The 57,671-nt window shown below is 67.8% G+C and carries 48 protein-coding genes and 1 rRNA gene (1 of these 49 running past the window's edge); 13 read left to right on the forward strand and 36 right to left on the reverse strand.

The annotated features are described in order from the left end of the window. The 3 genes from E3O46_RS12260 to E3O46_RS12270 all read right to left on the reverse strand — a co-directional run. Window positions 1–99: ribosomal RNA gene (locus E3O46_RS12260) — 16S ribosomal RNA — on the reverse strand; the annotation flags it as partial. Between the two features lie 805 nt (window positions 100–904). Then, window positions 905–2,404 carry an adenosylhomocysteinase gene (ahcY, locus tag E3O46_RS12265; RefSeq protein WP_134449012.1) on the reverse strand — a complete coding sequence of 500 codons (1,500 nt, stop codon included), beginning with the start codon at window positions 2,402–2,404 and terminating at the stop codon, window positions 905–907. A 77-nt stretch (window positions 2,405–2,481) separates the two neighbouring features. Then, on the reverse strand, window positions 2,482–2,724 hold the full coding sequence (locus E3O46_RS12270) for a DUF3499 family protein (RefSeq protein ID WP_134449013.1): 243 nt from the start codon (window positions 2,722–2,724) through the stop codon (window positions 2,482–2,484). Window positions 2,725–2,769: 45 nt separating this feature from the next. On the opposite strand from E3O46_RS12270, the gene E3O46_RS12275 reads away from it, so the two are divergent. Together E3O46_RS12275 and E3O46_RS12280 are read left to right on the forward strand one after the other, a co-directional pair. After that, a complete protein-coding gene (locus tag E3O46_RS12275) occupies window positions 2,770–3,222 on the forward strand; it encodes a metallopeptidase family protein (RefSeq protein WP_134449014.1) in 453 nt (150 codons plus the stop codon). A 136-nt stretch (window positions 3,223–3,358) separates the two neighbouring features. Then, window positions 3,359–4,033 (forward strand): hypothetical protein, encoded by a 675-nt coding sequence (locus E3O46_RS12280; protein ID WP_134449015.1) that lies wholly within the window; start codon window positions 3,359–3,361, stop codon window positions 4,031–4,033. Between the two features lie 132 nt (window positions 4,034–4,165). Here the strand turns inward: E3O46_RS12280 and E3O46_RS12285 are convergent, their stop codons facing one another. Continuing rightward, window positions 4,166–5,566, reverse strand: a complete 1,401-nt coding sequence (locus tag E3O46_RS12285) for a glycosyltransferase family 87 protein (protein ID WP_134449016.1) — start codon at window positions 5,564–5,566, stop codon at window positions 4,166–4,168. Window positions 5,567–5,710: 144 nt separating this feature from the next. On the opposite strand from E3O46_RS12285, the gene E3O46_RS12290 reads away from it, so the two are divergent. Both E3O46_RS12290 and E3O46_RS12295 read left to right on the forward strand, forming a co-directional pair. Then, window positions 5,711–7,075 (forward strand): molybdopterin-dependent oxidoreductase, encoded by a 1,365-nt coding sequence (locus E3O46_RS12290; RefSeq protein WP_241985003.1) that lies wholly within the window; start codon window positions 5,711–5,713, stop codon window positions 7,073–7,075. Further along, a complete protein-coding gene (locus tag E3O46_RS12295; RefSeq protein ID WP_134449018.1) occupies window positions 7,072–7,569 on the forward strand; it encodes a hypothetical protein in 498 nt (165 codons plus the stop codon). The genes E3O46_RS12290 and E3O46_RS12295 overlap by 4 nt, the downstream gene beginning before the upstream one ends. A 154-nt stretch (window positions 7,570–7,723) precedes the next feature. Here E3O46_RS12295 and E3O46_RS12300 read toward each other — a convergent pair whose 3' ends face one another. Genes E3O46_RS12300 through E3O46_RS12310 form a run of 3 tightly spaced genes read right to left on the reverse strand, consistent with a single transcriptional unit; the run spans window position 7,724 to window position 9,890 of the window. Then, window positions 7,724–8,482 (reverse strand): class I SAM-dependent methyltransferase, encoded by a 759-nt coding sequence (locus E3O46_RS12300; RefSeq protein ID WP_134449019.1) that lies wholly within the window; start codon window positions 8,480–8,482, stop codon window positions 7,724–7,726. Continuing rightward, a complete protein-coding gene (locus E3O46_RS12305; RefSeq protein ID WP_134449020.1) occupies window positions 8,479–9,225 on the reverse strand; it encodes a TIGR04282 family arsenosugar biosynthesis glycosyltransferase in 747 nt (248 codons plus the stop codon). The genes E3O46_RS12300 and E3O46_RS12305 overlap by 4 nt, the downstream gene beginning before the upstream one ends. Further along, window positions 9,222–9,890: a glycosyltransferase family 2 protein gene (locus E3O46_RS12310; RefSeq protein WP_134449021.1), complete on the reverse strand. Its 669-nt coding sequence runs from the start codon at window positions 9,888–9,890 to the stop codon at window positions 9,222–9,224. Before E3O46_RS12310 ends, E3O46_RS12305 begins: the two co-directional genes overlap by 4 nt. Window positions 9,891–10,010: 120 nt before the next feature. On the opposite strand from E3O46_RS12310, the gene E3O46_RS12315 reads away from it, so the two are divergent. Together E3O46_RS12315 and E3O46_RS12320 are read left to right on the forward strand one after the other, a co-directional pair. After that, window positions 10,011–10,856, forward strand: a complete 846-nt coding sequence (locus tag E3O46_RS12315) for a response regulator transcription factor (RefSeq protein ID WP_198413398.1) — start codon at window positions 10,011–10,013, stop codon at window positions 10,854–10,856. Then, window positions 10,853–11,992 carry a sensor histidine kinase gene (locus E3O46_RS12320; protein ID WP_134449022.1) on the forward strand — a complete coding sequence of 380 codons (1,140 nt, stop codon included), beginning with the start codon at window positions 10,853–10,855 and terminating at the stop codon, window positions 11,990–11,992. Before E3O46_RS12315 ends, E3O46_RS12320 begins: the two co-directional genes overlap by 4 nt. Here the strand turns inward: E3O46_RS12320 and E3O46_RS12325 are convergent. After that, window positions 11,989–12,585, reverse strand: coding sequence for a TetR/AcrR family transcriptional regulator (locus E3O46_RS12325; protein ID WP_134449023.1), 597 nt, complete (start codon window positions 12,583–12,585; stop codon window positions 11,989–11,991). The genes E3O46_RS12320 and E3O46_RS12325 overlap by 4 nt on opposite strands. Window positions 12,586–12,651: 66 nt before the next feature. Here E3O46_RS12325 and E3O46_RS12330 point away from each other — a divergent pair, with 66 nt between their 5' ends. Next, window positions 12,652–14,109, forward strand: coding sequence for an MDR family MFS transporter (locus E3O46_RS12330; protein WP_134449024.1), 1,458 nt, complete (start codon window positions 12,652–12,654; stop codon window positions 14,107–14,109). On the opposite strand, the gene E3O46_RS12335 is transcribed toward E3O46_RS12330, so the two are convergent. From E3O46_RS12335 to E3O46_RS18305, 7 genes are all read right to left on the reverse strand, one after another. Continuing rightward, window positions 14,045–15,109 (reverse strand): NAD-dependent epimerase/dehydratase family protein, encoded by a 1,065-nt coding sequence (locus E3O46_RS12335; protein WP_134449025.1) that lies wholly within the window; start codon window positions 15,107–15,109, stop codon window positions 14,045–14,047. The genes E3O46_RS12330 and E3O46_RS12335 overlap by 65 nt on opposite strands. After that, window positions 15,106–16,215: an MTAP family purine nucleoside phosphorylase gene (locus tag E3O46_RS12340; protein WP_241984999.1), complete on the reverse strand. Its 1,110-nt coding sequence runs from the start codon at window positions 16,213–16,215 to the stop codon at window positions 15,106–15,108. The genes E3O46_RS12335 and E3O46_RS12340 overlap by 4 nt, the downstream gene beginning before the upstream one ends. A gap of 163 nt (window positions 16,216–16,378) precedes the next feature. After that, window positions 16,379–17,860, reverse strand: coding sequence for a DUF5719 family protein (locus tag E3O46_RS12345; RefSeq protein ID WP_134449027.1), 1,482 nt, complete (start codon window positions 17,858–17,860; stop codon window positions 16,379–16,381). Further along, entirely contained in the window at window positions 17,850–21,182 is a 3,333-nt protein-coding gene (locus tag E3O46_RS12350; RefSeq protein WP_134449028.1) for a glycosyltransferase, read from the reverse strand. The genes E3O46_RS12345 and E3O46_RS12350 overlap by 11 nt, the downstream gene beginning before the upstream one ends. 104 nt (window positions 21,183–21,286) lie before the next feature. After that, entirely contained in the window at window positions 21,287–21,625 is a 339-nt protein-coding gene (locus E3O46_RS12355; RefSeq protein WP_134449029.1) for a WhiB family transcriptional regulator, read from the reverse strand. Window positions 21,626–21,805: 180 nt separating this feature from the next. Beyond that, window positions 21,806–22,774, reverse strand: a complete 969-nt coding sequence (gene galE, locus E3O46_RS12360) for a UDP-glucose 4-epimerase GalE (protein WP_134449030.1) — start codon at window positions 22,772–22,774, stop codon at window positions 21,806–21,808. Between the two features lie 144 nt (window positions 22,775–22,918). Next, complete coding sequence (locus tag E3O46_RS18305) at window positions 22,919–23,059, reverse strand: hypothetical protein (protein ID WP_166787366.1); 141 nt, start codon at window positions 23,057–23,059, stop codon at window positions 22,919–22,921. Between the two features lie 93 nt (window positions 23,060–23,152). On the opposite strand from E3O46_RS18305, the gene E3O46_RS12365 reads away from it, so the two are divergent. Beyond that, window positions 23,153–24,133, forward strand: a complete 981-nt coding sequence (locus E3O46_RS12365; RefSeq protein ID WP_134449031.1) for a GlxA family transcriptional regulator — start codon at window positions 23,153–23,155, stop codon at window positions 24,131–24,133. Window positions 24,134–24,175: 42 nt separating this feature from the next. On the opposite strand, the gene manA is transcribed toward E3O46_RS12365, so the two are convergent. Further along, window positions 24,176–25,477 carry a mannose-6-phosphate isomerase, class I gene (gene manA, locus E3O46_RS12370; protein WP_134449032.1) on the reverse strand — a complete coding sequence of 434 codons (1,302 nt, stop codon included), beginning with the start codon at window positions 25,475–25,477 and terminating at the stop codon, window positions 24,176–24,178. Between the two features lie 150 nt (window positions 25,478–25,627). On the opposite strand from manA, the gene E3O46_RS12375 reads away from it, so the two are divergent. After that, window positions 25,628–27,778 carry a hypothetical protein gene (locus E3O46_RS12375; RefSeq protein ID WP_134449033.1) on the forward strand — a complete coding sequence of 717 codons (2,151 nt, stop codon included), beginning with the start codon at window positions 25,628–25,630 and terminating at the stop codon, window positions 27,776–27,778. Window positions 27,779–27,823: 45 nt separating this feature from the next. Here the strand turns inward: E3O46_RS12375 and E3O46_RS12380 are convergent, their stop codons facing one another. The 3 genes from E3O46_RS12380 to E3O46_RS12390 are packed head-to-tail and all read right to left on the reverse strand — an operon-like array spanning window position 27,824 to window position 30,214. Further along, entirely contained in the window at window positions 27,824–28,144 is a 321-nt protein-coding gene (locus E3O46_RS12380) for a metal-sensitive transcriptional regulator (protein WP_134449034.1), read from the reverse strand. 1 nt (window position 28,145) lies between these two features. Further along, the gene (locus tag E3O46_RS12385; RefSeq protein WP_134449035.1) at window positions 28,146–28,448 is read right to left on the reverse strand and encodes a rhodanese-like domain-containing protein; all 303 of its coding nucleotides are present in this window, start codon (window positions 28,446–28,448) and stop codon (window positions 28,146–28,148) included. Then, window positions 28,445–30,214 (reverse strand): FAD-dependent oxidoreductase, encoded by a 1,770-nt coding sequence (locus E3O46_RS12390; RefSeq protein WP_134449036.1) that lies wholly within the window; start codon window positions 30,212–30,214, stop codon window positions 28,445–28,447. Before E3O46_RS12390 ends, E3O46_RS12385 begins: the two co-directional genes overlap by 4 nt. 92 nt (window positions 30,215–30,306) lie before the next feature. Here E3O46_RS12390 and E3O46_RS12395 point away from each other — a divergent pair, with 92 nt between their 5' ends. Then, window positions 30,307–31,611 (forward strand): O-antigen ligase family protein, encoded by a 1,305-nt coding sequence (locus E3O46_RS12395; RefSeq protein ID WP_166787367.1) that lies wholly within the window; start codon window positions 30,307–30,309, stop codon window positions 31,609–31,611. A gap of 68 nt (window positions 31,612–31,679) precedes the next feature. Beyond that, on the forward strand, window positions 31,680–32,996 hold the full coding sequence (locus tag E3O46_RS12400) for an O-antigen ligase family protein (protein ID WP_134449038.1): 1,317 nt from the start codon (window positions 31,680–31,682) through the stop codon (window positions 32,994–32,996). A gap of 8 nt (window positions 32,997–33,004) precedes the next feature. Here the strand turns inward: E3O46_RS12400 and E3O46_RS12405 are convergent, their stop codons facing one another. Beyond that, window positions 33,005–34,183, reverse strand: a complete 1,179-nt coding sequence (locus E3O46_RS12405) for a glycosyltransferase family 2 protein (protein WP_241985000.1) — start codon at window positions 34,181–34,183, stop codon at window positions 33,005–33,007. Window positions 34,184–34,222: 39 nt separating this feature from the next. Beyond that, complete coding sequence (locus E3O46_RS12410; protein WP_134449040.1) at window positions 34,223–35,485, reverse strand: lipopolysaccharide biosynthesis protein; 1,263 nt, start codon at window positions 35,483–35,485, stop codon at window positions 34,223–34,225. A gap of 67 nt (window positions 35,486–35,552) precedes the next feature. On the opposite strand from E3O46_RS12410, the gene E3O46_RS12415 reads away from it, so the two are divergent. Continuing rightward, entirely contained in the window at window positions 35,553–36,464 is a 912-nt protein-coding gene (locus tag E3O46_RS12415) for a glycosyltransferase family 2 protein (RefSeq protein ID WP_134449041.1), read from the forward strand. 28 nt (window positions 36,465–36,492) lie between these two features. On the opposite strand, the gene E3O46_RS12420 is transcribed toward E3O46_RS12415, so the two are convergent. From E3O46_RS12420 to E3O46_RS12455, 8 genes are all read right to left on the reverse strand, one after another. Further along, window positions 36,493–38,523, reverse strand: a complete 2,031-nt coding sequence (locus E3O46_RS12420; RefSeq protein ID WP_134561791.1) for a DUF7657 domain-containing protein — start codon at window positions 38,521–38,523, stop codon at window positions 36,493–36,495. A gap of 110 nt (window positions 38,524–38,633) precedes the next feature. After that, window positions 38,634–39,644, reverse strand: coding sequence for a glycosyltransferase family 2 protein (locus tag E3O46_RS12425; RefSeq protein ID WP_134449043.1), 1,011 nt, complete (start codon window positions 39,642–39,644; stop codon window positions 38,634–38,636). Between the two features lie 30 nt (window positions 39,645–39,674). After that, entirely contained in the window at window positions 39,675–41,531 is a 1,857-nt protein-coding gene (locus tag E3O46_RS12430; RefSeq protein WP_134449044.1) for a glycosyltransferase, read from the reverse strand. Then, complete coding sequence (locus E3O46_RS12435; RefSeq protein WP_134449045.1) at window positions 41,528–42,436, reverse strand: glycosyltransferase family protein; 909 nt, start codon at window positions 42,434–42,436, stop codon at window positions 41,528–41,530. Before E3O46_RS12435 ends, E3O46_RS12430 begins: the two co-directional genes overlap by 4 nt. Continuing rightward, a complete protein-coding gene (locus tag E3O46_RS12440) occupies window positions 42,429–43,481 on the reverse strand; it encodes an NAD-dependent epimerase/dehydratase family protein (RefSeq protein WP_134449046.1) in 1,053 nt (350 codons plus the stop codon). Before E3O46_RS12440 ends, E3O46_RS12435 begins: the two co-directional genes overlap by 8 nt. Window positions 43,482–43,579: 98 nt before the next feature. Beyond that, window positions 43,580–43,957, reverse strand: a complete 378-nt coding sequence (locus E3O46_RS12445; protein WP_134449047.1) for a DUF2304 domain-containing protein — start codon at window positions 43,955–43,957, stop codon at window positions 43,580–43,582. Further along, window positions 43,954–44,658 carry a glycosyltransferase family 2 protein gene (locus E3O46_RS12450; protein WP_166787368.1) on the reverse strand — a complete coding sequence of 235 codons (705 nt, stop codon included), beginning with the start codon at window positions 44,656–44,658 and terminating at the stop codon, window positions 43,954–43,956. The genes E3O46_RS12445 and E3O46_RS12450 overlap by 4 nt, the downstream gene beginning before the upstream one ends. Before the next feature lie 43 nt (window positions 44,659–44,701). Then, window positions 44,702–45,907, reverse strand: a complete 1,206-nt coding sequence (locus E3O46_RS12455; RefSeq protein WP_134561792.1) for a glycosyltransferase family 4 protein — start codon at window positions 45,905–45,907, stop codon at window positions 44,702–44,704. Between the two features lie 199 nt (window positions 45,908–46,106). Here E3O46_RS12455 and E3O46_RS12460 point away from each other — a divergent pair, with 199 nt between their 5' ends. After that, window positions 46,107–47,537, forward strand: coding sequence for a DUF2142 domain-containing protein (locus tag E3O46_RS12460; protein WP_241985004.1), 1,431 nt, complete (start codon window positions 46,107–46,109; stop codon window positions 47,535–47,537). Between the two features lie 49 nt (window positions 47,538–47,586). Here E3O46_RS12460 and E3O46_RS12465 read toward each other — a convergent pair whose 3' ends face one another. From E3O46_RS12465 to E3O46_RS12495, 7 genes are all read right to left on the reverse strand, one after another. Further along, window positions 47,587–50,076 (reverse strand): glycosyltransferase, encoded by a 2,490-nt coding sequence (locus E3O46_RS12465; protein WP_134449051.1) that lies wholly within the window; start codon window positions 50,074–50,076, stop codon window positions 47,587–47,589. 112 nt (window positions 50,077–50,188) lie between these two features. Continuing rightward, window positions 50,189–52,519 (reverse strand): hypothetical protein, encoded by a 2,331-nt coding sequence (locus tag E3O46_RS12470; protein ID WP_134449052.1) that lies wholly within the window; start codon window positions 52,517–52,519, stop codon window positions 50,189–50,191. Between the two features lie 229 nt (window positions 52,520–52,748). Beyond that, window positions 52,749–53,984 carry a glycosyltransferase family A protein gene (locus E3O46_RS12475; RefSeq protein ID WP_134449053.1) on the reverse strand — a complete coding sequence of 412 codons (1,236 nt, stop codon included), beginning with the start codon at window positions 53,982–53,984 and terminating at the stop codon, window positions 52,749–52,751. Then, window positions 53,965–54,843 (reverse strand): glycosyltransferase family protein, encoded by an 879-nt coding sequence (locus tag E3O46_RS12480; protein ID WP_134561793.1) that lies wholly within the window; start codon window positions 54,841–54,843, stop codon window positions 53,965–53,967. Before E3O46_RS12480 ends, E3O46_RS12475 begins: the two co-directional genes overlap by 20 nt. A gap of 81 nt (window positions 54,844–54,924) precedes the next feature. Next, window positions 54,925–56,181, reverse strand: coding sequence for an acyltransferase family protein (locus tag E3O46_RS12485; RefSeq protein WP_134449055.1), 1,257 nt, complete (start codon window positions 56,179–56,181; stop codon window positions 54,925–54,927). After that, on the reverse strand, window positions 56,171–56,836 hold the full coding sequence (locus E3O46_RS12490) for an ABC transporter ATP-binding protein (protein ID WP_241985001.1): 666 nt from the start codon (window positions 56,834–56,836) through the stop codon (window positions 56,171–56,173). The genes E3O46_RS12485 and E3O46_RS12490 overlap by 11 nt, the downstream gene beginning before the upstream one ends. Window positions 56,837–56,919: 83 nt before the next feature. Next, window positions 56,920–57,671: the 3' portion of an ABC transporter permease gene (locus E3O46_RS12495; RefSeq protein ID WP_241985002.1), read on the reverse strand. Its footprint extends 76 nt past the window's final position; 752 of the gene's 828 nt are visible here — the last part of the coding sequence; its start codon lies off the right edge, out of view; the stop codon is at window positions 56,920–56,922.

The raw sequence follows: 57,671 nt of genomic DNA on the forward strand, positions 1-57,671 counted from the left end.
CCACTAATCCGAAGAGCAAGCTCTCCATCATCGTTCGACTTGCATGTGTTAAGCACGCCGCCAGCGTTCGTCCTGAGCCAGGATCAAACTCTCCGTAAATGTTTGATTGACTAACCAAGCAAGCCTGGCGTCACATCTAGTGTGCCGAGCCGCCGGAATGGGCGAACACGACACAAGTTTGAAACTGACAGAACAAATCATTACTGACTTGCTTTGTTGTTATAAATGTTTTCCAAAGGAATCTCCTGGCCCTTCACCGCTAGAAACGGATCCAAACCACGAGGTTTTTGGCATTTGACATTGTGCACGCTGTTGAGTTCTCAAGGATCGGACGCACCCGGCTTCAGGCCACACCGTAACCGGCTTAGTGGCTGTCGCTCCGAGGCAACTTGTCTAACTTACCGATCCAATCAGTCCCTGTCAAATCCGGTGAATCCCGCCCTCCGAGCACGCCAAAGCGAACTCGAAACACCGAACACCGACCCGACAAACAACCGAAAGGAAGGAGAGTTACCAGCCTAGACCTCCCACACCGGTTACCCCAGCAAAGGGGACAAACAAGGCGAAGAAGATAAAAACTGTGGTCCCACGTGGGGCCGGAAAGCACTGCGGCTTTTCCGCACCTTTGGGGTACGTGAAGACATTACGTGCCCCCACCACCCCCGTCAAAACCCGCACCACCCCGGGCGTGTCACGCCCCCGATGCCCGCCCACGAGCATCCGCGAGAGTACACATTTGGCCCTTAAACCCGCGGTTTAAGGGCCAAAAGTGCGCTCTCGCGGCACGAAAGAAGCCCACCCGACTGCGGGCGGGCGGCGGGCGGGGACGCCGGCGGATACGACAGAGCGCCCGCAACCGCCGCAGGAGCGGTGGATGCGGGCGCTCTGAAACACGGCGTGCGGGTCAGTAGCGGTACTGGTCGACCTTGTATGGGCCGTCGATGGGCACGCCGATGTAGGCGGACTGCTCGGGGCTCAGCACGGTGAGTTCGACGCCGAGGGCGTCGAGGTGCAGCCGGGCGACCTTCTCGTCGAGGTGCTTCGGCAGCACGTACACGCCGACCGGGTATTTCTCCGGGTAGCAGTACAGCTCGATCTGGGCGAGCACCTGGTTCGTGAAGGAGTTGCTCATCACGAAGGAGGGGTGTCCGGTCGCGTTGCCGAGGTTCATCAGGCGCCCCTCGGAGAGCACGAGGATGCTGCGCCCGCTCGGCAGGTGCCACTCGTCGACCTGCGGCTTGATCTCCACCCGTACGGCGCCTTCGAGGGTCTCGAGCGCGGCCATGTCGATCTCGTTGTCGAAGTGGCCGACGTTCGCGATGATCGCGAGGTGCTTCATCTTGAGCATGTGCTCGGTGCGGATTACGTTGAAGTTGCCGGTGCCGCTCACGAAGATGTCGACCTGCTCGACGACCGACTCCAGCCGGGCGACCTGGAAGCCGTCCATCGCGGCCTGCAGGGCGTTGATCGGGTCGATCTCGCTTACGATCACGCGAGCGCCCTGGCCGCGCAGGGCCTCTGCCGCACCCTTGCCCACGTCGCCGTATCCGGCGACGAAGACGACCTTGCCTCCGATGAGCACGTCGGTCGCCCGGTTGAGCCCGTCGGGCAGGGAGTGGCGGATGCCGTACTTGTTGTCGAACTTCGACTTCGTCACCGAGTCGTTCACATTGATCGCGGGGAAGAGCAGTTCGTGGGCGCTGGCCAGTTCGTACAGGCGGTGGACGCCCGTCGTGGTCTCCTCGGTCACGCCGGCGAGACCGGCGGCGATCTCGGTCCAGCGGTTGGAAGATTCCGCGAGCGAGTGACGGAGGACGTCCAGTACCACCCGGTACTCATGGCTGTCGGACGCGGTCGCCTCGGGGACGGCGCCGGCAAGTTCGAATTCGCGGCCCTTGTGCACGAGCATCGTGGCGTCGCCGCCGTCGTCGAGGATCATGTTCGGTCCGGCCCAGGTCTCCCCCGCCGCCGCGGCCTCGATGCTCCAGTCGAAGATCTGCTGGGTGCACCACCAGTAGTCCTCGAGCGATTCACCCTTCCAGGCGAAGACGGGAACGCCGGCCGGGTTCTCCGGGGTCCCGGTCGGGCCGACCGCGATGGCCGCGGCGGCGTCGTCCTGGGTGGAGAAGATGTTGCAGCTCGCCCAGCGCACCTGCGCGCCGAGGGCCACGAGGGTCTCGATGAGGACGGCGGTCTGCACGGTCATGTGCAGGGACCCGGCGATGCGTGCGCCGGTGAGCGGCTTCGATTCGCCGAATTCGGCGCGGAGGGCCATCAGGCCGGGCATCTCGTTCTCGGCGAGACGCAACTGGTGCCGGCCCGCCTCGGCGAGCTGCGGGTCGGCGATCTTGAAGATGGGCGCGAGCGAGGGCGCGGTGGATACAGGGGACGAGGCGACAGTCATGCGACCATCATGCCATTCCCTGCGCCGCCCCGGCTGGGTGTGTCCCACGGCCGGGGTTCGCCCTCGCCCGCCCGGGTTCAGGCGTCGGGGCCGCCCGGGGTGTCCGCTTCGCTCATCGCGCCCATCGTGCTGAGCCGGATGAGCTGCCAGCCGTGCGGGACGCTTGTCAGGCGGGCGTGCCGGTCGCAGAGGTCGAAGGCGTGCGGTTCACGCTCGATCGAAAGCGGGCCGAGCACGGCCATGGAGTCGCCGTAGTCGAAGGTGAGCGTCGCGACGGACTCGTCCGGACAGGCGACGCGGGAGCAAGGGCGGAATGACATTACCGTTCAGGCTACCCGCGTCGGCGCCAGAAGTAAGATGAAGGCATGTCCCGATCCCGTCGATCTGCCGCGCCGCCGCCCGCGCCGATGCAGCGCGGAAGCGGGCGCGATCGGCACGGGCGCGGCATCCGCAGCTCGGCGACGGGGCCGTTCCTGCCGCCGCTGAACACCCGGATCGACCTGTTCGACATGACCGTCGCCTCGACCGTCGACTACCTGCGTTCGGTCTGGCCGGACCAGCTCGCCGACGTGGCCTTCGAGGTCGCGGCAGGCCCTTATTCTGTCGTTCCGGGCGTCGGCGTCGAACGCTGGGCCGTTCACGCCGCCGAGCGGCGCATCGTGTTCTACCGGCTGCCGATCCAGCGCCTCACCCGGCTGCACCGCAATGACGACCTGCACCGCCGCATGGTGATCGAGAGCTGCGTCTTCCGCGCGATCGCCGAGCTGCTCGGCAAGGATCCCTGGGACCTCGCGCCCGATCGCTTCCGGCACTTCTAACAGCACCACTTCTCACAGTGAATGCGGGTGAGCGGATGCCGCCCAAAAAGTAATTCCAAACCGATTCCGTGTCGGGGCCGAACCATTGTCAGCACCACAGACAACCACTTCCCCCACAGACACGAAGGATCACATCATGCGCACTTTCCAGAAGGCAACCATCAGCTTCGCCGCAGCAGCCCTCCTCCTCGGAGGCCTCGCCGCCTGCTCCAGCACCGCGACCGCAGGCTCCGCGGCGTCGACTCCCTCCGCAACCTCCTCGTCCGCTCCGACGCCCGTCGCCTCGATCCCCTCCCTCAAGGGCGTCGACACGGCCGTTCTCCTCGACGGCGACTTCGCCGCGGCGCTCACGAGCCTCGGCCTGACCCCCGGCACCGTCGGCACCGCCACCCTCACCGATGGCAGCCTGCACTTCCCGATCACCGGCGGAAACGTGGACTACTACGACCCCGCACAGAGCTACCGCCCGTTCGTCCAGGGTTCGATCAAGCACGAAGGTTCCGGCTTCTCGCTCACGGCCGGCTCGACCGTCGTCGAACTGACCAACTTCACGATCGACCCCGGCACCTCGAAGCTCTTCGGTGACGTGTCGGTCAACGGCACCTCCGCCGCCACCCAGGTCCTCCTGTTCGACCTCTACGGCGGAACCCTGAAGCCGCTGCAGATGGACGGCGACAACGCGATCCTCGAGGGCACGACCGTGCACATCTCGTCCGTCGCCGCCGGCCTGCTCAACAAGACCTTCGGAACCGACGCCGTCAAGGACCAGCTCCTCGTCGGCATCGCGAAGATCACCGTCGCCACCAAGTAACACCGCTCGAAGCGGGCCCGACCGGCCCGGTTGAATTGCGGACAGAGCACCTTCGTCGACACGACGAAGGTGCTCTGTCCGCAATTCGGCGTTAACCGGCCCGTTTCGGGGGCGGGGTGCGCTGGCGGATGCTCAGCGCGGGGGGCGCAGGAAGCGCACGGCGCGGAGGGGCGCACCGAGCATCCGCGCCCGCACGGCTGGGTCGAGCCGGACGGCCGACCCGGCGAGAACGATGACGAGCGCAGCCGTGATCGCCCAGGTCAGCTCGAGCGAAGGCAGGATCTGCCGCAGTGTGAGCGCGAGCGGGATGGCGAGCCACTCCCAGCGACCGCTGAGCGCCACGAACGGCAGCAGCAGCAGCGCGTACCACGGGTACCGCGGGCTCAGGATGAGCAGGGTGCTGCCGATCATCACGAGCTGGCCGAGCCAGGGCCGATCGGGATCGGTCTTCCAGAACACGAGCGCCGCAATGATCACGAGCAGGCCGCCGGCAACGAAGACCGCGGCACCGCCGGGGGCCACGAGCGAGACGAGCGCAAAACGTTTGCCGTTGTCGTAGCCCTCCTCGCTGAGATAGCCGGGCAGGTAGCCGAGCACGCCGATCCCGGTCGTGAGAACGTACGGCACGTAGAGCGCGAAGAACGTGACGACCGCGGCGAGGCCGACCTTCCAGCCCTGCCTGCGGAGCATCGCCGGGGCCGCGATCACGGGGACGAGCTTCACGGCGATCGCGATCCCGAGGGCGATGCCGCCCCGCCAATACCGCGCCCGGGTGACGAGAAGCGCCGCGGCGAGGGTGAACACCACGCCGAGCAGGTCGACGTGCGAATTCGTGATCGCCTCTGAGGCCACGAGCGGGCACCACGCCCAGTACGCGGCGTACCGCGGGTCGATGCCGCGGCGCCGCATCCCGGCGAGAAGGAGCACGGTCGTTCCGAGGCTGAGCACCAGCCCGCCGAGTTGCAGCGGCCAGTAGGTCGCCGTCGGCGGCACCAGGAAGCGGATGCCCGCAAAGTAGAGCTCCGCCGCCGGCGGGTAGATCGTCGGGACGGTCGGCCGGTTGAGCGCGGTGCAGAGCACGGCGTCCGAGGCAGTCTTGTGCGTCACCACGATGCGCCGGCCCTGGCAGGTCTCCGGGACCGTGCCCGACGGCACCGTCGCCGGGAACAACCACTCCGGGCGAAGGGAGTCGAGCCGGTCGTCGGCCGGGACGTAGGCGTACGGCGAGATGCCGGCGTTCTGCACGATGCCGTCCCAGGCATACCGTGCCGAGTCCGTGCTCGTGTTCGGCGGCCCGATCATCGCCGCGACCCCGATGCCGAGCGACCCGGCGAGCACGAGCACCACCACGGCGCGCCCCCGGACCCGCCGCAGCAGGAAGACGGCCGCTGCGAACAGCGCCCAGAGCACCCCGGTGCAGACCAGGAGGGGGACCGTGTCCCGCGTCGGTTGGAAGAGCGAGAAGACCAGCACGCAGTACCCGGTCAGCGTCGCACTCGCGGCCAGGAGGAGGGAGATGATCGTAATGCGCACGAGGCCATCCTGTCGGAGTTCCGCGGCGAGCGCCGCCGAATCCCGGTTCGGAGAGCCGAACGGACCCGCCCCGTCACGGAACCGTAAGGTGTAGACCCGCCCGCGGGCATCCGCTGGATGGTGCAATGGAACATGCGCCAAGTGATGTACGAAGCCCAGCGAGCACTGGCCTCCCCCGTGCGAAACCCGCGGATGGCGACCGTGATCGGTCGACTGCTCGGGCTCGCCTTCGTGCTGTGCTTCGGCACCGGGCTGTACAGCCACTTTCTGCAGGAGCCGCTGCCGGGCATGCACTTCGCGACCCGGCCGGAGCTGCTCTACCAGTTCACCCAGGGCACCCACATCATCGCGGGCATCGCCTGCTTCCCGCTGCTGCTCGCGAAGCTGTTCATCGTCTTCCCCGACCTGTTCCAGCAGCCGCCGGTGAAATCGTTCCTCAATTTCCTCGAACGCGCGTCGATCGCCCTGTTCGTGGGCGCCTCGCTCGTGCAGATCACGATCGGCCTGCTCAACACCTACCAGTGGTACCCGTGGCCGTTCCCGTTCCGGGAGACGCACTTCGCGCTCGGCTGGGTGCTGATCGGATCGCTCGCCCTGCACATCGGCATCAAGCTGCCGATCATCGCCCGGGTCTGGCGCAAAGAGGCCGACGATGGCTCCGGCGACGACGACCACCTGACGGATGCCGTCGCCCGCGACCGCACGGCGACGCCGGAGGCCGTTCGCCTGTTCGGCTCGAGCCGGCCGACCGGGGTCACCGGCCGGCTGCTCGCCTGGATCGACGCGACACCGGACCTTCGGGCGGACGCCACTGCGGAACGCGCGCCGTCAGGGCTCGACACAGGATCCGCCTCAGCTTCCCGGGACGACACGGCCGACGCGGAAGACGCAGCGCGCACGGCTCACACGCGCCTCAGTCGGCGCGGCTTCCTCACCACGGTCGGGGTGAGCGTCGGCACGGTCGTCGTGCTGACCACCGGGCAGACGGTCGCCCCGCTCGACGCGGTCAATGCCTTCGCACCGCGGAAGAAGGGCGTCGGTCAACAGGGGGTGCCGGTCAATCGCACCTCGAAGCAGGCGGACGTGGCCGCGGATGCCCTCGCGGCCGGCTGGGTACTGACGGTGGCGCACGCCGGGGTGGAGCGCAGCTTCAGCCGGTCCGAACTCCTCGCCATGCCCCAGACCGAGGTCGATCTGCCGATCGCCTGCGTCGAGGGCTGGAGCCAGCTGGCGCGGTGGCGCGGGGTTCGCCTGAGCGATCTGGCCGATCTGGTGTCGGCGGATGCCGCGGCATCCTTTCGCCTGACCAGCCTCGAGAAGAAGGGCGCGTACCGCCAGACCACGATGGGGTCGGAGTACGTGCGCGACCAGCTCACTCTCGTCGCTCTCGAGCTCAACGGGGAGACCCTCGACCTCGAGCACGGTTACCCGGCCCGGATGATCGCCCCCGGGCGGCCAGGGGTGCTGCAAACCAAATGGCTGAGCCGGATCGAGGCGATGGACGTATGAGTACCGCACGCACTGCAGGAAACCGAAGCGTCGAAGCATCCGGATCCGGCGAACTGGGGCCGGCCCTCCGCGTCACGCGGATCGTGCTGATCACGCTCGGCCTCGCTGGTCTCGCCTGGGGCGCCTATGTACTGTTCGACAGCGTGAAGCCCGCGCGGATTCCCGGTATCGCCCTGTGGATGGGCGCGGCGATCGTGTTGCACGACGGGGTGATCTCGCCGCTCGTGTTCTTCTGCGGGATCCTGCTGCGCCGGGCCGGGCACCGAATCAGCGGAACGGTCATCCTCGTCGTGCAGGGGGCGATTGTGGTCGGCTCCGTCATGAGCCTGATCGTGGTGCCGTTGCTGATCGCGCAGTCGCGCGGCACCGGCAACCCGACGGTGTTGCCCCTCGACTACGGCGTGAACTTCGCCGTGTTCTGGGCAGCTGTCGCCGTCGTCACCGCGGCCGTGTCGTTCGGCCTCTACGCGCGGGGCCGGCGCCGGCTGCGCTGACCCGCGTCGCGCGCGAGAACCGTAAGGTCGGAGAAATTCGCGACACACCTCATCCGCTGCCGGAGGTGACGGAGTGTCGCGAAAAACTCCGACTTCACGCCGATCGAGACGACGGGCGAATGCCCGGTTGCGGGCGCGGGGCGAGCGCGGGGACTCAGGCGTGGAGGAGGCGGGCGAACCAGCGGCCATCCAGGCGCCAGTCGTGCGCGACCCGGAGCCCCGCGTCGGCGGCATGGCCGGCGAGGGCGTCGACGCCGACCTCCGCCCAGGGGAAGACGTCGCTGAGGAGGCCGGAGGCATCCTCGAGCCGGCCCTCGTAGCGTTCATTGCGCGCCGGGTCGTGGCTGACCTCGACGAGGAGCGCGCCCCGGGGCGCGAGAAGTTCGGCGCAGCGGGTTAGGAGCGCGGTCACGTCGCCGCCGATGCCGATGTTCCCGTCGACGAGGAGCGCGCCCGCCCAGCCGCCCTCGAGCGGCATCGGGTCGAAGACGCTGCGCTTGAGCACGCTGAGGCCGGCGTCGACGGCGATCCGTACGGCGGTCGGCGAAACGTCGATTCCAAGCGCGGACAGGCCGCGGTCCATCGCGGCACGCACCATCCGACCAGGGCCGCAGCCGATGTCGAGGACAGGACCGGTCAGGCCGTCGAGCAGGAGCTGGTCGGTGTCGTCGGCGTCGGCGCTCCACCGGGCGGCGTCCATGGTCGCGGCGGCGATGAGGCCGCCGTCCCGGGAACGGCGGAGGTAGAGAACGTTGTCGGCGTTGCGCAGCGCGGCCGCATAGGGTTCCGCCCCGCCGGCGCCGAAGGTCGCGGGGGCGAGGTCGAGGGCGGATGTCCGCTCGCCGGGGACGCGATCGAGGCGATCGGGTTCGAGGATGTCCCATTCGAGGATGCGGGCGGCCTGCGCGTTCATGCGCGCACCGGAATTCCGGTGGCGACAGCGCCGGTCGCGTCGCGATCGGCGGGGCGGGCGTCCGTGCGGGCGGCCGTAGCGCCGGGGAGCAGTGCGGCGAGGGTACGTGCGAAGCGCCCATTCGGAACCGTGGCGGCGACGGAGTGCGCATCTGCGATCGTGTCGACATCGGTGAGCACGGGCAGGTGCCGCACCCGGAGGCCCGCCTCCTCCAAGCGATCGAGCTGCCGGGCCCCGGTGTCGTCCATCGACATCGCGACGCCGCGAATCAGGTCCCCGCGCCGGGAGTGACCGTTCCGGGAGTGACCGCGGCTCGACCCTCCGCGCGGCTCGGCGAGCGCGAGCGCCCAGAAGCCGCCGTCGTCCGCGAGGCCGAGCCAGGCATCCGTGTCGTCTGGCCAGTCGGTGAAGACCGGCGCGAGCAGCTCGGTGGTCACCTGCGGGGTGTCCATGCCGATCAGGACGGTCGGTTCGTCGAGCCCGTCGAAGATGGCGGCGAGGCGCTCGTCGAGACCGCCGGCGACCTGGGGCAGGATCTCGAACTCAGCGGCCAGGCGCGGCGGGGTGACCCCGTCGAAGGCGAGGATGCGGCGCGAGGCCGGGAGGGCGAGCGCTGCGGTCAGGGTGTCGTCGAGGCTCGCGGCGGCGAGCTCGGCGGCCTGCTCGAAGGAGAGCGCCGGGTGCAGGCGGGTCTTGACCCGGCCGGGCAGGCACTCTTTGGCGATCACGACGAGGGCCGTCATTTCCGGGCCTCGCGCAGCAGGGCGGACATGTCGCCGATCGCGGTCACGGTGCCGCGGATCGTTCCGGTCACTTTGCTGCGCCCGACCCGCGGCGAATAGGAGGAGTCGACCTCGCGGATGCTCCATCCCGCGTCGGACGCACGGAGGAACATCTCGAGCGGGTAGCCGCTGCGTCGGTCCTGGAGGTCGAGGGACAGCAGCGCCGGGCGCCGGGCGGCCCGCATGGGGCCGAGGTCATGTATGTTCACACCGGTTATTCGGCGCAGGCGCCAGGAAAGACTGGAATTGGCCAGGCGGGCGTGCAGTGGCCAGGATCCGCGGGTCGTGGGACGGCGGCGGCCGAGCACGAGGTCGGCGTCTCCGGCGAGGATCGGGCCGACGATGCGCGGAAGTTCGGCCGGGTCCATCGACGCGTCGGCGTCGCAGAACGCTACGATCGGGGCGGTCGCGGCAAGGAGCCCCGCGTGGGCGGCGGCGCCGAAGCCGCGGCGCTCCTCGTGCACGACGAGGGCGCCCGCCGCTGCGGCGATCTCGGCCGAGCCGTCGGTCGACCCGTTGTCGACGACGATCGCCCGGTAGCCCTCCGGCAGGCGCGACAGCACCCACGGCAGGGCGCCGGCCTCGTTGAGGCACGGGAGCACGAGGTCGACCTGGATCGGAGTCATCTTCCGACCCTAAAGGGGCGCCGACCCGGAACAGGGCCGAGAACATTACGGACTGAGGAAGAACACCGGGAGCAGCCCCGCGGCGTTTCCGGCCGGCCGGGGCCACCGTATCCTGAGACCGTGACAGCCCCTTCCACTCCCACCGCCCCGGTTCCCCCCGCTCCCCCTGAGGAACGGCGCATCCTCGTGGTCGACGACGACCCGACCGTGCTCGAGATCGTCTGCCGGTACCTCCGCGCCGCCGGGTTCCTGGTCGATGAGGCCCCGGACGGGCTGAGCGCGCTCCGCCTCGCCGAGGAGAAGCGGCCGCACCTCGTGGTGCTCGACCGGATGCTTCCGCTCCTGGACGGGATCGAGGTGTGCCGCCGGGTGCGCAGCACCTGGGCCATCCCCGTGATCATGCTCACCGCCCTCAACCAGGAGGACGACCGCATCGACGGCCTCGAGGCCGGTGCGGACGACTACCTCGCCAAGCCGTTCTCGCCGCGCGAGCTCGTGCTGCGGGTGCAGGCCGTGTTGCGGCGCACCGGCCAGGCCGCAGCCCAGGCCGCCGCGCAGTCGGCCGGGCAGGGCGCGGGCGATGCATCGGGCCCGCCGACCGTGCCGCTCGCGATCGGCGACTTCACCCTCGACACCGCCGCACACGAGCTGCGCCTGCACGGAACGCCGCTCGTGCTCACGGTGCGCGAGTTCGACCTGCTCTCCTACCTGCTCCGGCACCCGCACACGGTCCTCGGCCGGGAGGACCTGCTCCGCTCGGTGTGGGGGTGGGAATTCGGGGACCTCTCGACCGTGACCGTGCACGTGCGGAGGCTGCGGGAGAAGATCGAGGCCGACCCGGCGCATCCGCTGCTGTTGCAGACGGTGTGGGGCGTCGGCTACCGGTTCGACCCTGTCCCGCTCGGCCCGTCGGGTAGCCGCGGCGCACCGGATTCCGCGACCGCAGAAGACCGGACGATCTCATGACGACCGAGGTGCTCGTCATCGTCGCGCTCAACGCCCTTGCGTGCGCGGTCGTCACCGGCGCGCTCGGCCTGCTCGCGCTGCGGATGATGAAGCGGTCCTCGTTCGTGGTGCAGCTCATGCTCGTCGCCCTCGCGGCGATCGTCTCCGTCGTCGGGGGGATGTCGGCGGTCGCCACCCAGATGTACGTCTCGACCCACGACCTCGGCGTCTTCTACTCGGTCGCCGCAGTCGCCGGGCTCGTGTCGCTCGTGATGGCCGCGCTTCTCGGACGCACCCTCGTGCGCGACAGCAGGCACCTGCGCAGCGCGGCCGAACGCCTCGGCCGCGGCGAATCGGTCGCGGCCGACGGCGACGCCGCCGCCCCGCGGCACAGCACGACCGAGTTCAGCGACCTCGCCGGGGAACTCGCCGCGACGGGGGCCCGCCTCGCCGAGTCCCGGGCTCGCGAACGACGCGTGGAGGAATCCCGGCGCGAACTGATCGCGTGGATCTCGCACGACCTGCGGACGCCGCTCGCCGGCATCCGCGCCATGGCGGAGGCGCTCGAGGACGGGATGGTCGAGGACCCCGCCCGGTATTACCCGCGGATGCGCGACCAGGTCGACCGGTTGAGCGGGATGGTCGACGACCTCTTCGAACTGTCGCGGATCCATTCAGGGACGCTGCGCCTCGCGCTCGAGCCGGTCGCGCTCTACGACCTGATCAGTGACACCGTCGCGGGCTTCGGACCCGTAGCGCACGCGAAGTCCCTCGACCTGCGATTCGCCGGCGAGACGGGGCTGACGGTCCTTGCCGATCCGCGCGAACTGTCCCGCGTTGTCGGGAACCTCGTGATGAATGCGATCCAGCATTCGCCGTCCGGGAGCCCGATCACGGTGTCGGTGCGCGAACGGGGGGACGGCGGGGCCGTGATCTCCGTCGAGGACGCGGCAGGCGGCATCCCGGAACAGGACATCGACCGGGTGTTCGAGGCCGGCTGGCGGGCGAGCGAGCCGCGCACCCCCGGCGGGGCTGGACTCGGCCTCGCCATCGTGCAGGGCATCGTCACAGCGCACCAGGGCGAGGTGATCGTGCAGAACGTGCCGAACGGATGCCGTTTCGACGTGTTGCTGCCGCGGCGCGCGGTCGCCGTCTAGGCCAGCACGAGCGGGAGGAAGATCGTGTCGACGATCTCCAGGATGGTCTCCTCCGGCACGGCGGAGTGCGTCATCAGGACCTCGTGCCGGAACAGGTCGACGGGAAGGTTCCTGATCCTCGGGGTCAGCCTCGAGGCATCGATCTCGCCGCGCTCGAGTGCCCGGGCGATCACGCCGTCCATGATCGGGCCCTGGCCACCGGAGATCGATTCCCGGAGGTCGGCCAGGCTCGTCCCGGTGGCGCGGTAGTAGTCGGCGAGGGACACGACGAGCTGCGTCGCGATCCGGACGCGGCGCTCGTTCGCTTGCCGGAGGAGCGCGATCACGTCCCCGCGCAGGCTTCCGGTGTCCTTCACCTCGATCGGGTCCTGCGCAACGACGTGGACGATGGCCGCGCGGGCCAGCTCCGGCTTGCCCGGCCAGCGCCGGTAAAGCACGGCGCGGCTCGTCCCTGCGCGGGTGGCGACGGCGTCGATCGTGAAACTCTCGTAGCCACGCTCGGTCAGCTCGGCCCACGCCGCGTCGAGCAGGGCGCCCTCGAGCGCGGGTCCGCGGCGGCGCGTGCGGGCGTCATCCTGGCCACTAAGAGACATTGCGTATCCTAAATTCCTCGTCTATGCTTCGAATCATTCGATACACACTGTACCTTATGAGGAGCCATGGCTGAGATGGAGACGTTGGATCCCGTCCTGCGGCGGACCGCGATCGCCGTTGTCGTCGGGGCGCTCGCGGTGGTGTTCGACACCACGATCGTCAGTATCGCCCTCCGCACGCTCGCGACGGAGCTGAACACGACCGTCGACGTCATCCAATGGGTGACGACGGGCTACCTGCTCGCCCTCGGCGTCGCCATCCCGCTTGTCGGCTGGGCGCAGAGCCGGATCGGTGGGAAGCGCCTCTGGATCGCGGCCCTGTCGCTCTTCCTGGTCGCGTCCGTCCTGTGCAGCCTCGCCGGGGACCCGCAGAGCCTGATCGCCTCCCGCATAGTGCAGGGCCTCGGCGGCGGCGCACTCCTGCCGCTGTCGTCGACCCTCGTGATCCAGGCCGCCCAGGGCCGGAACCTCGGCCGGGTGATGGCGACGCTGAGCCTGCCCGCTGTGCTCGGCCCGATTCTCGGTCCCGTCCTCGGCGGCCTGATCCTGAACACCCTCGACTGGCGCTGGCTGTTCTGGGTGAACGTCCCGTTCTGCGTGGTCGGGCTCATCCTCGCCACGCTCCTGCTCCCGAAGGATGAGCCCGCCAGGCCGGTGCGGCTCGACGTCGTCGGCCTCCTGCTGCTCTCGCCCAGCATCGTCTGGCTACTCTTCGGCCTCTCCAACGGCGCCAAGGACGGCGGATTTGGCCGTGCCGACGTCGTCTTGCCTCTGATCTTCGGCGCTGCCCTCCTCACAGGATTCGTCGCCTGGGCGATCCGGCGCCCGGGCACAGCCCTCATCGACGTGCGCCTCCTGACGCACCGCCCCCTCGCGACCTCCTCCGCCCTGCTGTTCCTGACCGGCGTCTCGCTCTACGGCGCCATGCTCCTGCTTCCGCTGTACTGGCAGGAGGTGCGCGGCTTCGACCCACTCGGCGCCGGCCTGCTCCTCATCTCGCAGGGCGTGGGGACCTTCCTCAGCCGGTCGTCCGCCGGTCGTCTCACCGACCGGTTCGGTGCCCGTTGGGTCTCCGTGGCCGGCTTCGCGATCGTCGGCGTCGGAACGCTCCCGTTCGCCGTCGCGACCGCGTCGACGAACGAGTGGATGCTGATGGCCGCGTTGCTCGTGCGCGGTTTCGGACTCGGGGCGGTCACGATCCCCCTGATGGCAGGCGGGTTTGTCGGGCTCGAACGGGCCGAGGTCCCGCACGCGAGCGTCATCACCCGGATCGCGACCCAGGTCGGCGGGTCCTTCGGGGTCGCCGTGCTCGCAGTGATCCTGCACGCCCGGGTCGTGGGCGGCGCCGACCTCGCCACGGCCTTCGACCAGGCGTTCTGGTGGGCCGTCGGCTTCACCGGGCTCGGAGTCGCGCTCTCGTTCCTGTTGCCGTCCCGGCAGGGACCCCCTCCGGAACGCGTCAGCGGCGGACGGCAGCCCGGAGCGGAGCGGTCGCGAAGGCGCGCATGCCGTCCGCGAAGGTGACGGCGGGCATCCAGCCGAGCTCGGTGCGCAGCCGCTCGGAGGACGCGGTGATGTGCCGCACGTCACCGAGCCGGTACTCCCCCGTCGTGACGGGGTCGGGGCCGCCGGCCGCGCGGCTGAGCGCCCCGGCCATGTCCCCGATCGTGTGCACGACCCCCGAGCCCACGTTGAACGCCCGGAACAGGGCGGCGGGGGCGTCCGCGGTGTGCTCGAGCGCGGCCAGGTTGGCGGATGCGACGTCGGCGACGTGCACGAAGTCGCGGCGCTGCCTGCCATCCTCGAAGACGCGCGGTGCCTCTCCGCGTTCGAGGGCCGACCGGAACAGGGACGCGACCCCGGCGTACGGCGTGTTCTGCGGCATCCCCGGCCCGTAGACGTTGTGGTACCGGAGGGCGAGCGCGCGCCCGCCCGTCGAGCGGGCCCAGCTGCTCGCGAGGTACTCCTGGCCGAGCTTGCTCGAGGCGTAGACGTTGCGGGGGTCGAGCGGGTCGTCCTCGGTGACGAGCAGCGGTTCGAGGGGCTCTCCGGTTTCCGGGTCGAGCGGGTCGAACCGGCCGGCGGCGAGGTCGGCCTCCTGGCGCGGGCCGGGCCGGGTGAAGCCGTCCGGGCCGCGGTAGCTGCCCTCGCCGTAGACGACCATGGAGGAGGCGAGCACGAGCCGGTCGATGCCCGCGGTGGTCATGCCCGCGAGGAGCACGGCAGTGCCGACCTCGTTGCTGCGGACATAGTCCGGCGCGTCGGAGAAGGCGACGCCGAGCCCGACCTTCGCGGCCTGGTGGCAGACCGCGTCGACTCCGGAGAGAGCGAGGTCGACCGTCTCCGGGTCCGTCGTGTCGCCGACGAGGAGGTCGACCCGCGCGTCGATCGACGGCAAGCCGCCGTGCACGTCGGGGCGCAGGGAGTCGAGCACGCGCACGTCCCAGCCGCGCCCGAGCGCCTGGCTCACGATGACGCCGCCGATGAACCCGGCGCCGCCCGTGACGAGCAGCCGGGGGCTCACCGGGCGGGCCCGGGTTCGGTCGTCGGCGCGGGCACGGGAACGGGATGCGGAACCGGAGGAGGGCCAGGGGACGGCCGGGGATCCGGCGTCGGCACAGTGCCGGGCTCCGTTTCGGCGTCCGCTGCCGTCTCGGTCGAGAGCCGGGTGGGCTGCCCGGGCCGGACCGGTCGCACGGGCCGGTCGAGCACGGTCCGGACCAGCTCGGGATCGATCAGGGTCCGCGGGGCGTACCCGGCGGGAATGCCGCGGAGGATGCCGTCGATGGCCGCGAGGATCCGGGGCTGCGCCGCGGCCAGCCGAGCGAAGACGAGCTCGGCCGTGACGGCATCCGTCTCGGTAGTCCCGGGCAGGGCTGTCTCGGTCAGGGTTGTCTCGGGCAGGTGCGCCTCGAGAGCGGATGCCGCCGCGTCCGCGCCGGGTTCGGCGGGGGCGAGTCCGGCGTCCGCATCGGTGACGAAGGAGAGGTTGACCGTTCCGATGCCCAGTTCGGATGCGAGGACGACCTCGGGGTACTGGGTCATGTTGACGATGTGGGCGCCGGCCGCACGGAACCAGAGCGACTCCGCCCGGGTGGAGAACCGGGGGCCCTGGATCACGACGACGGTCCCTGTGGGCGCGAACCGCTCGCCGAGTGCGTTCAGGGCGGCTACCGCGGTGCGTCGGAGCACCGGGTCGAAGGGGTCGGCAGCGGCGAGGTGCGCGACGACGCCTTCGTCGAAGAAGGTGTCGGCGCGGCCGCTCGTGCGGTCGATGAACTGGTCGGTGACGACGAGGAGCCCCGGCGGGTACTCAGGGCTGACGCCGCCGACGGCGGAGGAGGAGATGATCGCGCGGACGCCGAGGGAGGCTAGCGCCCAGATATTGGCGCGGTAGTTGATCCGATGCGGCGCCTCGGTGTGCCCCGCTCCATGCCGGGGCAGGAATGCGACCCGACGTCCGGCGCGCTCGCCGACCGTGATCGGCGCGGAGGTCGACCCGTACGGGGTGTCGATGGTGATCGAGGTGACGGTGCCGGCATCGAAGAGCCGGTACAGTCCGGATCCGCCGATCACCGCGATCTCCACCGGGGCATGTGCGAGTGGTTGCGCGGGAGTCTGCTCGGTCACTCTGTGCTCCTCGTTCGGCGGGCGGGGTGTCCAGTCTTGCATCCCGCGCCGGCGTGCGCTGAACTCCGTCCGGGCAGCGCCGACCCCGTCACCTTTCCGGTCGAAAGTTCCCGGTACGCGGGTCACTCTCGACCGGAAAGGTACCGGTCAGTGCGTGCAGCCGTCAGTGCGTGTAGACGCGGATCGACTCGGCGAGCGGGCCCGGCGGGCGCACCGGGAACGAGGCGACCATGCCGGCATCCGCATAGCCGACCGACGACACCGTCTCGGAGCCGCCCGACACGATGTACCGCGTCGACGCGAAGAGCGGCAGCGCTCCGGCCGCACCGGCCGCGACCGTCACGCTGCCGGACGCACCGTTCTCGGCGGTCGCCGTATAGGTCACGTCCTTGGTGCCCTGATTCAGCAGGTTGAGCAGCGGCGAGGGTCCCGGCGCCGTGACGACGGCGAAGTCGCCGGTGAGCGAGGCGGAGGACGCGAACCAGGCGAAGTCACGGCCGTTGGTGCCGGTCGCCGAGCCGAGGGCCGAGGCCACGACGGGCTGGTCGCTCGAGACGGTGAGCGAATAGCTGCCGACGGCGAGTCCGGAGAGCGGCACGTCGGTCGCGAGGCCGGGCTGGAGGGTGACCTCGACGGAGGTACCCGCGGCCTGGCCTCCCTCGCTCATCACGCCGATCTGCACGGTCGCAGCCGTATCACCGGGGGCGAGCAGACGCACAGAGGGTGTGTCACTCGCGACCCCTCCCGCGTCGCTTCCGGCGTCGTCTGCTGGAATGTTCTCGATACGCAGGCCGGCGATGCTCTGCTCGAGGCTCGGGTCGACGGATGTCCCGAGCAGGTCGACCCCGCCGGTCGCGAGGCCGCGCACGATGCTCTGCTGCAGGGTGGCCACGACCTGGCCGCCGTGGGTCGTCACGTGCACGACGGGAGAGCGGAGGTTCGGCGCGAGGCCGGCGAGCGAGACGACGCGCTGGGCGCCGGGCTGGACGAGGATCCCTGTGGAGCCCGGCGCGGTGACCCGGCCCGATTCGCCGAAGACGTCGAGGTCGACGGTTGCAACGACCGTTGTCGGGTTGCTGAGCAGCACGAGGGTCGTGCGGCCGACATCCGTCGACCCGCCGACGAGCCAGGATTCGCCGGTGGCCTCGCCGCAGGCCGCGACGGCGAGGCCGCCGAGGACGGCCTCCGCCGCGACGGACTGGGACTGGCTGCCGGCCACGAGCGGTGCCGTGGACGCGCCCTTCGCGACGGGGATGTTGAGCTTGACGGGGGCGCCGTCCGTGGTCTTGCGGTTGTCGACGGCACTGAGCAGGCTCGCTGACGGTGCGCTCCATGCGCCCGCGGGGACCGCGGCCTTGGATGCGGTCGTGGCGGGAGCCCAGGCGCCGGATGCGGTGTCCGGGCGCCCGAGCGAGCTCGCGGACTTCGCCTGCGTCGAGTCCTCTGCGAGGGTGAGCAGCGGACCCGGGCAGACCCGGACCTGCTCGCTCGGAACCGGCGCGACGGCGAGATAGGCCGGGGCGGTGCCGAAGGCTGGCCAGGGCACGACGACGGCGGCCGCTCCGAGCACGCCGGCGACGCCGAGCACGCCGAAGGCGATGAGGAACCGGGCACCGGTCCGGGCGATGGCGCGCTTACCTGGCATTGTTCGGGTCCTCCTGTCCACTCGGACGGTCGGCAGGCTCGACGGGGTCCGTCGCCTTCTCCTCGCGGGGTGACGCTGCCGGTTCTTTGGGCGGAGCAGTGCCGGGGGCGACGTGCTCGGCAATCTCGCCCGCGGTCACGTCGGCAGGGCCGTCCTCGGTCTCGTCGCCGTGGCCCGAAGTGAGGGCGAGGTCGGAGGAGCGCTCCCGTTCCGCGGCGTGCGCGAGTTCGACAGCGGCGGCGAGCTCGCCGGCCTCCGCGGCCTCGGCGGCTTCGGCGGCTTCAGCAGACTCGATCGCCTGGGCGGCCGGGGTGCCCTCGGCCGGCACGATCGCGCCGGCCTTCACGCTGCGCCGCAGTGCGGCACGAGCCTCGGAGCGGGCAGACCGCGCCTCGGACTTCGCACTGCGTTCTTCGCGGTGGAGATCCCGTGCCTCTGCCTTGCGGTCCTGGGTGTCCGAGCGGGCCGAGCGGCGCATGGCGTCGCGATTCGCCTGGCGTACGGCTTCGGGGCCTGCCCCGGTCGGGATCGACAGGAGCAGGGCTGAGCCGACCGTGATCGCGGCAAGAAGCAGGGCGGCGAGAGAGAAGACTCCCCCGGCGCGGGCCGGGACCTCGCTCGCCGTGACACCGGCGGCGGAGGCGGGCCCGTCATGGCGCCAGAGCCGCCCGTACGCGGTGTCCCCGACGGGCACGAGCGCTGCTTCGCCGTCGAGCGCGGTCGTCGCCCTGGCGAGGGTCTCCGTGGCCGCGACGCTTGCCGCCGCGGCACCTCTGCCGGTGTCGGTGAGGGCGGCCGGCCGCAGCAGCACGAAGCGGATGCCGAGGTCGGCCAGTCCGGCCGAGGCATCCAGTCCGCTGCGTGAGGCCAGGTTTCCCGCGAGCGTGGCGAGTTCCCTATCCGCCGCGGAGAGCGTGGTCGTGGTGTTGACGAGGGTGCTCTGCTCGTTGAGGGTGGTGCCCGCGCCGCGCACGATCGTGGCGAGGATGCCGCCGTTGGACTGCGGGACGATTTCGAGGGTGCCGACCCGGGCATCCGTCTGCGCTTCTGCCGTCACGAAGGCGGGCTGGGTGCGGTCGCTGCCCTCATGGACGGCGCTCAGCTCGAGCGGGAGTGCTCCGGCGAGCGGGACGACGGCGACAGCGAGAAGGACGGTTGCGGCGACGGCGGGGGCGACGGCGAAGCGGCGGAACTCGCGCAGGGCGAAGATCACGGCGCCGACGAGGCCGAGCCAGTAGAGGCTCAGGCCGGAGCCGGGCCAGATGCTGACGCTCGCGGCGCCCGTCGTCGCGAGGCTGAGCTGCGTCGCGGCGATCGCGGTGCCGGCGCCGAGCAGGGCGGTCAGGACCGCGACGCTCGCGCTGCGGATGCTGGGCAGGAACAACGAGAGTGCGGCGAGGATCGCGAGCGGGGCGAACAGGACCGGGATGATCCAGGACAGCGGCAGGCCCTGCAACGCGGGGGCCTGGCCGAGCAGCGTGCTCCAGCCACCGAAGTCGCCGGTCGGGAAGCCGAGCAGCAGCTGCCAGTCCGGGGCGGGGGTGCTGGGCACCGGCACCCCGGGGTCGGCGAGGAGCGCGAGCCACGAGCCGCGCAGGCCCTGGTCCAGGATCAGCGGGAGCGCGAGGGCGACGGCGGGCAGCGGGATGCCGATGAACCGGGCGATGCCGCGTCCGCTGGCGACCGAGCAGAGCAACCACAGGATGAGCAGCGCGGGCGTGAGCGAGGGGGCGCAGAACAGCACGGCGGCGAAGAGCAGGGATGCTGTCGCCGACGCGGACCACGACCGGCCGGCGGAATAGCCGGCGAAGAACAGCCAGGGCAGCAGCAGGTGCGCGAGGATCGCGGCAGGGCGACCGGCCGAGAACGCCGTGAGGAAGGTCGGGGCAAGCACCCACAATGCTGCGGCGGTGAAGCGGAGGAGCCCGCGGTCGGTCAGGCGGGTCGCCGCGAGCCAGGCGCCGAGTGCCGCGAGCGGGAGGGCGACGAAGTAGAGCAGCACGAGCGAGTACGACGGGGCCCAGAACGTGAGCGAGCCGAGCACGGCGAGCACGGCGGCGAAAGGATCTGCGGCGCCGACGAAGCCGAGGCCGAGGTCGCGCCAGCCGTATCCAACGCTCGCCCAGAGCCCTGCCGGGGTGCTCGACAACGGCAGGAGTCCCCCACCGGCGAGGTTCTGCGCACCGAGCAGTGAGGCGAACATGATGATTCCGACGAGCGCAGCCGCGAGCACGGTCCAGGCGCCGCCGCTCGCGAAGAAGTGGATCTCCGGCCGGTCGGCGCCGAGGCCGACGAGCACCGCTTCGCGCTTGAGGGCGTGCCTGCGGCGGACCTCGGCATTCGTCAGGCGCAGGGACGCGATCGACCCCCAGCCGAGCGTGCGGGTCTCGGCGAGTCGACGGCGGGCATTGTGCACCCGGGAGCCACTGAACGCGGTGCGGAATGCGGCCGAGAACTCGCCGGGAATCGCGCCGGGCTCCTTCTGCAGCAGCGCTCCGATGGAGCGGAAGAAGGCGAAGGGCACGAGCGCGATCCAGTGCAGGGGGATCAGCCACCCCGCGGAGTAGACGAGGCGCCGGTGCAGCTGTGCGGTCCTGGCCACCCGGAGTCGCTTGCGGCGGGCCCGTCCGCGCGAGGACCCGCTGAGCCCGGCGACACCGTCGCCCGCCGAGGCGACGCGCGCCGCGGCGACGACGGACACCCGGCGGCCGGACAGGCGCACGCGCACGCAGAAGTCGAGGGCGTCGTCCGCGGACGGCAGGCCGGGGTCGAAACCGCCGAGCTGGTTCCAGACGCTGTGGCGCACGAGCATTCCGCCGGCGTCGACGGCGAGCACGTCGCTCATGCCGTCGTGCTGGCCCTGGTCGAGTTCGCTCTCGACGAGGGTCACGGTCGCCCCGCCCGGCGTCATCGACAGGCCGACGTCGTGGATGTAGTCGTGGGCGCGCCAGTCCATGATCTTGGGTCCGGCGACGGCGACGGAGGGTGCGATCTCGAGTTCGCCGAGCAGCGCTGCGAGCGCGCCGGGTTCGGGGGCACTGTCCTGGGCGAGCAGCCAGAGCATCTCGCTGTCGGATTCCGGCGGCGCCATCACGCGCACGGCGGCGGCGATCGCCTGCCCGAAGGTCAGGTCGGAGTCGGCGGAGATGAAGTGCGTCGGACCGTGCGCGGCGAGCAGCTGGGCCGTCGCGTCGCTGGATCCACAGTCGACGGTGATGACGACATCCGGCTGACGGGTTTGCCGACTCAGAGCCTCGAGAGTGCGCTCAAGGTGTTTCGCGCCGTTGCGGGCGACAAGGATGGCTGTGACTCGTGCATGCATATCAAGCCAAGCCTAGGTTGCATCGTCGTTGTGCGGTGGCCCCTGGACGGGCGTGCCCGATATGCACGGCCCGATTCACGCGGCCGATGTGGGTGGGAACGGCGTCAGCTGGCGCGCTTGCGCAGTTTGCGCCGCTCGCGTTCGGAGAGACCGCCCCAGATGCCGAAGCGTTCGTCGTTGGCGAGCGCGTACTGCAGGCACTGGGTGCGCACCTCGCACGAGGTGCAGATCTTCTTCGCGTCCCGGGTGGAGCCGCCCTTTTCGGGGAAGAACGCCTCGGGGTCGGTCTGGGCGCACAGCGAATCCGCCTGCCAGGCGAGGGCGTCGCCTTCGTCGGGAAGGGTGTGTCCGGTGCTGTCCTTGCGAATTCCGGGAATGCCCAAGCGAACGGGATCGACGAACCAGTCCTCGGGTACTCCGGAACGATACTCGGCTTGCGTCATATCGTCTCCCACCCCTTGCAATACGTGCCCTAATAACTCGTCCGCACTAATTACAGCCGTGTAATTCCCCCACGTCAAGTCGCCGATAATAAACCCTCAATGTCGGCTGGAGAGTTTCGACTCGCCCAAAGACAGAAAATGTGACCTCGCCGGGGGCTTGACGAATATGCGTCCAGAGCCCTATGAAACGGATGCCGCCTGCCGCGATTCCCAGGCGCTGCGCACCATTTCTTCGAGGCTGTGCCGCATCTTCCAGTCGAGGTCGCGTGCCGCGAGCGCGCCGCTCGTGACGATGCGGTCGGGGTCGCCGGCCCGGCGGGGACCGATGTCGGGCGTGAAGTCGATGCCGGTCACGCGGGCGACCGTCGTCATGATCTCGCCGACGGAGACGCCGTCGCCGCTGCCGAGGTTGTAGACGGGTTCGATCGCAGTGCCGGCGTCGAGGAGTCGGGCGGCCGCGACGTGCGAGACGGCGAGGTCGGCGACGTGGATGTAGTCGCGCACGCAGGTGCCGTCGGGGGTCGCGTAGTCGTTGCCGTTGATCCGCGGCGTGCGGCCGGCGAGGAGCGCGTCGAAGATGATCGGGAACAGGTTGTGCGGGCTCGTGTCGCGGAGCTCGCGGGCACCGGAGCCGACAACGTTGAAGTAGCGGAGCGCGGTGTAGCTGAGTCCGGCCGCGACGGCCTGGTCGCGGAGCAGCCACTCGCCGATGAGCTTGGTCTCGCCGTACGGGGACTCCGGGCTCTTCGGGGTCTCCTCGGTGACGAGCGAGGTCGTCGGGGTGCCGTAGACGGCCGCGCTCGAGGAGAACACCATCCGCTTCACGTCGGCTTCCTGCATTGCAGCGAGGAGGGTGGCCATGGCCGTGACGTTCTGCTCATAGGTGTGCAGCGGGCGCTGCACCGAGACCCCGGCGTACTTGAAACCGGCGACGTGCACGACGCCCGTGATCGGGTGATCGGAGAAGGTGTTGAGGAGAAGGGGGCCGTCGAGCAGGTCGCCGTGAACGAACGGCACGGACTCAGGGACGAATTCGGCGTGGCCGCTCGAGAGGTCGTCGACCACGACGACGTCGATGCCCTCGGCGAGGAACGCGCGGACGATGTGGGATCCGATATAGCCGGCTCCGCCGGTGACAAGCCACGCCATGTTTACCCTCGCAGGATCGCTCGGCAACCTAGCGATGCCGGTGCTGCCAGCCTAGCGTTCGGGCCGATTCCGGCGCTGCGCGCCCCCTGCGCCGCTTCGCGCCAGGCGTGCCAGGCGCGAAGCAGCGGAAGTAGCGCGTGTGGGTCAGGGCCAGTCGTCGTCGGGGCCGTGGGTGCGCCGGGCGATCTGCGGGTCGCCGTAGCCGTCGCGGGTCACCGTGCTGAACGTCGCGACGGCGCTCCAGAGGGTGAGGAGGGCGAGAACCAGGACCAGGAATGTCATCATGGCAGGAACTCTAGGCATTGCGATATCCTGCCGCGAGTGGCAGTCTTGCCAGTGTTCGACCATTTCCTGCCAATGCCGTTACCGGAGGTTCGCATGCCCGCCGCGCTCGCCCCTGCCTCGCTCAACAAGGTCGTCTGCATCGCCCTGCCCGACATGGCGCCGTTCGAGTTCGGCGTGATCTGCGAGGTCTTCGGCATCGACAGGAGCGACACCGGCGGTCCCGTCTTCGACTTCCACGTGACGGCCGCCGAGCCCGGGCCGATCCGCACCAAGCTCGGCTTCGACATCATCGTGACGGAAGACCTCTCCGCGGCGGCCGACGCCGACCTGCTCGCGATTCCCGCATTCGACAAGGGCACACCGGTGCATCCCGCCGTGCTGCAGGCCGTGCGCGACGCCGAGGCCCGGGGCGCCTGGGTGCTGAGCGTCTGCAGCGGCGCGTTCGTGCTCGGCGAGGCGGGCATCCTCGACGGCCGGCGCAGCACCACGCACTGGATGTACACGGATGCCCTCGCGCGCCGATTCCCCCAGACCCGGGTCGACCCCGACGTGCTCTTCGTCGAGGACCGCCGCGTGGTGACCGGGGCCGGTACTGCGGCCGGCATCGACGCGTGCCTGCACATCGTGCGGAAGGTGCTCGGGGCATCCGTCGCCAACAACATCGCCAGGCGGATGGTCGTGCCGCCTCAGCGCGACGGCGGCCAGTGCCAGTTCATCGAGGCACCCGTCGTCGACTGCGACAGCGACTCGTTCGCGAGCGTGACCGCGTGGATGCTCGAGAACCTCGACCGCGAGCTGCCCGTCGAGGAGCTCGCCCGGCGCTCGCTGATGTCGCCGCGCACCTTCGCCCGGCGCTTCCGCGCGGAGCTCGGCACGACGCCGACGGCGTGGCTCAACCGGCAGCGCCTGCTGCGGGCGCAGCAGTTGCTCGAGGAGAGCACGCGGAGCCTCGAGGAGATCGCCGGCGACACCGGGTTCGGCGGGGCCGCCGTGATGCGGCACCACTTCCTCAAGGTGCTGCAGACCACCCCGACCGCGTACCGGCGCACCTTCGGGGCCCGCCGCGCCGGCTGACCGCCGGGCTCCTCGCGCCGAGCAAAGACCGGCGAGCGGGGACTAGGGGGTTGTGGCGAGGAAGACGTCTCCGGCGCCCGCGAAGGTGAGGGTGCCCTCGTCGGGGGTGATGTAGACCGATTCGCCGCGCTTCAGGGTGACGGATGCCGTTGCACCGGCCACGAGGAAGCCTCCGGCCGTGCAGAGCGCGATTCCCGGTCCCGTGAGCGTGAACTGGCGCATCGGGACCCCGGCGGCGGGAGCGGCAGCATCCGCCGCAGAGGCCTCGATGTGCACGAGCGCGAAGTCGTCCACGTCGGGCCGGTACTCGGACACGCCGGGCGTGTGCACGATCGGGGCCAGGTAGGGCACCGGAACCGGAGAGAAGGCGAGCACGTCGAGAAGTTCGTCGACGTCGATGTGCTTGGGGGTGAGCCCGCCGCGGAGCACGTTGTCCGACGCCGCCATGAGTTCGATGCCGAGCCCGAGCAGGTAGGCGTGGATGTTGCCGGCCGGCAGATAGAGGGCCTCTCCGCGTTTCAGGGAGACCCGGTTGGTCAGGAGGGAGATCACGATGCCGGGGTCGCCGGGGTACGCCACGGCGAGGTCGCGCACGGTCGCGAGCTCGAGCGGGAACCGGATCGCGGCCCCGCCCTCCGCGAGGTACACGGCGTCCTTCGCGAGGCTGACCACGCGCTCGACGAGCCAGGAGACCTCGCCGGTGTCGCCGCCGCGCCCGTCACGCAGCAGCCAGTCCACGGTGTCCCGCAGGCCGGTGTCACCGAGCAGCCGGCTCTCGAGGGCGTCGAGGGCTCCGGGCTGCGGGTTCTCCGACGCGGCGTCGAGGGCGCGCAATTCCCCCACGATGCGCCGCACCTCGCCGAGCTCGCGGAAACCGCAGAGCGCCTCGAAGGTCTCGCTCAGCGCGAAGATGATCTCGGGCTTGTGGAACTGATCGCGGTAGTTGCGGTCGAAGGCATCGATGGGGACGCCCGCGGCGTTCTCGAGGGCGAAGCCGGTGCGCGCCCGCTCACTCGTGGGATGCGCCTGCAGCGAGAGCGGGCTCGCGGCGGCGAGCACCTTGAGCAGGAACGGCAGCCGCGGAGGCACCGACCCTGCGTCGGTCTCCCGCTCCGCGAGCGCGGAGCCGAGAGCCCGCTCGGGGTCCGCGAGGATCCAGTCGACGAGGGTCCTGGCCCCGCCCGTGCGCGAGGGATCCTCGATTACCGACGGCGACCCCGGGTGCGCCCCGAGCCAGAGTTCGGCCTCCGGCTTGCCAGACGGAGTCGTGCCGAGCAGTCCCGAGATCGCGGTCGTCGAGCCCCACGCGTAGTCCCGCGGTGTATTGCTGATGCCCACAAACATGACTGCTCCTGTACGTCTCGTGCGACTCGGTTGAGTCCAAACTATCAAGGCGCCCACGGATGCCCGGCGACGGTCCCCCTTGACACTCGCTACCTTAACCGGTTTAGTGGGGAGTGCTGAACCGGTTCAGTACTCAAAGGAGAGTCACGCATGACGCACAATGCCGTTGGTTTCCGTTTCACCCCGCGCCGATCGGCGCTGGGCTCCGTCGCCCTCGCGAGCGCGGTCTCGCTGCTGCTGTGGGGAGCCGGTGCGGGAGCCGCGGCCGCACAGCCCGGCCGGGCGGCCGCATCCGTCGCCGGCGGCACCGCAACCGCGGTCGGCAGCACCACCACGCCACCGGCCCCCGCCGCAGGCCAGCCGCTCACCAACCTCGCTCACCTGGACTTCCTGCTCGACGCGGTTCCGCTCACGCAGACCGCGGAGCACACGACCTACCGCCTCGCCGAGCAGCCGACCGCGCAGGCGCCATGGACCTACGCCAACCGCAACGCGGACGGGAGCTACACCCGCATCGGCGGCGGCTCCCTCGACGCAGGCACCGGCCACTGGAGCCAGGGCGCATACAACGCCGACGACATCGCCCGCACCGCGGTCGTCTACCTGCGGCACTGGAAGCTCACCGGCGACGCCTCGAGCCGCGACCACGCGGTGCAGACCCTGCGCGCCCTGACCTACCTCCAGACCGCGTCCGGCCCGAACGCCGGCAACGTCGTACTCTGGCAGCAAGCCGACGGCACGCTGACCCCGAGCGCGACGCCCAAGGAACTGCCGGACCCGAGCGACTCCGCGGAGTCGTACTGGGTCGCCCGCACCCTCTGGGCCCTCGGCGAGGGCTACGCGGCCTTCTCAGGTACCGGCGCCGGCGGAGACCCCGCCTTCGCCGCGTTCCTCCAGGACCGGCTGCACCTCAGCCTCGACGCGCTCAACCGGCAGTCCCTCGCCCGGTACGGCACCTTCGACGTCGCCGACGGCGTGAAGGTCCCGGCCTGGCTCATCGCCGGCGGGGCGGATGCCTCGGCAGAGGCCGCCATCGGCCTCGCCGCCTTCAGCGCGGCCGACCCCGGCGACAGCGTTGTGCGCACCGCGCTGACCCGGCTGACCGAGGGCGTCGCCGCGATGTCCTCCGGTTCGCTCACCCAGTGGCCGTTCGGCGCGATCCTGCCGTGGAACAAGTCGCAGTCGCTCTGGCATGCCTGGGGCGGCCTGGCCCCTGCCGCCGTCGCGACGGCCGGGACCGTGCTCGGCCGACCCGACCTGCTGAAAGCCGCCGTCGCCGACTCCGCCCAGTTCACCCCGCAGCTTCTCGCCGCGGGCGGCGCGGACAACGCGTGGAGCCCGACCCCCGGCGAGGCGCAGATCGCCTACGGCGTCGACTCCCGGGTCGAAGGCCTCGTCGCGACCGCGAAGGCCGCGAACGCGCCCGGCCTGCTCGACGTCGCCGCGATCTACGCCGGCTGGTTCTTCGGCGCCAACCGCAGCGGCCTCCCGGCATACAACCCGGCGACAGGCACCGCGATCGACGGCATCGAGCGCGACGGCCGGGTCAACCCGAACTCGGGCGCCGAATCCACGATCCACACCCTGCTGACCATGCTCACCCTCGACGCGAACCCCGAGCTCAGGGCCAAGGCGCTCGGAATCGAGAAGACCGTCGCAACCGCAGGACTCAGCGTCGTCGAAGCCGAGTCCGGCACGATCACCGGCGGCTCGGTCGTCACCCCCGCATCGGCGTGGACCGGCGAGGCCAACCTCTCCGGCGGCGCATACGTGAGCCTGACGAAGGGCGGGTCGCTCAGCGTCCCCGTCCCGGCGAACGACCAGGCCCGCAACGTCTACCCGATCGTGAACCAGACCGAAGCCCGCTCAGGGAACACGAGCTGGGCATCCGCCCGGGCAGCGCTCGGCAGCACGGCGAACGGTGGCGCGGGGGCGCAGGGAATCACGGATGCCCCCGGCCGCCTGCTGCCGCTCTCACTGTCCCGCACGCTGCCGGCCGGCTCGACCGCTGTGACCGGCACGTCGAGCGGGGCGGCGGCGATCGACGCGTTGCTGCTGCAGCCGCTCGTGTCCACGGTCACGGTGACCGGACCGGCCGGCGATTCGACGCTGTACGTGAGCGCCGCGCGGGAGTCCAGCGTGCGGCCCGTGCTCGTGCCGCGCGGGTTCCGGCTGGAGCAGGCCGCTTACGATGCCGCTGGCCGGCCCGTCGCCCACGCGGATGAGCGGGGGAACCCGGCTCGCGCATCCGTCACGGTCGCCCCCGGCGGCTTCACGGTCACGCACCTGACCCGGCGCTGATGCCCCGCCCGCCCCTGACCCGTGGTCAGGGGCGGGCGCGCGGGGTCAGGCGAGGGTGAGGAAGAGTTTCTCAAGCTCGTCGACCGTGAGCGCGTTCGGGGTGTCCGGGTTGTCGATGCAGTCGCGCATCGCGGTGGACACGATCACGAAGCCCGCCTTGTCGAGGGCGCTCGACACCGCGGCAAGCTGGGTCACGACGTCCTTGCAGCTACCGCCGGATTCGACCGCGGCGATCACCGCGCCGAGCTGGCCCTGGGCCCGGCGCAACCGGTTCAGGATCTTCTTCTGGTTCGCGGCGTGCGCGGCCCCCTGCACAGCGGTGGGCTGAACGGCGGCATCCGCTACGGCGACAGTTTCAGTAGTCATCTCAGGCCTTTCCGGAAACGGGCAGCCCGGCGCGCTGCCACGCGTCCATGCCGCCGACGACGTTGATCGCGTCGATGCCCTGCGCCGCGAGGAAGCCGGTCGCCTGGGCGCTGCGCCCGCCGAGGTGGCACACCACGTAGACGGGGCCCGTGCGCGGCACCTCGTCTACGCGCTGCACGAGCTCGCCGAGCGGGATCAACCGCACTCCCTCGGCGTGGACAGTGTCGTATTCGGACTGTTCGCGCACGTCGACGATGGCGGGGTGGTCGAGCGCGGCGAGTTCCGCGACAGTGATTTCCTTCATGCGACGATCCTTTCGGTAGAGAGAGTGGGAACTACGGGGGAAACAGGAGGAGCAGGAGCGACCGCGGCGCGGGGCGACGCGGCGAGCGCCGCGGCCCCCGCCGCCCAGGTTTTGTAGCCTCCATCGAGGTTACGCACCTCACGGCCGAGCTGGCTGAGCAGCCGCGCGGCGGTGTGCCCGCGCTGCCCGACCTGGCAGTGCACCACGAGCGGCCCGGCCGGCAGGTCGCCGAACCGGTCGCGGAGCTCGTCGAGCGGCACATTGATCGCCCCCGGGATACTCTTGGCCGCGAACTCGCCCGCCGTGCGCACATCGACCAACGCCTCGCCCGCGGCGAGCGCCGCGGCCAGTTCGTGCCACTGCAGGCTGCGGGTGGTGCCGGCCGCGAGGTTGTCCGCAACGTAGCCGAGCTGGTTGATCGGGTCCTTCGCCGAGCCGTACTGCGGCGCATAGGCGAGCTCCAGCCGACTGAGAGCGGATGCCGTCAGCCCGCCGGCCATCGCCGTCGCGATCACGTCGATCCGCTTGTCGACCCCGTGACCGCCCACGATCTGGGCGCCGAGGATCGCGTCCGTCGCGGCATCAACCAGGAGCTTGACCGACATCTGCTCGGCCCCCGGGTAGTAACCGGCGTGGTCGCTCGGGTGGGTGTGCACGACCCGGTGCCCCCGGCCGGAGGCCAGCAGGCGCCGTTCACTCCAGCCGACCATGGCGACGGTCGTGCCGAAGACGCCGACGATCGCGACGCCGAAGGCCGGCTCCGCGGCGACGGCGACCCCGGAAGCGCCGGCTGCGCTGTCGGCAATGCTGTCCGCGGCGGCGCGGCCGTGCCGGTTGGCGAGCCCGGCCATCGCGATCCGGGTCGGCCCGCCGCTGATCGCATCGATCTTCTCGGCGCCGTCGCCGACGGCATAGATGAGCGGGTCGCTCGTCCGCTGGGTGTCGTCCACCCAGATCGCACCGCTCTCGCCGATCCGCAGGCCGGCCGCAGCGGCGAGCGAGGTGTCCGGGAGCACTCCGGTCGCCTCGATGATCAGGTCGGCCGCGACATCCGTTCCGTCGCTGAACAGCACGCGCCCGGCGGATGCGCCCCGCACCGAGGTGTCCACCCGCACGTCCACGCCGTGCGCTTTCAGCACCGCGGCAACCGGGGCCGCCATCTCAGGGTCGAGCGGCCCGAGCACCTGGCCGGCGAATTCGACGGCCGTGACCTGCACGCCGCGCAGGACGAGGTTCTCGACAGCTTCGAGGCCGATGAAGCCGGCGCCGATCACGACGGCGGCGACCGTGGCGGCGGGGCCAGTTTCGGCGGAGCCCGGCCCGGACGCGCGCGTGAGGAGCGCGGTGATCTGGTCGACGTCGTCGACCGTGCGCAGGGTGTGCACCGGCAGGTCCGACCCGGCAGGGAGCACGCTGCGGGTCGTCGCCCCGGCCGCGAGCACCAGACGGTCATAGCCTTCGGTCGTGACGGTCCCCGTCACCGTGTCCCGAACGCTGACCGTCCGGGCCGCACGGTCGATGCCGGTGACCTCGTGGTCGATGCGCACGTCGAGGCGGAAACGACTCGCGAGTGACTCGGGCGTCTGCAGGAGCAGCGCCGACCGGTCTTCGATGAGGCCGCCCACGTAGTAGGGCAGCCCGCAGTTCGCGAAGGACACGTAGTGCCCGCGCTCGAATACGATGATTTCTGCCGCTTCGTCGAGCCGGCGCATCCGCGTCGCAGCGGACATGCCGCCCGCCACTCCGCCCACAATAAGAATCTTCATGGCTGAACTATACCCCCATGGGTATAAAAATGTCTGGGTGGCTGTGTGCTCGACAGCAGCCGGGCGGAAACCCCGGCAGTACTCTAGGACTCATGCCCGCCGTACAGAGCCGTTTCGTCGTCCGGTCCTTTGCGACGCTCGTGTTCTTCACGGCCCTCGCCGGTCAATTCTGGCGCAACCTGCTCGGCTGGTGGGGCTTCGGCGCCATCGCGGTCGTGGTTCTCGTCGGCAGCGTGGTGTTGCTCGTGCGCCTGAAGCCGGACTGGGTCTGGTCGAAGTTCCCGCGCTCGATCGGCGTCTTCCTCGTGATCCCGACGCTGTCCATCGCCTGGTCCTTCTACCCGGGCGCCTCGGCCATCGGCGTCGCCGTGCTCTGGGCCACGACGATCGCCGCGCTCTTCCTCGCCCTCGTGCTCAGCTGGGCCGAACTGCTCCGCACCCTGGCCGCGGCGCTCCGCTGGGTGATCGCCCTGTCGCTGCTCTTCGAAGTGATCGTCGGCGCCTTCGTGCGGCAGCGGGTGCTCCCGCTCTGGGTGTCCTACCCCGGCGAGAAGATCCCGGACGCGTTCTACTGGTCCCGCGGCCTGCTCTTCCACGGCGGCCCGATCGAGGGCATCGTCGCCAACCGCAACCTGCTCGGTTTCGTCGCTCTCCTCGCGGTCATCGTCTTCGCGGTACAGCTCGCCGCCCGCACAGTCCGGCGCGGCTGGGGCATCGCCTGGCTCGCCGCCGCCGCGGTCGTGCTGGTGCTGACCCGCTCTGCGACCGTGACCCTCGCCGCCGGCTCCGTCGCGATCGTGCTGATCTTCGCCCTCTGGACCCGCCGCCGCGGCCCGCAGCGCCGCCGTCCCGTCTATGTCGCCGCCACAGGCCTCATCGTCGCCGGCGGGGTCGCGGTGGCAACCCTGTCGCCGTGGCTGCTCAGCCTCTTCGGTAAAAGCGAGGACCTCACCGGCCGCCTCGACATCTGGGCGAGCGTCACCGGCCTCGCCGTGCAGCGGCCGGCATTCGGCTGGGGCTGGGTCAGTTACTGGGTGCCGTGGGCCGAACCCTTCGCGGGCCTCGCGAACCGCAAGGGCGTCGTCTACCTGCAGGCGCACAACGCCTGGCTCGACGTCTGGTTCCAGGTCGGGGTGATCGGCCTCATCGCCTTCGTCGCGATCGTCGCCGGCGCACTCTGGCGGTCCTGGTTCCTCGCGGTCGACCGGCCGCGCACGACCGTCTCCGACACCGCCCCGTACACCGTCTCCGCCCTGCTCCCGCTGCTCCTGATGGCCGCGCTCATCGCCCAGAGTGTCGCAGAGAGCCGGCTGCTCATCGAATACGGCTGGGTTCTCCTCGTGCTCGTCAGCGTCACCACCAAGAGACAGCAGGCCTTGAACCGGCCGATGCCCTAGGCATCCGTGTGACTGCGAAACACGCCAGACCGGGCGGGGCGGATGCCGGCGGGTAGCCTAGGAAGCCCATGAACTCCCGCGCGCACTCCCCCGAACTACCGAGGGCACTCATGCGGCTCTTCCGGGGCCCGCACTTCGCCACGGCGCTGACCCAGGCGACGATCGCGACAGCGTTCGGCTCGGTCTTCCTGCGCGGGCTGGTCGGCTGGCCCGGCCTGATCGGCGTGCTCGGCGGACTCGTCGTGCTCGCCGCGTTCTCCCTCGTCGCCCGCAGGAAACAGATCGAATGGCACGGGCTGCTGCCGATCTCGATCCTGGTATTCCTCGGCTGGTGCGCACTGTCCTTGCTCTGGACCGGGTACCCGTTCGCGACGGCGATCGGGCTCATCTACCAGCTCGCCTTCGCCTTCCTCGCGCTCTACATCGTGCTCGCGCGCACCATGATCCAGATCGTGCGGGCGACAGGGGACGTGCTCCGGGTGCTGCTCGCGACCTCCGTCGCACTCGAGATCGTCGCCGGACTGCTGCTCGACGCGCCGATCCGGTTCCTCGACATCCAGGGGCATCTTGACGAGCTCGGTCCGATCCAGGGCATCTTCGGCTCCCGCAACGCGCTCGGGTTCGCTGCCCTCATCGCGGGTGTCACCTTCGTCATCGAGCTGCGGACCCGGTCGGTGCGGCGCGGGGTGGCGATCGTCTCGCTGATCGGGGCAACCGCCTGCCTCCTGCTCACCGGGTCTCCGGTCATCTTCATCGTCGCGGTCTTCGTCGGTCTCGCCGGTCTCGCCCTGACCTGGCTGCGCAACACCCCCCAGCCGCGCCGTCGGCTGCTGCAGTTCGCCCTCCTCGGCGTGACCGTCGTCGCCGGGGTCGTCGCGTTCCTCACCCGCGGGGCCATTGTCGAAGCGCTCAACGCCCGCAGCGAATTCGGCGTGCGCGCGACCCTGTGGCGGGAGATGTGGCGCCTCGTGGGGCTGCACCCGCTCGAGGGCTGGGGCTGGTCGGGCCTGTGGCCGGGGACCGCGACCCCGTACGGGTGGCTCGATTTCAGCATCCGCCGACACTACGAGACCGGACTGAACGCGTTCCTCGATGTGTACTTCCAGCTCGGCCTGATCGGCTTCCTGAGCTTCCTGGTCCTCGTCGTGCTCGCCTTCTGGCGGTCCTGGGTGCTCGCCTCCAACAAGCGCACCCTCATCTACGCGTGGGCGCCGCTCATCCTCGTGGTGCTGATCGTCACGAGCCTCGCGGAGAGCACTGTTCTCGTGGAGGCCGGCTGGCTGCTGCTCCTGATCTGCGCCCTCACGGCCGCGCAGGGCAAGAGCTGGCGCAGCGGGCTGCAGCCCAGGCCCCGCCCGCCCGAGACCGACGACGGGGCCGAGTAGAGCTGTCGCTAGCGCGGGCGACGGATGTCGATGGACAGGATCCCGAGGAACATCCCCGACATCGCGGTCTGGAACCCGAGCATCATGAACAGGGCGGCGGGAACCGCGAGCCGCATCGTGTCGACGGGGTCCTGGGCGCCGAATCCGGAGGCGGCCCAGACGCTCAGCTGGAGGATGGCAACGGCGAAGCCGATCACGAAGAGGATCAGGCCGACGATCACGCCGCTTTCGAGGCTCGCCCGCTGGGCGAACCGTTCGAAGGCCCGGCTGCGCGGCAGGTGGAAACCCTCGTGTTGCGCGTAGAGCTTCGTCAGCAGCGCAAAGAGCATCGCCTGGTAGCCCACGACGGCGAGCGCTGCGAGATAGACCTGGCTGGACACGTCGAGGCCCACGGTGCCGATCTGCACCGGTCCGAAGGTGAGCAGGATGGAGCCGAGGATTCCGAGGGCGAACGCGACGGAACCGGGGATCAGGAACAGCCAGCGCGGGTTGAAAAGGAGCAGGAACCGGAGGTGGCGCCAGCCGTCGTGCCAGCTGCGGAGGTGCGGCGGACGGCTGCGGCCGTCCTTCTTGAGCGTCGTGGGTACTTCGCTCACCCGGAGGCCGTCGAGGGTCGACTTGACGACGATCTCGCTGGCGAATTCCATGCCGGTCGTGATCAGGCCGAGGTCGAGGATCGACTGCCGGTTGAAGCCGCGCAGGCCGCAGTGGAAGTCGCGGATCTCCGAGCGGAACAGCATCCGCCCGATGGTCGAGAGCACGGGATTGCCGAGATATTTGTGCAGGGGCGGCATGGCGCCGGGCTCGATGCCGCCGCGGAACCGATTGCCCATCACGAGTTCGTCGCCGGCCCTGAGCCGTTCGACGAACTGGTCGAGGGAGCTGAAGTCGTAGCTGTCGTCGGCGTCACCCATGATCACATAGGTGCCTTTGGCGGCTTCGATGCCGCCCATCAGGGCGTTGCCGTAGCCCTTGGCCGCGACGTCGACGACGCGGGCGCCGTGCTCGATCGCGATCTGCTGGGATCCGTCGGTGCTGCCGTTGTCGGCGATGACGACTTCGCCGCGGACTCCCGACCGCGCCAGGTAGCCCTGGGCTTTGTCGATGCAGATCGCCAGCGTCTCGGCCTCATTCAGGCACGGCATGACGATGGACAGTTCGAGCTCGGCGACAGACGTGTCGGACATCATTTCCTTCGGGACGGCGGTTACAGCTAATCCTTCACCCTAGACGAGTGGAACACGGATGCCGCGCGGGGCATCCGCCTGCACGCGCCCGAACGATGCGGCGATGACCCACACTGCGGTCACGGTATACCCGGAGATGACTCCGGCCACGGCCGCCCACGACCCGGTCAGGACCGGCGTGCCCGCGACCATAACGATCAGGCCAACGACCAGGCCGACGACCGAGGCGGCCGTCGCAACCCGGGTGCGCCCCGTCGTCAGCAGGTATGCCGTGGCGACCAGGGAGATCGAGAAGGCGAAGACGCCGATCAGGAGGAAGGCCATGATCGGTGCGGCTTCCCGGTAGGTCGCGTGGAAGACGACGTCGACGACGATCGGGCTGGCGAGGGCGACAGCTCCGAAGACGGCGCCGAGGCCGAGGAACATCACTCCGAACACCATCAGGTACCGACGCCGCGAGGCGACCCGATCGGCCGCCACCCACTCGGTGAAGCGCGGGATGAGCACCTGGGTGATGGCCTGGCTGAGCATCGACGCGGGGGTGGCGAGCGACATCGCCGCGGCGAACAACCCGGCCGTGAGCGGTGGCTCGACGATGAATACAAACACCATCGCGAACTGGATCAGCCCGTTCGAGGCGAGCAATCCGAGGGAATTCCAGGAGATGAACTTCAGGATGCGCGCCGGCTCCAGCCCGCTCTCCTGCCGGAGCTCGTCGTGGCCGAGGTGTGCGCCACGGAGCGAGTGCAGCGCGAAGACGGCGTAGCCGATCGCGATCGGCCAGAGGAGCGCCCCGGGAAGGCGTGTCACCAGGACGATCGTGAGGAGCCCGATCGTCGTCGCCGAGGAGATCACGTCCCAGATTGCCGCAGACGTGATCCGGCCGAGGCCGACCTCGATCCCCCGCGCGAGGACATAGCCGGACCACGTCACGATCAGCACCCCGATCGCGATGGTGTCGCCGATGTCCGCCCCGAGCGCGATCATGGCGACAGGAAGCCCGATCAACAGCATTCCGGCGCAGGAGATCCAGAACGAGCGCTGGATCAGGCGGAGGGCGGGAACAGGAGAATGGCCGAGTGCACGCTCGTGCGCGAGGAAGTGCGCTGCCGCGTTTCCCGCCCCGGTCGGCCAGAGCAGCGAGAGGATCAGGGCCAGGGCGATCCAGGCCGAAACGTGAGCCAGATCCTCCGGCCCCATCACGCGGCCGATCAGCACCGTGTAGGCAAAACGGGCCAGTCCCTGAGCGAGGACACCACCGGTGGAGATGGCTGCCTGGGACATGAGCGAAGATGGTTTCACCTGTGAATGCTACTCGGCGAACACGGAAGCAGCGGTTCCGAAACCGGATGCCGCGAGGGAGAACCGCGTGACACTCGACATCATGATGCCGTTCTACGGCCGCGTCGACCATTTCCGCATCGCCGTGGAGAGCGTCCTCGCGCAGACGGATCCCGACTGGCGTCTCGTCGTCATCGACGACTGCTATCCCGACGTCACGGCCGGCGAGTGGCTCGTCGGCCTCGCAGATCCGCGGATCGTCTACCGGCGCAACCCGGTGAACGCGGGCATCAACGTGAACTTCCAGGCCTCGATCGACCTGGCCGTGAACGAGTGGCTGACCATCTTCGGCTGCGACGACGTGATGCTGCCCGGCTATGTCGCCCGGGTCAAGGCGCTCGGCCAGGCGCATCCGACCGCGGACTTCATCCACCCGGGCACCCGGGTCATCGACGGCGACGGCCGGGTCTACCGGCCGCTCGTCGACCGGATGAAGGCGCTCTACCGCCCGCACGTGCGCGGCACCATCGAGCTGGGCGGCGAGAAGCTCGCCGTGAGCGTGACGAGGGGCAACTGGATGAACTTCCCCGCGATCGCCTGGCGCCGCTCGGCCGTTGCCGCGGTGGGGTTCCGGCCGAACCTCTCGGTCATCCAGGACCTCGGCCTCGCCCTCGACGTGGCGTTCCAGGGCGGCAGCCTGCTGCTCGACGACGAGGTCGTCTTCGAGTATCGCCGCCATGCCTCGAGCGTCTCGTCGTGGCGGGCGGCGGAGGGCAGCAGGTTCGTCGAGGAGCAGCGCTTCTTCCGGGCACTCGCGGCCGAGTTCGAGGAGCACGGCTGGCCTCGGGCGGCCCGCACGGCCCGCTGGCACATCTCCTCGCGGATCAATGCCCTCACGCGCCTGCCCGAGGCCGTCTCCGCTCGTCAGACGGCCGGCATCCGCATTCTGGCCAGGCACGCCCTCGGCCTGAGCCTCGCAGAGCCGGCCGAACGCCGGTAGGTGCCGGCGAGAGCCGGGCGGCGTGTTTCTAGCGCGGGACGACCTGGTAGATCTCCAGGGTCGCCTTCGGCAGCTCGAAAGCCTGCACGGGCTTCAGGCAGGTCGAGTCAAGACGGTGATCGTCTGCGAGCACGTAGCCCACGTTCGCCTGTGCGAACGCGGAGCAGGCGTCGAAGGTGACCCGGATCTGGTCCTCAGCGGGATTGGAGACCACGGGCTCCCCGGGGCTCGCGACCCAGCTCACGCCGGCGAGTCGGTTCCACTGGAAGGCGTACTGGTTCGCCGGGTCGATGACGCCCCACATTGCGCGGGAGGGTGCACCCTGGAAGCCGTTCTCCGCACGCACGCCGGACTCCAGCAGCACCGCAGTCGTGAGTCCGCCGCCGATACCGACCCAGGTCTTCGGCGCCGAAGCGTCGAGGGCGACGACGGCCCTGGACACCGCCGTCTCGCGCAGATCGAGCACCCCGCTGTAGATCGGGTTGGTCAGGCCAGAGCCGGCGATCGTCACGATCAGGAACGCGGTCGCGGCGAGCCTCGGCTGACGGCGCGCGGCGAAGTAGATGGCCGCCGCTGAGAGCAGCGCCCAGAGCCACCAGAGCTGCACGGCCTCGAGCATTCCGGGGAGGTGCCGGATGGCCACGTATCCGATCGCGGCCTGGGAGAGCGCGAAGAGGCCGGCCGAGATCGCGGCGATCCAGAAGCCTGCGCGCACCCGGTGTTCGTCGAGGTAGCGCAGCACGTAGGCGAGCAGGCCGAGGGACGCAAGCCCCATGCCCAGCCGCACGCGGTTCTGGCTGGTCTTGTCGAGCAGCAGGAGCCGTGCGATCGCATCCCATCCGGGCACGTACAGGTAGGCGAGCAGCAGCAGGATCACGGCGGTGAGCCCGATGAGCGTCCAGGGCAGCATCCGCTTCGCCCTGGCCTGCCTGAACACGATCCAACCGACGACGGGCAGCAGGTAGATGCCGATGTAGAAGAAGGTCGACGCTTCAGAGCCGTTCGCTCCGAGCAGGCCTGGGCGCTGCGCATTGAGAGTCTGCGTGAACGAGGATCCGATCGCCGAGGCGAAACTCAGCAGGCTGCCGCCACCGGTCGGTGTCACCCGGTTGCCCGGGTACGTGGTGCCGAGGAACGCCTCGACGGTCGTGAGTTTGGTCGCGAGCCAGAGAACCGTCACGGCGGATGCCGCAACGCCGGCCACGAGCACCGGTCCGACCCGCGAGAGCACTGCCCGCAGCCCAGGGTTCTCCCGGCGACGCTCGATCACGAGGCCGACCGCGAAGAACAACACGACAAGTACCGCCGGAACGATGAAGGGCACGTAGATGCCCGTCGCCATGACCACCGTGAGGTAGCCCACGAGGGCCGCCCAGCCCCATCGGGACCGCAGGGAGCTGCTCGAGAACGCGTGGATCAACGCCGTCATGGCGGTGAGTGCCCACACGACCGGCCACAGCGTCGTGGATAGGTACCACCACTGGAAGAGCGGGCTGTAGAGGAATCCGACTGCGATCATCGCGGAGACGCCGGGCCGCCTGGGCAGCAACGTGACGAGGAACATGTACGCGGAGGCCGCCAGTGCGAGCCCGGGGAGCCACCATTTGAAGGCGATCGCGTGGTCGACGTCCATGACCATGAATCCCCAGAGGTGCGGCCGGAAGGCCACCGTCCAGTCGACCCGGGGCAGGTCCTGCGGCAACGTCGCATCCATCCCGCCGGGGAACGTCTCGTTCACGAGCGGAAGCCCCTGCTGCACCTGGGCGATCGCCCACACCGTCTGCACGTTCCATTCATCGGACCTGGTGAGCTGTGGCGTGCCCGCGATCAGGCTCGAGTCACTGCCGTAGGCGATCTGGCTGTGGAAGACGCCTGAGGACGACCCGTTGATTCCGAGTGCGACGAGCACGCTGCCCAGGATCAGGAGCAGCGCGGGGAAGGCGAGGAGGACCCGCGTGCGCGGCAGGCCGTCCGTGCCCGGTTCGGTGAACCGCCGATAACTGTCGCGCCAGGCGTGCAGCCGCGATCGCCCGACAACGGGCGTCAGATCCTGTGGCACGGCGAGTTCCTCCATCACTTGCGCGGAATACGTCCGCATCGGGGCCACGGGCACCCCGGCGCCGACCCTCACCCAGAGTAGACGATTGGTGCCAGGGCCATCGAAAGGGCCTAGACGGGCTGCACAAGGTCGCGCAGCACATCCTGGGCGCCACGCCCGAACCGGGCGTAGCGTCCGGTACGCCACTCACGAACAACGGGGAGGATGCGCGCCGCGTACGCTGCGGGCAACGAACTGCGCATCAGCTCATGATCGAGCTTGTCGTTAATGAGTGCGAGCTCGGTCGGTCCAGGTTGTGGGGCGAGTTCAGGTGCGCGTTGGGCGAGAACCTCAGCCCTCTCCAGCAGGCGCTGGTTTCGTTCACTGCGGGATGCCTGCAGGCGCCCGAGTCGACCCGCGGCATCCAAGGTCGTCACTCCGATCTGATTGCCACCGTGCTGCCGGTAGTCGACGAGTTGCTCGTCGAGGAGATCCATGCTCCCGGTCGCCGCAGCCACGATCGCCAGCCATTCGTCGTGTACCCACGCGCCCGGAAACGGGCGGGCGCGTTCGAGGAGCTCCCGCCGCAGCATCGTGGTGGCCCCCGTGACGATGTTGCGTCGGAGGAGGAGTTCGAAGGCCCGGCCCTGATGTTCCAGGGTCCGTTCCGCGTCGGTCACACCGAGGGTCTGCAGGAGGGTGATGCCGAGCGGATGCCCGTCGCCGTCCACGAGCCGGGCGTCGGTGTGCACGAGCAGTAGTTCGGGGCGCCGACCGAATTCTGTCTTCATCCGTTCCAGTCGGTTCGGCTTCCAGACATCGTCCTGGTCGCTCAGCGCAAGGAGGTCGCCGGTGCATGCGCCCAGAGCCTGCTCGAAGTTCACTGCCACGCCCAGTGGTTCGGGGTTCCGGATGATGACGAGCTCGATGCCGAGCCCCGCGTTCGTCCTGCGCCACTCGCGAACGACACGATCGATCACATCCAGGGTCGCGTCGTTTGACCCATCATCCGAAACAACGATCTGGTCGGGCCGGAGCGTCTGGCCCAGGATGCTGGCGAGTTGCTCACCGACGTATGCGGCCCCGTTGTACGTGCACAAAGCAACCGAAACGTGTGAGGGTGGTGTGGATTCGCCAGTCATCGTGCCCTCTCCCCGCAGACCCCGCCGGTCCTATTGGACGCGACGCGCCCGTCTCATCCAGGACGTCGTTCGCCAGGACCGCGATGCCTCGAGCTTCTGGATCGTCGATGCCAGCTCGTCCGTGGAGTAGGTGACGCAGTCGCTCATGCGGAGGGCCGGTCCGCCGCCGAAGAGCTGCGACAGGGCACGCATGGGCGCCTGGATGCGCCACGATCGCGATTCGAGGATGGTCGCGATCCGCCGCAGCAGCCCGATCCGAAGGTGCGTGTTGGTCTGGAATGCCGAATTGTGGTCCTCATCGCCGCCATTCCCCGCCCGTCCTGTCACGAGGTCCCGTACCGCGCGGGCCTCCCCGATCGGCAGAAGTATGGGTAAGGCATCGAGCTTCCGGTCGATGGCGAGATGGTTGAGTCGCCACTCGCGGGATTCATGTTCCGTTCTCGAGGACTCTTCGGTCTCCCACCAGTGATAGATCGCGGTGATCTTCTTGGAGTCCTCCACGCCGACGATCGCCGCACTGCGCAGGATCAGGTCCCAGTCCTCGGTGGTCGTCATGGTCTCGTCGAAGGTCATTCCGAGGTCGTCGAAAATCCCTCGCGGGAAAGCGATCGACATAAGCGGCGTGCTGTTGCTCACGAGGTGCGATGTGAACGAAAAACTCGGGGCGTATGGGAACTTGGGGCTGCCGATCGCCCGGATCCCCGGAACCTGACGCACCGTGACCCGATCGACCGATTGCATGGTCGCGACCGCGCGCAGGAGCGCACCGGGCTTCCTTCTCTCGCTGGTCAGGAAGGCCTCGACCCAGTGGGCGAAGACATTGTCGTCGTCATCCAGCACGACAACATAGCGACCGCGGGCAGACTTCATTCCGACGTTCAGCGGGGTCGCACGCCCGCCGTGGTCGACCTTGACGTACCGGATCCGTTCTCGGAGCCACCGCGGATTGTCCTCGATGGCTTGTTCCACCTGGATTTGTTCAGCGGTGAGCACTTTGTGCCCGAGGACGAGGACCTCGAAGTCGTCAGACGTCTGGCCCGCGAGACAGTTGAACACTTCCCGCAGCTCTGCAATGCGCCGGCCCTGTGTTCGCGTGAGAATCGTCAGGAACGGGCGGTCGTCCTGGACGTCGGTGCTGTCGACAAGATGAGACGCCTGCGCGGGACCCGCAACGCAGGACCACACGAATTGGTTCACGCGGCCATTGGACTCGGCGGATTCACGGACGTAGCGGAGGAAGGAGTTGAGAGTCGTTCCGTCCTGCAACGCAGGATGGGTGGACGGGAAATGCTGGTCACTCTGCGACAGCTCGACGTTCTGCATCCCGACCCTGTGCAGTCCGGCAGCGCCCAACTTCGCCACGAGGGACTTTTCGCTGAAGAATTCGATGTGCGTCGCGTCGAGGAGACCGGACGCAGTGTAGTCCCACTCGCCGAGCAGAAGCTTGTGGGTCACGTCCTGGTGCGTGACGTTGGGCACGCTGACGACGACGTGCGCGTCGTTGCTGCGGCAGAGCTGGGCGATGACGTCGAGAAGGCCGCTCGCGGTGCCGATGTGCTCGAGCCCGTCCAGGATGGAGATGGAACGCACCCTGCGACCGGCCAGGATCTTCTCGATGAACGAGAACGTGTCCGGCAGTGTCAGGTCGTGAGCGTGCATCTCGAGGCCACGGGCGCGTGCCGAGCGGAGACCCTCGGAATCGAGGTCAACCCCCACGTACTGCCTGCCCAGTTCCGATTGGACGACCTCGCCGATGACGCCGAATCCGGCCGCGAGGTCGAGGTGGACACCGTCCCCGTCGGAAATCCGGTACTCCTTGAGGAGTGCGATCGTGTGCCCATAGACGTTGTCCACCGCATAGGCGTTGTCATACGGGTTGCCGCTCATAGAAGGTACCTGTGCTTCGCGTATTCGTTCGTCGGAGTGAACACTCCGACGACATGGTCGGAATCCACCTGGGGGGCGAGTAAACCGGCAAGACGCCGCCGCTCATACTCGGCGACCGCGCGAAGCAGTGTCTCGTCCTTGGAAGAGCGGAAGTAGCCGGCTATCTTCTCGACGAGGTCATCGCGAGACCACTTGTGCGCCAGGAGGAGCCCTGCCTCAGCCGAGTAATACTGCTCGGCCGAGGTGGGCTGCCACTGTCCGTCGTCGCCGAGGCGCTTGTCATGGAACACCGTCGCGGCGGGCTGGAAGACGACCAGCCGGCCGGCTAGACGAACACGCCACGAGAAGTCCACATCATCGCAGTACATGAAGAAGGTGTCGCTGTCGAAGCCGCCGAGTTCGACGAAGAGATCGCGCGGGATCAGCGCGCAGGCCGTGGTAGCCCACATCGTCTCCCCGGTCACCGGGTCGTAGTCCTTGGGGTGTTCGATGGGGAGCTGTTTCGCCTCGGCCATGCCCACGAGCGGGTCGTCCAGGGAACGGATCAGGAACCCGAGGGCACGGGGGGCGAGCACGACATCCGGGTTCATGATGAGGACGAGGTCCGTGTCCAGATGCTCGGCAATGAGATTGTGCCCGAGAGCGGAACCGGTATTCCTGCCGAACCATTCGTAGCGGATTCGGAGGGAGGGAAACCTCTCGGCCCAGGCCTCAAGGACGTCGGTGTCGAGCAGGGGACGCGGGGACGCATCCCCGTAGGCCACCTGCATAGGCCAGACGGCTCCCTCGGGGACGGCCAGTTCAGCGCAGCGGTTGAGACTTTCGAGTGCCCGTTCGATGGCGCCGACGTCGTTGTTGTAGAGGACGCACTGAACGGTGACGGACTGTTCAGCGTACTCAGGCACGGATGTCTTCCAGCCAGGAGATGAGTTCGGTCAGCCCTTCATCAAGGGAGACTCGCGGCGACCAGCCGAGGTCCGCAGTCGCAGCGGAATTGTCCGCAAACGCGGCGCGGACATCGCCCGGACGGTACTGGCCGGTGACCGTGGGGGCCGGCGCGGAATACCTGTCCGCGATCATCGTGGCGACCTGGCCGATCGTCGCCGGGACTCCGGATCCGATGTCCCAGAGTCCGCTGCGTCCGTGAACGATCGCCAGGCGGATGCTTTCAACGACGTCGCTGACGTGAACGAAGTCACGCAGGATCTCGCCGTCCTCGTAGACCGGAATGCTCTCACCGCTTCTGGCGACGCCGCAGAACAGCGGGAGAATTCCCGTGTACGAATTCGTCGGCGACTGGCCCGCACCGTAGACGTTCTGAAGCCGGACGATTCCGAGAGCAACATCGCGCGGGGTGCACCATGCCCTGAGCAGGAGCTCCTGCGCGACCTTGGTGGCACCGTAGATACTGACCGGGCGTGTCTGCGTGAAGCGCGCGTCCATGGCAACAGGTTCGGAGCCCGCCGCAGCCCAGATTCCCTGGGTGAGGTCTGCTGTGGTCCGCGGTTCCGCGGGCACGACGATGCCGTCGGCGTTGCGGAGGGATCCTTCCCCGTACACGGCACGGCTGCTGGCGAGCACGATCTCCTCGGGCAGCGCTCCGGACGCACCGAGGGCGTCCAGCATGCGGGTCGTCCCGACCACGTTGGTCATGCTGTGGAGCGTGGCTTCGTCATAGGACTGGGCTGTGCCCGTCTCGGCGGCCAGATGCACGACGACGCGAGGGTGGGTACGGTCGAGGACGCGGTTCCACGTCTCGACCTCGGTCACATCGCCTTCGATGACAACCGCGGCGGGATGGAGGTCCTCGGAGTGCCGGCGGCCGTTGTGCACCTGCGGACTGAAGTTGTCCACGATGACGACCTCGTCAAAATGGTTGATGAGCGAATGTGAGAGTCGCGAGCCGATGAAGCCCGCTCCTCCCGTAATCAGTACAGTGCCAGCCGACATGGTGTGACCGTCCTCCCCCTGCCCCGTTTGGACAACTCGACCAGTCTAGACGCCCCGTGGAAAGCCCCGTAGTCGCGGCGGAGCACCACTTTGGGTCGTCAGCGGGGTGGAGGCTGCCGTTCGGGCACCTCTCCTTCGACGTCGCGCAGCCGCAGTTCGAGCAGGGCGATGGATTCCGCGAGACTTCTCGCCCGCCCCTCCATGCGGGTCAGCTCGGAACTGTGCTGAAGGCAGACGAGGAAGAGGATCGCGATGCTCACGAAGAAAACGAGGTTCGTCGGAACCTGAATACCGAGGAGCTGCGCGGTCCACTCGAGCGTGACCGGGAAGATGCTGGCCAGGAGCGCGGCAATGCCGGCGACCATCCACCAGACGGCATGCCTCTCGCGCAGGCGTCCTCGGCGGAGCAGTTCGACGACGATGACCAGTGTCAGGAGCGCGGCGGCTATCCCGAGCACATAGCTCGTCAGGGTCATGCTGTGCCGCCCTCGGCGCGTCGGCCCAGTGGGGGTCTCAGGAGGGCGAACAACAGTGCGATCATCGCCCTGCCGAGATAGACCGCCGACTTGCCGGCGCCATGCGAGGGCGTTCCGCCGGATCGCACGCGCATGGATGCGGGAACCTGCATGACACGACACCCTCCACGAACGGCAATGACGAGAGACTCGACCGTGTCGCCGAGGTACTCGGCCGGATAGTGCTTCGAAAAGAGCATGACCGCTCGGGGGCCACTGGCTCTCAGGCCGGACGTGGTGTCGGTGAGCCTGGTCCCGGATATTCTGCTCAAGAGTGACGAGAGAACGATCATCGCCCACCGTCTGGGACCGGACGCCACATACTCTCCTGCCCCGGCGAATCGGGCGCCGATGACCAGATCCGCGTCTGCGAGACCGGCGAGCATCGCCGGTACGGTGCCCGGATCGTGCTGGCCATCGGAATCGATTTGGACGACGTTCGAGTAGCCATGTTCGAGGGCGTAGCGAAATCCCAGTCGCATCGCCCCACCCACGCCCAGGTTGATCGGCAGAACGGCCACCAGCGCTCCCGCCGCACGCGCCGCAACGGCCGTGTTGTCTGACGAGCCATCGTCAACCACGAGGCACCCGGCACCGGGCAGCTGGTCGAGTACTTCACGGACGACGGCGCCCACCGATTCTTCCTCGTTGAATGCAGGCATCACGATGAGGGTTTTCTCCAAAGCCGTTTGCACGTGCTCTATCTTATTCTCGGCCCGTCACGTCTTCCGGGCGCGTGGGGGCGCCCGGAGTCTGCATTGTGTCCCCGCCATGCAGGCGCGAGACGATCGCGAGATATTCCCGAGCCCGGCTCGCCCATGCCCAGTGGGCCTCCAGAACGGGCCTGGGCATGGCGGGCAATGGGCGTCGCAAGGCATCCCGAACGCCGTCAATGAGTGGTTGCAGTGAGAGCTCGCGGACTTCACGCACGGGACCTCCATCCGCACGAATAGGCGCAACCGACGGAACCGGAAACGAAACGATCTGGGCACCGGATGCTGCGGCCTCGAGCAGCGTGATCTGGAATCCCTCCGCCAGCCGGCTGGGGTTGACGAGCACCGAACCGTGCAGGACTGACCTGATGACCGCGGTATCCGCGTGGCCGTAGAGATGGATACTACCGTCAATCCCGCGAGACCGAATCCGCGTCCGGAGATTCTCACGGTCCGGCCCGTCACCGAGCATATGGACCTGAAGCCCGTCGAACTCGGGTTCCGTCAGAAGCGTCGCTGCAACGTCGACGAATTCCTCCCATCCCTTTCCCCCCACCAGCCGGCCGATGAACGCTATTCCAGTCGGCGGGGCATCATCGGCAAACGCGGGCCAGTCCTCCATCCGGAGGGCGTTGGGGAAGATTACAGACTCCCGGCGAGCGAGCGCGGAAACGAACTCGGCAACCGGTGCCGACACGGCGAGCACTGCAGCCGCACGCCGCAGGACGGTCCGGCCGACGCTGAGGTCGACCAGACGTGAGGCAAGTTGGATGACGCGGGAAGGGGTTCGGACGAACCCGGCTCCGTGCTCCGTGTGGATCACGGGAATGCCCGCGAGCCGCGCGGCCCGGAGCCCGACGTAGGACATCGGGAAGAAGCGCGTGTGGGTGGACACTACAGTCGCACCGGTCGTTGAAAGCAGGATACTGAGCCGACGAGCCGTTCCCCACGCCGGAAACGATATGACGGATGCGACCGGGACATGCCTGCGCAACCGGACAACACGAATTCCGTCCTCGTCGACGTCGGAGGGGGTGACGTCCAGTGTCACCACCGTCACCCGTGCGCCCGCAGCGCGCACGGCGTTGGCCAGCTGGAAGACGTGGCTCTCGAGTCCGCCCAGGCGTGGGGGATAACTGTTGACGATGATCGCCACGTGAACGGCACCAGAGTCACCCGGTTCGATCTCTATCGCCACGGTGCTCCCCCGGATATCCGTTTTCGCTCTGAGTCTATTCCCCCTGCGGTTCGCGTCGACGGGGACGGTCGCGGGGCATCCGCTCGGGGCGGCATCCGCGGTCCGGTGTTCCGGACGACCGCGAACGGGCGGCAGGTAAGCTCACCACGTGACACTCACTGTGATTTCTCCTGCGCAGGCGCGGATGTTGACGGCGGTGATGGTTCCCCTCCTCGCTCTCGTGGCTCTCCTGAGCTGGGCGACAGCCTCGCCTGTCGGCGCGAGCCCCGATGACGACTTTCACCTCGCGAGCATCTGGTGCGGGGACGGACTGCGTGCGGGCCTCTGTGAGACGGGGCCGTCGGAGGCAGAGCGAGTTGTGCCTGAATCGGTGACGACCTCCGCGTGTTACGCGTTCAAACCCACGGAGACCGCGTCCTGCCAGGGCGGAGACATCGCATCCAGCGTCACGACGATGATCGCGACTGGTCGCGGCAACTGGACCGGCGCATACCCCCCACTGTTCTATTCCGTCATGGGGATGTTTGCCGGGCCGAACATCACGATCTCAGTCCTCCTGATGCGAGCGTTCAACGCCCTCCTGTTCGTCGCGTTCACGACGGCGTTGTTCTGGCTGTTGCCACCCGCCAGACGACCGCTGTTACCCATCGCCCTGGTCGTCTCGGTCGTTCCACTGGGTATGTTCCTGATCCCGTCGACCAATCCCGGCAGTTGGGCGATTCTTTCGGCCGGCACCCTCTGGATCTCCCTTCTGGGATACTTTGAGACGCACGGTCGGCGCCGTCTGGGACTCGGCCTGCTAGCCGCAGCAGCCACGGTCATCGGATCTGCGGCGCGAGCCGATGCCGCCCTCTACGCAGTCCTTGCCATCGGGATTGTCGTCCTGATCGCCGCCCGGCGAACCCGGCGTTTTCTGGTGTCATTGTCCCTGCCTGTCGCCCTGGCGCTGACGGCTGCGTTCTTCTACTTCTCGTCGGGCCAGTCTTCGTTTGCCGAATCCGGGCTTGCCTCGAACGCAAGCGGAAGCGATTGGCAGCAGCTTCTGTTCGTGAACGTCCTCGATGTTCCCCAACTCTGGGCAGGTGTCCTGGGCTTCTGGGGACTCGGCTGGCTGGACACCACTCTGCCAGGTGTGGTCTGGGTCCTGGCTGTGTCCGTCTTCAGCGCGACAGTGTTCACCGGCCTGCAGTCGACGTCGTGGCGAAAGGGTCTGGCGACCTCGGCCGTATTCGGCATGATGTGGGCCATTCCGACCTATGTGCTCGTGCGTTCCCGGGCGTTCGTGGGTGAACAGGTCCAGCCCCGGTACATCCTGCCGCTCATGATCCTGCTGGCGGGGATCACTTTTCTCCAGCCCGCCGGGCGCGCGTTCGCGCTCGGACGGGTTCAAGCAGTTCTTATCGTCGTCGGTCTTGGTGTCGCCAATTCCGTGGCATTGCACGTCAACCTGCGGCGTTATGTCACAGGGACAGATGCCATCGGTTGGAATCTCAACGCCGGCCTCGAATGGTGGTGGGGGGTCGGCCCGGCCCCGATGGCCGTCTGGATCGTCGGGACCGCGGCGTTCGCGGGTGTTGCAGCCGGTCTGCTGGCGCTGACTCAATCCCGTACGTCGGCCCCGTCGAGGTAGAGCCCACCGCCCGCGCGTACCACCGGCCGATGACAGACGGGTCGGCCTCCTAGCGCATGTAGCTGATCCGGCTCCGGACCTTCTTGGCCACTGCTCTGACGCCTCCGGCGCGCCAGTAGTGCACAAAGAGGCCGGCGTCATGGCGAAGGCCGTGCTTCTTGCGGCGCACTTCGGGACGTCGATGCGACTTCCTGGCCTCCCCGGGAGTCACAACGCCGCTGGCCAGGAGATCGGGCGAATGACGGGGATCGGCGACGAAATCCACGAGTGGGGCGAGAACCGTCTTCCATTCGTAGTCAGCGCGCACCCGCTGAATGTTCGCCCGTGCTTCCTGGGCGAACTCATCGTCGAACAAGACTCTCTCCAGGGCGGCCGCGAGTGCACCGATGTCATTGGGCGGTACGACAATACCGAGGCCTTCACTCTGGACGAGGGCCGCGAAGTGATCACCCTCTGTGACGACCATGGGGAGTCCGGCCCACAGGTAGTCCAGGATCCGGGTACGGAACGAGAAGGTCGTCTCGACGTGGGCGAAGTGGGTGCTGACACCCGCATCGGCCTCGCCGAGGTAGTTGTGCCGTTCCGCGTAGTCCACCCACGAGGAATTGAAGAAGACGCTGCTGTCGAGCACGCCGAGTTCAGAGGCGAGCGACCGTGATTCAGCGACGATGCCCATCTCGGGCACGCCCGGGTGCGGATGCTTCGTCCCCTGGAAATAGAGCCGGACATTGTCGTGAGTCTCCGACAGCCGGGCAACGGCACGAATCAGTGTTTCCGGGTCGAACCAGTTGTAGAGGCCTCCGCTCCAGAGCAGAAGCTTGTCTGTCGCTTCGATCCCCGGCAGGACGCCCTTGAGGACCGGCCGGGTCGCAGGAGGAAAGACCCCGTCGAGGCCGAACGGCACGACTTCGATCAGACCGGTCAGATCCGGATCGGAGGCATAGTTCGCGGGGTTCAGCCGGCCAAGGGCCGCGAGCTGGCCGAGATAGAAATGCCGCTGGCGCTCAGAGGCGCACATGAAGAAGTCGCCGCGGAGGAGTTGTTCATTCAGAACATCAGTCGCATCGGAAACCTGCTTGTTCCACTGAACCGCGCCCTGCTCGCGGCCCTGCTCCAGTTGTTCAAGGTGCATCGGGTCGTAGATATCGGCCACGACGATTTTGTTGGTCTTCCTCAGCGAATCGAAGAGTGCCATCGCGAGCCCCTGGAAGACAATCACGTCCGCCCGCTGCTCCAGGCGACCCATCGTTCGGTCATCACCCGGGCGAATATGCACGATCTCGAACGGAGCATCCACGGGTTCGGCCCCGGCAAGGGTGACCAGAGTGACCTCATTGCCCCTGGCCAGGGCGGCGGCCATGTTCCAGGCTCGAATTGCGGGACCGGCCATCTTGGCGCCGATGGGATCGCCCGTGATCACGAGGACACGCGTCACGACCGGAGTGTCCGTGACCCCGAACGCGTTGACGATCTTTTCATAGCCCTTCAGATAATGCTCTGAATGGTAGGACGGGGCGTCGGTCTCACCGAAGAATCGCCAGATGGTCTTGTCGGGAACGACACGAGTCGACTGGATCAGGTCCCGAGACTCCACGAGGGATGGCAGGTTCTCGACGAATTGGTCAATGGCGTAGACACCGGCGAGGGTATCCCTGGCGACTTCCTGAACGGGTCCGTTGTCGCCACCCTTGCGAAGATCGAGTGACGTCGAATCTAATTTGCCACGAGCCACTGCCCGACGAACAGTCAGCGCCAGGGTCGCTGGAAAGATCTTCGCGAGCGCCTCGTCGCCGAGGTTCTTGTACTGGGTGAACAGTGCGTTTCGTTCGAGAAGATAGGTTTCCTTGAAGGCGCCGAACGACGTCATGGACGCGTGGTGTTTGTGGAACGCCAGCGACGCCGGCTCGTACACGAAACGCCATCCGCGGAGGTTGAGTCTCCAGCCGAAGTCGACATCCTCGAAGAACATGAAGAATCGCTCATCGAACCCGCCGAGCGCATCGTAGACACTTCGACGAACGAACATCGCCGAACCCGTCCCGAAAAGCACGTCGCGCGCGTGGTCTAGTTCGGTGGGGACCGCCTGGGCGGTCAAGGGCTTATAACCCTGCCCGAACCAGGTCATGGCCGATCCGATGTAGTCGACGAGAAGACCGTCCCAATCGAGCACTCGACTTGCGATGGCGCCGATCTCTGGATCCTGGTCGAAACGACTGATTGCGGACCTCACCCAGGCGGAGTCAGGCTTGGCATCGTTGTTCAGGAACGCCAAAAAATCTCCTGAGGATGCCTTCACGCCCAGATTGCAGCCCCCGGCGAACCCGAGGTTATCCTTTGATTCGACCAGAACGACGTGAGGTGCTGCGGCTCGGATTCGCGCGGCGCTGTCGTCACCGGAGGCATTCTCGACCACGACGATTTCGAGGAGATCTGCCGGCCAATCGATCCGGCCGAGCTGGGCGATGGCCTCTATGGTGTCATCGGTTCCCCGGAAATTAACGAGGATGACGGACACTACGCCCGCTTGCTTCTTCGGCATGAATGGCTTCCTGACTTGTGGGTGTGCGCATAAACCCTACCAAGCCCCCGCTGGCGCAACGCCGGACTCTGTCGGGTACCACGCTTTCAGCGGCAGTCGCCGCGCCTCCCGTTCACGGCACCGCGATGGTTCGACACAGCAGCGGGGTGTCCGCACCCGCGCCGATATTCTGCGCCGTCACGCACACGTCGTTTGAGCCGGTTTGGGCAGGGATGCGAATCCCATAGCCATGATTGGCGCCGTATCCCGGCATCTGCGCAGCGGCAGCTGCACTCGGGGCGTCGGCCACCACTGTCGTCTTCGTTCCATTGACCGTGACGATGACAGTGACAGGGCCGGTCGAATCAGGATCGATCGCCCATCCCCACGACTCAACGGTTCCCGCGGTCGCCCACAGGTCCTGGACGAGGCCCACGGGCGGACCACTCGGCGCCGCGGGCACGATGATGGTCTGGCACCCGAAATTAAGGTTCGCGCCAGACGCCACGTTTATGCCCCATGCACACACTTCGTGAGCTCCCGGCGCTGCGGCAATCGTGGCGCCGAAACCATGATTGGGTCCGTAGCCGGGATAGGCGGCGCCGACCGCGGCGTTCGCGGAGTTTGCGCTAAGCACGGTCCATTGTCCGTCGATGCGCACCTGGACCGGGATTGGTCCTGTCTGGTCAGGGTCGAGCGCCCAACCCCACATGCTCACACCGCCCGCGGTTCCCCACACCTGGTTCAGCGCGCCAACGGGCGAACCCGACAAGACCGTGACAGTACGGCAACCGAGGGCCAGGTTTGCGCCAAGGCCCTGATTGACGCCCCAGGCGCAGACCGTGTGTTTTCCAGGGTTCGCCTTGATCGTCCCGCCGAATCCGTGGTTCGGACCATATGCGGGATAGGCCTGCCCAACGCCCGCGTTCGCTGCGTCGGCAGTGAATACGGTCCAGACGCCGTCGACCGTGACGTGAACCGGGATGGCAGCGACGGTGTCGGGATCAAGTGCCCAACCCCACATGCTGATTCCAGTAGGAGTGGTCCACATGTCGCTCATGACACCGATCGGCGAACCTGACGGCACGACGACCGTTCGACACCCGAGGGTAGTATTCGATCCAGCCCCGATATTCACAGCGTAGACACAGACCGTTGCAGGTCCACCTGCTGCAGGTATGACCCCCCCGAACCCATGGTTGGAGCCGCTGGCCGGATACGTTCCCAGGCTGGCTGTGCTCGGACTGTTCGCCTGCAGAACGGTCCAGATCCCATTCACCGTGACGTGTATCTGAATCGGATTCGTCGTGTCCGGGTCCAGTCCCCAACCCCAGAGGCTTACGGACCCGGGGCTGGAAAAGACATCCTTCAGTTCGCCGGCAGGCGAGCCGTCGGGAACCGTGATGTTATAGCAACCGAGCTGGGTGTTCTCGCCTGCCCCTTGGTTCACAGCGAAAACGCACACACTGTAGGGACCGGCCTGGGGAACGGCGATGCTTCCCCCGAAGCCGTGGTTCTGTCCGGCACCCGGATACATCGTTTCGGCGGTTGAATTGGGCGCATCAGCGGTCCAGGCAACCCATTGGTCGTTGACCTTCACGTGGATTGCCAGCGCGTTGCTGGAAGCGCTGCCGTCGACAGCCCAGCCCCACATATTGATCATGTTGTCGGTCGCCCAGATCTCCTTGACCTGGCCGACGGGCGAGCCGAGGGCCGTTGTGCTCGGACCGAACCAATTGTTGAAGAAGACCCAGAAGTTGCGGTTCCCATACGAGGAGCAGTTATCGCCCGTGGTGTACAGGCTTGCCAAAGAGGCACCATTGGGCTGGTAAGGCGTGTAGTTGTACAGGTTTGCCGTTGCCTGGTTCTCGATCGTGACTGTCGATGCCCCACAACTGGCGTCAGGACTCCACTGGATCCTGGTGGGACCTATGGCGTATGTTCGCGCGGGGAAGTTCGTGTACTGCCGAAACTGCCACGCTGCCTTGTAGACCTGATTGTAGAATCCGTAGAAGGCCGCGTCGCAGTTACTCGTGTCTGGACAGCCATAGCCCGCCGCCTTCCGGTAGGTGCTCGCCGTCGGGCTGGAACTCGACACGAGCGACGTCTCTTTCTGGAGAAGGACCAAGAGGACTTGCGGATTGATACCGCACGCCTGTGCCGCTTTGTAGATGATGCTGCTCGCCAGTTCGTTGGGCACGCCGTCGTACGCGGCGCAGTGGCCCGGGGCGACGGCTGCACGCGACACCGTGTCCATCCGATAGTCCTTGAGGCAGGTATAGCCCGCATTGCACGCGCTCTCCTTGCCAACGAGGAACGCCTGAATATCAGCCTCACTCATTGACTGCGTGTTAAAGAAAACCTGATCACTGATGATATTGCCTGGTTGGAACTGCGAGCCGGTGACCGCGGCAGCGCTGTCGACCGGGGTGACAAACGTCGGTACGGTGAGCACGGCTGCCACGAGGGACGCCAACGCGATCATTGCCCCGAATCGGCGCAGCGGCCGCCTGCTCGGTCGAACCTCGCTCACGAGCACTGTCACAGGTCTACACCGGGAAACGGCTGTGCCGGCAATATCAGTTCTGCGACGGAAAAGGCTACGATCTCGAACATTGGCTCACCCTGATCTTCCAGCTAGATAGGTACACGTTACGTGCATGCGTTGACGAAAAGGAATCGCAGGGGAACAATCAGCCGGCGGTCCTCCCAGTGGCGTCGTTCGCACCGTTCACGTCATCGAGCACATCGACGACGGCTTGGAGGGATTCATCCGACACCGGGTGGATCAGAGGAGCAAAATCTGCGGGCTCGTGGGCGCGGCTCGGTTCGATCGCACCGCGGAGTCCGTTCACCCGACGTTTTACGAAGCCGGCCACTCGGAGTGCCCCGCGGATGGGACGCCCGTACCGCCACGCCCGGCTGTGCAGCAATCCGGCAAGCTGCTCGTGAACGCCGAGAAGGGCGAAGGATTTGCGCAGGTAGGGGACGATGTCCCCGGGCATGATCAGCAGCGAGCTCTCGAGGCGATGGAGCACTTTCGCCTCTGACCAGGCCCAGGACTTCTTGGAATGGTCAGTGTATGACGAGTTGCCACCCTCCCAGCGACGATAGATGGCCGTCAATGAGTCGACTTCGGTGACGCCCAGGAGCAGGGAACCACGCAGGATCATGTCCCAGTCTTCACACACGGTCAGTTCTTCGTCGAACTCGAATCCGAGGATGCTGAAGAGCGCCGCAGGAAACGCCCACGACATGAACGGCGAGTAGTTCATCTGCAGGTGGGCCAGCTGATCGAATTCGCGCGGGTACTCCGCCTTGGGCCAGGACAGGGTGCGGAAGCCGATCTGGTCCTGTGGCCAGAGCTCCGGCTTGACCATCTGGGTGGCGACCAGGGAGCGCAGAAGCCGTCCCTCGCTCGTCAGCGAGGCGATCTTAAACTCTTCCACCCAGTTCCCGAACAGGAGATCGTCATCGTCGTAGACCGCGACGAACCGACCGTGTGCGGCGCGGATACCCGCGTTCAGTGGCTTTCCCCGGTTTCCGCCGTGAACTTCAATGAGGGAAATCCGATCGAGGAAGCCCGTCGACTGCTGAGCGACAATCGCGCGGACTTCGGCGGCATCGGCAGGGGTGGCATCGTGATCGATCACAATGACCTCAAAGTCCTGGTCGCTCTGCGCCGCCAGGCACAGCAGCGCGTCGCGGAGAGGCTCTGGTCGTTTTCCCTTAGTCCGCAGAAGCACGCTGAGGAAGACCCCACCCTCCCGCTCCTCTGCGATGAGCTGTTTCGCGCTCTCGAGCGCGTTCCGGAGGCGCGGGTCGATCCGCGGTCCCGACATCAGCTCGGACAGCAGGATCTGGATTGTCGCCGTCTGGGGAGAGCGACGATCGTCACCCACGGTCACGTCAGAAGCGGTGGACTGCATACTTGTCTCCAATGAACTGTCCCACCAGGTGCCCGGCGTCGAGGGGCGCCGGCAGCGATCCACTCTTGCTCTTCAAGTGGAAGGCCGCAACAGCCTTCAGAACGGCGTCGGTGCCCTCATTCTGGAATTGGGCGATGAGCTTCTCGACGATCTCGGGATGCGAATACTTGTGCGCGATGAACAGCGCGGCCTCAGCCGAGTAGTACACCTCGGCGCTCGTCGGTGGCCAATCACCGGTTTGAGTGAGACGTTTGTCGTGGAAGACCCGGGCGGAGGGTTCGAACACGACCCGATAGCCGGCCAGGCGCAGCCGCCACGAGTAATCGACGTCATCGCAGTAGAGAAAGAACGTGTCGGAATCGAATCCGCCGATCGTGTCGAATGCCGCCCGGGGGGTCAGCGCACAAGCCGTCGAAGCCCAGCTCGTGTTGCCGGTGTTCACCTCGAAGTCTTTAGGGTGCTCGATGGGGATCTGGCGGGCTTCAGCGATTCCTACCGAACCTGTGACGGCTCTGGTGAGCGAGCGCACCGTATCCGGCGCAACGATGGCATCGGGGTTGAGGATGAGGATCAGCTCCGCGCCCGAGAGCGCGGCGAGAGCATTGTGGCCCGCTGCAGACCCGAGGTTCTTGCCGAAGACCCGGTAGATGAGCTCTCCGGCTTCCGCCGCGACGACGGCGCGGATCTCCTCGAGAATGTCCGCGCCCAGAACGGGTTCGGCGCTGCAGTCACCCAGGAGAAGCGTCCACGCCCCGACCAGGCCGTCTGACCGCGCCCACTTCACGGAGTTGGCCATCGCCTGGGCGGCTCGGAGGATTTCGTACGCATCGTTACCGAACAATACGGACTGCACCGACACCGACCGAGGGTCAGCCACGGGGGAACCCCGTGCTCCAGTCGCCGCTCTTGTCGGTATCTGGCGTCACACAGAACATGTCCATTACTTTGCGTTCCTCTTTGTCTCTGAATCTAGGATGCGATCAGTCGTGTCCGCCCCCACCGTGGATCGGATCCGTTTCCGTCCCGGCCACCGGCCCTGAACCATCGCAGCCCAGAATACGAGTCCCTTTCCCGGGCCCCAATTCTTGAGCGACATCGCCCATTTCTCGACCCCGTGCCAGCTCAGCCAGGCGCAGCCAAGAGAAATGACGAGGGCGGTGAGTGCGAACCAGCCGTAGCCCCAGCGGTAGACGCCCAGGTAGGCAAGGACCTGCTGGACAAGGAAGCCATAGATGTACACACCGTATGAGTAGTCGTTCCGTGCACCGATCCACTGGAGCCGGCGAGGGAGTCGGGCCGCGAGATAGAGGACGAAATAGGCTCCGGCGATGATACCGAGGGTGTTGAACGCGCCATAACGCAAGGTGACGATAACGATGAGTCCGGCAAGCACACCCAGACGATCGTCGAAGGGGACCGACCTGGAATACACCGCGAGCGTGGAGCCGACCAGGAAGGTGAAGGTCAGGGCGACAAGCTGGGTGTCTGCAAGGAAGGGCGCGATGGACCCGAGACTCGCCGGATTCGACAGGTTGATGATCTGCAGTACGAAGAAGCCGACGGTGAGAGCCGGGACAACTGCCTTCGCTCTGGCCAGCACGCCGAACGCAACGCAGACCCCGATGACCAGATAACAGCGCCATTCATAGATGAGTGTCCAGATCGATCCGTTGAAGACCGATGCCTTGACGCTCTGCCCGTATGGCGTCGTCTCCGCAAAAATATCGTAGATCCCGTAGGTCCCGATGTTCATGGTCCAGTTGCCGGCGACATAGTGGAACGGACCGTTCGGGGCGCGGGCGAAGAAGTCGCCGAGTGCGCCGCCCGCCGTGACCCAGATCACGGGAGCGACGACGAACGCGGTGATGAGAAGGACGCCCCAGTAGGCGGGAAAGATCCTGAGACTCCGCCTCCACATGAACTGGAGGATGTCACTCGACATCCCGCTCTTGGCGATGAGGTAGCCGCTGATCGCGAAGAACCCTCCGACGGCGATGCTTCCCAGCGAGGCCTGGCCGCGGGTGAGCTCCCAGAACGGGTCCCGTCCGAAGCCACCCGTGGGAAAGGCGTGGTCGAAGATGACCAGCGAGGCCAACAGCAGTCTGAGCAACCCCAGAGAGTTGCGGTGTCCACCGAGGGCCTCCGCAATCGTCAGCCCCACCTGGCGGGGTGCGACATCCGATTTCTCAGGCGGCACTGGTCTCGCCCCGGTTCAGAGAGTCGAGATACGCCGCGATTGTTGGTTCTGCCTCCCCCACGGTGACGAGTTCGCCGTGCCTCAGCCAGGCCGCGTGATCGCACATCTCCTGGACCGCGGTCATCGCATGACTGACCAGGATCACGGTCTTTCCCGCGCGCTTGAAATCGATGAACTTCTGACTGCATTTCTCCTGGAACTCTGCATCGCCGACGGAAAGCACCTCATCGACCACGAGCACGTCCGGGTCGACATTGATGGCGATCGCGAAGCCAAGACGGACATACATTCCCGAGGAGTAGTTCTTGACGGGCTGGTCGATGAACTGTTCCACCCCGGAGAAGTCGACGATTTCGTCGAACTTTCGGGTGATTTCGCGCTTGGACATCCCGAGGATCGATCCGTTGAGGAACACGTTCTCACGGCCGGACAGCTCCGGGTGGAAGCCGGAGCCCACTTCCAGCAGGGCTGCGATCTTCCCGTTGTAGGTGATGGAGCCCTTCTGCGGGAAGTAGATCTTGGCGAGGCATTTGAGCAAGGTCGACTTGCCGGAACCGTTGCTGCCGATCAGACCGAACGTCGACCCGGTCGGGACCTCGAAGCTCACGTCCTTGAGCGCCCAGAAATCCTCGTGAACCGACCGGCGCCCTCGCATAATCGCGGATTTAAGGGACTGGTTTCGTTCGTGATACAAACGGAATCTCTTGCTGACATGGTCAACGCTCACTGCAATGTCACTCATAATGCCTCCGCCAGGCCCTTCTCACTCTTACGAAACACCCACACGCCCACGACGATTGCCGCGAACGCCCACACAGCACAGAATAAGAGGTCCTGTGGGTTGGGCCAGGTGTTGTCATAGAGCAACTGCCGGAAAACGGCGACAAACCGTTCGAGCGGATTGAGCCGGTAGATGTCCATCAGGGTGATGGACGTCCCGAACAGCCCCCCATGCGCCCGCGACTGGTCCTCGACCAGGCTGATGGGATAGATGATCGGCGTGAGGTACATCCAGATCTGCATGACGATCGAGACGAGGTACTGCGTGTCCCGGAAACGGACGTTCGCCACCGAGAGCATCAGGGCCAGGCCTGACGCGAAAATAGCGAGCAGCACCATGACGAAGATCACCAGCGGGATCCACGGCCAGACGAACGAACCGCAGATCGCCAGGACGAGGACGAGGACGCCCATCTCGAAGAGCCAGTTGTAGCCGATGGAACCGACCGTCGAGAGCGGGAGCACAATTCGAGAGAAATAGACCTTCTGCACCAGGCCCGCGTTGGCAATGATCGATCCCATGCCGGTCTGCACGACGTTCGCGAAAAAGGCCCACGGCAGCAAGCCACAGAGTAGCCAGACCGCGAAGATGTTGAGCCCACTGGGATTGCCGGGAGGTGGAGTGACCCGGAGAATAAACGCGAACACAATTGTGTACACCAGCATCGTCGCCAGTGGGTTGACCAACGACCACAGCTGCCCGAATATTG

Source organism: Cryobacterium glucosi (assembly GCF_004402235.1).
Taxonomy (GTDB): Bacteria; Actinomycetota; Actinomycetes; order Actinomycetales; family Microbacteriaceae; genus Cryobacterium; species Cryobacterium glucosi.

Bases quoted from the DNA above. Each gene is read 5' to 3' on its own strand.
- ahcY (WP_134449012.1), bottom strand. From the start codon at position 2,404: ATGACTGTCGCCTCGTCCCCTGTATCCACCGCGCCCTCGCTCGCGCCC.
- E3O46_RS12270 (WP_134449013.1), bottom strand. From the start codon at position 2,724: ATGTCATTCCGCCCTTGCTCCCGCGTCGCCTGTCCGGACGAGTCCGTC.
- E3O46_RS12275 (WP_134449014.1), top strand. From the start codon at position 2,770: ATGTCCCGATCCCGTCGATCTGCCGCGCCGCCGCCCGCGCCGATGCAG.
- E3O46_RS12280 (WP_134449015.1), top strand. From the start codon at position 3,359: ATGCGCACTTTCCAGAAGGCAACCATCAGCTTCGCCGCAGCAGCCCTC.
- E3O46_RS12290 (WP_241985003.1), top strand. From the start codon at position 5,711: ATGTACGAAGCCCAGCGAGCACTGGCCTCCCCCGTGCGAAACCCGCGG.
- E3O46_RS12295 (WP_134449018.1), top strand. From the start codon at position 7,072: ATGAGTACCGCACGCACTGCAGGAAACCGAAGCGTCGAAGCATCCGGA.
- E3O46_RS12300 (WP_134449019.1), bottom strand. From the start codon at position 8,482: ATGAACGCGCAGGCCGCCCGCATCCTCGAATGGGACATCCTCGAACCC.
- E3O46_RS12305 (WP_134449020.1), bottom strand. From the start codon at position 9,225: ATGACGGCCCTCGTCGTGATCGCCAAAGAGTGCCTGCCCGGCCGGGTC.
- E3O46_RS12310 (WP_134449021.1), bottom strand. From the start codon at position 9,890: ATGACTCCGATCCAGGTCGACCTCGTGCTCCCGTGCCTCAACGAGGCC.
- E3O46_RS12320 (WP_134449022.1), top strand. From the start codon at position 10,853: ATGACGACCGAGGTGCTCGTCATCGTCGCGCTCAACGCCCTTGCGTGC.
- E3O46_RS12325 (WP_134449023.1), bottom strand. From the start codon at position 12,585: ATGTCTCTTAGTGGCCAGGATGACGCCCGCACGCGCCGCCGCGGACCC.
- E3O46_RS12330 (WP_134449024.1), top strand. From the start codon at position 12,652: ATGGCTGAGATGGAGACGTTGGATCCCGTCCTGCGGCGGACCGCGATC.
- E3O46_RS12345 (WP_134449027.1), bottom strand. From the start codon at position 17,860: ATGCCAGGTAAGCGCGCCATCGCCCGGACCGGTGCCCGGTTCCTCATC.
- E3O46_RS12350 (WP_134449028.1), bottom strand. From the start codon at position 21,182: ATGCATGCACGAGTCACAGCCATCCTTGTCGCCCGCAACGGCGCGAAA.
- E3O46_RS12355 (WP_134449029.1), bottom strand. From the start codon at position 21,625: ATGACGCAAGCCGAGTATCGTTCCGGAGTACCCGAGGACTGGTTCGTC.
- galE (WP_134449030.1), bottom strand. From the start codon at position 22,774: ATGGCGTGGCTTGTCACCGGCGGAGCCGGCTATATCGGATCCCACATC.
- E3O46_RS18305 (WP_166787366.1), bottom strand. From the start codon at position 23,059: ATGATGACATTCCTGGTCCTGGTTCTCGCCCTCCTCACCCTCTGGAGC.
- E3O46_RS12365 (WP_134449031.1), top strand. From the start codon at position 23,153: ATGCCCGCCGCGCTCGCCCCTGCCTCGCTCAACAAGGTCGTCTGCATC.
- manA (WP_134449032.1), bottom strand. From the start codon at position 25,477: ATGTTTGTGGGCATCAGCAATACACCGCGGGACTACGCGTGGGGCTCG.
- E3O46_RS12375 (WP_134449033.1), top strand. From the start codon at position 25,628: ATGACGCACAATGCCGTTGGTTTCCGTTTCACCCCGCGCCGATCGGCG.
- E3O46_RS12380 (WP_134449034.1), bottom strand. From the start codon at position 28,144: ATGACTACTGAAACTGTCGCCGTAGCGGATGCCGCCGTTCAGCCCACC.
- E3O46_RS12385 (WP_134449035.1), bottom strand. From the start codon at position 28,448: ATGAAGGAAATCACTGTCGCGGAACTCGCCGCGCTCGACCACCCCGCC.
- E3O46_RS12390 (WP_134449036.1), bottom strand. From the start codon at position 30,214: ATGAAGATTCTTATTGTGGGCGGAGTGGCGGGCGGCATGTCCGCTGCG.
- E3O46_RS12395 (WP_166787367.1), top strand. From the start codon at position 30,307: ATGCCCGCCGTACAGAGCCGTTTCGTCGTCCGGTCCTTTGCGACGCTC.
- E3O46_RS12400 (WP_134449038.1), top strand. From the start codon at position 31,680: ATGAACTCCCGCGCGCACTCCCCCGAACTACCGAGGGCACTCATGCGG.
- E3O46_RS12405 (WP_241985000.1), bottom strand. From the start codon at position 34,183: ATGTCCGACACGTCTGTCGCCGAGCTCGAACTGTCCATCGTCATGCCG.
- E3O46_RS12425 (WP_134449043.1), bottom strand. From the start codon at position 39,644: ATGACTGGCGAATCCACACCACCCTCACACGTTTCGGTTGCTTTGTGC.
- E3O46_RS12430 (WP_134449044.1), bottom strand. From the start codon at position 41,531: ATGAGCGGCAACCCGTATGACAACGCCTATGCGGTGGACAACGTCTAT.
- E3O46_RS12440 (WP_134449046.1), bottom strand. From the start codon at position 43,481: ATGTCGGCTGGCACTGTACTGATTACGGGAGGAGCGGGCTTCATCGGC.
- E3O46_RS12445 (WP_134449047.1), bottom strand. From the start codon at position 43,957: ATGACCCTGACGAGCTATGTGCTCGGGATAGCCGCCGCGCTCCTGACA.
- E3O46_RS12450 (WP_166787368.1), bottom strand. From the start codon at position 44,658: ATGCCTGCATTCAACGAGGAAGAATCGGTGGGCGCCGTCGTCCGTGAA.
- E3O46_RS12460 (WP_241985004.1), top strand. From the start codon at position 46,107: ATGGTTCCCCTCCTCGCTCTCGTGGCTCTCCTGAGCTGGGCGACAGCC.
- E3O46_RS12465 (WP_134449051.1), bottom strand. From the start codon at position 50,076: ATGCCGAAGAAGCAAGCGGGCGTAGTGTCCGTCATCCTCGTTAATTTC.
- E3O46_RS12475 (WP_134449053.1), bottom strand. From the start codon at position 53,984: ATGCAGTCCACCGCTTCTGACGTGACCGTGGGTGACGATCGTCGCTCT.
- E3O46_RS12490 (WP_241985001.1), bottom strand. From the start codon at position 56,836: ATGCGAGGGCGCCGGTCGGTTCACGAGGATTTCTGGGCGCTCAAGGAC.